Here is a 57,671-nt window from a genome sequence, read left to right as displayed (position 1 = left end):
CGGTCGCGGGCGCGCGAGGATTGCCGCACCAGCAGCACCGAGCCGAACGCGAGCGCCAGGACCATGCCGGAGCCGGCAATGGTGACCGACGATGAGAGCCTCTGGGTCCGGTCGGCGGTCTCGGTTCGCTCCCTGAACAGGCGGTCTTCTTCCGCCCGCATGTCACGGCCGACCTGGGCGATGGTCTCGACCGCGCCGGTCGAGGTGCCGTTGCGCAGGGCGGTCACGGCGTTCGAGACATCGTTGTTCTCGACCTGCTCGGCGCCGCGGGCAAATTCCGACAGTCGTTGTTCCGCAGCCTTGCGCAGCTTGGCAATGTTTTCGACCTGGGCCGGATTGTCGCGCGTGACTTGGGCGAGGTGATCGATGGCGGGAAGCACGTTGGCAGCGGCCGCCCGATATTCCGTGAGATATTGCGCGCCGCCGGACAGCAGATAGGCCCGGACTGCGCTTTCCGCCCGGCGCACCTCGAGCAACACGGTCGAGATCTGGTTCTCGGCCTCGACCGAGTGCACGACCCAGGCATTGTCCTCGCGGGATTTGTTGATCAGCAGCGTCGAGGCCAGGCTGATCGCGACCAGCACGAGGAATCCCGCCGAGAGCAGCAGGATTTGCATCACCGTGCGGCGGCGCTGTGCGTCGACCGTCACGATCGGCTTGCCTTGTTACGCGAAGTGCAGTGCAAAATAGCCCCTTGGAACTGTCCCCAAGCGTCCAGAACGCGATTGGGGCCAAGGGGTTCCACAATTTCGGCGAATTATTTCGCCGCCGGTTCCGTCTTACCGGCGAGGTACTGTTCCAGCCAGTGGATATGGTAGTCGCCGTTGATGATGTCGTCCTGGCGGACGAGGTCTCGGAACAGCGGCAGCGTGGTCTCGATGCCGTCGACCACCATCTCGTCCAGCGCGCGGCGCAAGCGCATCAGGCACTCGGCGCGGGTCTTGCCGTGGACGATCAGCTTGCCGACGAGGGAATCGTAATAAGGCGGGATCTGGTAGCCCTGATAGACCGCCGAATCGATGCGCACGCCGAGCCCGCCGGGCGGGTGGTACTGCGAGATCCGGCCGGGCGAGGGACGGAAGGTCTGCGGGTTCTCCGCGTTGATGCGGCACTCGATGGCGTGGCCGATGATCTGGACCTCGCTCTGCCTGGCCGGCAGTTCGCCGCCGGCGGCGATGCGGATCTGCTCCAGCACGAGGTCGATGTCGGTGATGCTCTCGGTGACCGGATGCTCCACCTGGATGCGCGTGTTCATCTCGATGAAGTAGAACTCGCCGTCCTCGTAGAGGAATTCGATGGTACCGACGCCGAGATATTTCATCTCGCGCATCGCTTTGGCGCAGGTCTCGCCGATCTTGGCGCGGGCCGCCGCAGCCAGCACGGGCGAGGGGCCTTCCTCCCAGACCTTCTGGTGGCGGCGCTGCAGCGAGCAGTCGCGTTCGCCGAGATGGATCGCGCCGCCGCGGCCGTCGCCGAGGATCTGGATCTCGATGTGGCGCGGCTTCTGGAGATATTTCTCGAGGTAGACGGAGGCGTCGCCGAAGGCGGATTTCGCCTCATTGGCCGCCGTCGACAGCGCGATCTGGAGATCGGCCTCGCTCTGCGCGACCTTCATGCCGCGGCCACCGCCGCCTGCCGCCGCCTTCACCAGCACGGGGAAGCCGATCTTCTTCGCGATCGCCATCGCGTCGTCGTTCGGACCGACCGCACCGTCGGAGCCGGGCACCACCGGGATGCCGAGTTTCTTCGCGGTCTTCTTGGCCTCGATCTTGTCGCCCATCAGACGGATGTGCTCGGCCTTGGGGCCGATGAATTGCAGATTGTGCTCGCCGAGGATCTCGGCAAAGCGCGCGTTCTCCGACAGGAAGCCGTAGCCGGGATGCACGGCATCGGCGCCGGTGATCTCGCAGGCTGCGAGCAGCGCGGGAATGTTGAGATAGCTGTCCTTCGACGGCGGCGGCCCGATGCACACGCTTTCGTCCGACAGGCGCACATGCATGGCATCGGCGTCGGCGGTGGAGTGCACGGCCACGGTTGCGATGCCGAGCTCCTTGCAGGCCCGCAGGATGCGAAGGGCGATCTCGCCGCGATTGGCTATGAGAATCTTGTCGAACATGGTGCCTCAGCGGGCGAAATTCGTCGTTCGCTTATTCAATGATGACCAGCGGCTCGCCGAATTCGACCGGCTGGCCGTCTTCGATCAGGATCTGCGTCACCGTGCCCGATCGCGGCGAGGGGATCTGGTTCATGGTCTTCATCGCTTCGATGATCAGCAGGGTCTGGCCGACCGAGACCTTCGAGCCGACCTCGACGAACGGCTTGGCGCCGGGCTCCGGCGCCCAATAGGCGGTGCCGACCATCGGCGAGGTCACGGCGCCCGGATGCTTCGACAAATCGGGACCGGCGGCCGCAGGAGCGGCTGCTGCAGGCGCCGCGACGAGCGCAGGAGCCGCGGTTGCGACCGGCATCGGCATGGTCGCGGCGACGCTGATGTTGCGCGCGACGCGCAGCCGCAGGCCGGCGCGCTCGATCTCGATCTCGGTGAGGCTGGTCTCATCGAGCAGCAGAGCAAGCTCGCGGACGAGCGCGGAATCGTCGCTGGAAAACTTTGCGGCTGCTTTGTCGTCTGGCTGGCGCGCCATGTTCATTGATCCGAATGTTCTGGGTGAAGAGGGAGCGTCAGGCTTTGGGCTTGATGCCGAGCTTGGCGGCAAGGCCCTGGATGGCGAGGCGGTAGCCCTCGATGCCGAAGCCGCAGAGCGAGGCGAAGGCCGCGCGCGCGGTGTAGGAATGGTGACGGAAACTCTCGCGAGCGTGGATGTTGGTCACGTGCACTTCGACGGTCGGGATCTGAACCGCGAGCAGTGCGTCGTGCAGCGCGATCGAGGTGTGCGAATAGCCGCCGGCGTTGATGATGATGCCCTTCATCTTGCGGGCGTGCGCCTCGTGGATGAAGTCGATCAGTTCGCCCTCGCGGTTGGACTGCCGGCAGTCGGCCTTGAGGCCGAAAGCCGCCGCCGTCTCCCGGCACAGCGCCTCGACGTCGGCCAGCGTCGCATGGCCATACTTCTCGGGCTCGCGCGTCCCCAACATGTTGAGGTTCGGCCCGTTGAGAACGAGGATCGTGTCGGTTGCTGGCTCGGCCATTCCTGTCCCGGAAAAGGTGTTTCGGCGTGGCGGGGGTTATAGGTAACAAAGCGCGTGAGGGGAAGCCTTGAAGGGCCTCGGGGGGCGGTTCAGGCACCTCATCCAGTGTGCAAAAACCTGTGCGGAAACTACGGAAATTGCTTGTTAACCAGTCCAAAGCATGGCTGCCGGCCGAACGCAAAGGGGCGGGCATCGCTGCCCGCCCCCGGAGGTTGCCGTCTTCAGGCCTCTAGGCGTTCAGGACAGCCACGATCTCGTAGGTGTCCGGATTGATGATCACGATCTCCTCCTTCACGAGGACGAACTTGTAGGTCCGCCACTCCGGATAGATCGTCACGACCCGCGACGGCAGGGCGTGCAATTCGATGCCCTCGCGCGGAATGCGGGTGCCGACCGAGATCGAGAAGTTCACGTTGGTCACAGGCCGCACGTGCTCCTCGTGGATCACCGAGGTGATCTGGGTGCGCTGCTCGGTCGAGAGCTTGGCGCCGGCGCCAGCCTGGCCGACCGTCGTGTTGGTGCTGCTCTTGCCCTGGGCGCTCTGGTTGGTGCGGGTCTCGGTGCCCTTCTGGTTCTCGGCATTGTTGGTCGAGGCGCCGCTCTTGCTGCCCTCAGCCTTCATGTCCTTCTGGTCCTTGGCGCCGGACTTGCTGGTGTCCTGGCTCATGCTCTTGGACTTGTCCTGCTGACCCTGCGCGCGTTGGTCCATGCGCTGGCTCTTGGTGGCGCCGGACTTCTCCTCGGCCGCGTTCTTGTTCATCTCACGGCCGGAGTGTTCCTCTTTGGCAGCACCGGAGGACTTCTCCTCGGCGGAGGCGCCGGACTTCATCGTGCTGGAGCCGCCAGCCTGGCCGACCGTGCCCTTCTCATGGGTCGATTCCTTGCCCATCGAGCCGCCGCGCTCGGCGGCGCCGCCCGAAGACTGCGAGTGCTGCATCGGCTGAGCGCCGGCACCGCTCTCGTTCTTCATCGTGCCCTGTGCGTTCGCCAGACCGGTGCCTGCGACGAGTGCAAGTGCGGCAACCGAGATCATAAAGCGGTTCAACATCGTATTCTCCTCACGTGTTTCTTTGCGTCATTGCCCGCGCCACCAACGGGAGGAGGTGCCAGTTGTTCCGGAACATCTGCTGTTCCCGGGCATTTGTTTCCTAAACGCGGGATGAACGTCCGCGCCGGATTCACGCCAGACTCTTCGCGTCGAGATTTGTGCAGAGCTTCGGCCAACGAAAAAGGCCGGCTTTTCAGCCGGCCTCGTTGCGTGCGTGAGGTGTAGAACGTCTGACCAGCAAGTGGCCTTGTCAGCAGGTCGCCTTGCCGCAGCGGGCGAGGCCGATCTTTTCCTTGAGGCCCTCGAGGCCGATGGCGCCGACCACGATCTGCTTGCCGATCACGTAGCTCGGCGTGCCGTTCATGCCCATCGCTTCGGCGAGCTTGAAGTTCTCCTCGATGGTGGCGCGCACTTCGGGGTTGGCCATGTCCTTCTCGATTCTGGCGGTGTCGAGGCCCGCTTCCTTCGCCGCCTGCATCGCGCGTGCCTTGTCTGCGGCGCCACGACCGCCGAGCAGCTTCTGGTGGAAGTCGAGATACTTCTTGCCGGTGGGATCCTGCATGCGCACCGCGACGGCGACCTGCGCCGCCTCGACCGAGCCCTGGCTCAGCACCGGGAACTCCTTCAGCACGATCTTCAGCTTGGGATCGGACTTCATCAGGTCCAGCATGTCGCTCATCGCGCGCTTGCAGTAGCCGCAATTGTAATCGAAGAACTCGACGAAGGTGACGTCACCGTCCTTGTTGCCGAGCACCACCTGGCGCGGCGAGTTGAAGATCGCGTCCGAGTTCTGCGCGACGCTGGCCTCGTGCTTCTTGGTCTCGGCGTCGGCCTGGCGCTTGCTGAGCTCGGTCATGGCCTCCTCGAGCACTTCAGGATGGCTGACGAGGTAGTTCTTGATGATCGCCTCGATATCGGTGCGCTGGGCATCCGAGAAGCTGTCGGCCGAAGCCGGTCCCGTTGCGCCGAAGATGGCGAGCGCAAACAGCGCGGGAGCAAACAGGCGCAGCGAAGGCATTGGCAAATCCTCTATCCAGAGCAGGTTTCAAACAAAGTCCCGGCGGACTTAATCGTGGTGTCGTGACGTCAAAGCGGCAGTTCAGGCTTCGGTCTAGTTGCGCGGCGGTTTCGACGCAACGATGTCGTCGGCCCTGACCCATCCGGGCGTGCCGACGGCGAAACGGGTTTTCGCACGCGTGGCGAGCTCGCGAGCGGTCTTGTTGTCGCCGCGCAAATACGCGGCCTGGGCGGAGGCGAGATCCGCCTCGGCATAATCTCCCTTCCGGCCATAGGCCATCGCGAGCTGGGTGAAGCCGATCGGCGCCTCGGGCTCGCGCGCCACCGCGGCACGGAGAATCTTGATGGCGTCGTCCGTGTAGGCCTTATTATCGGTTCCAACCAGAGCCTGCCCAAGTAACATCTCGATGAGGGGGGCATTGTTCGAGAGTGCGACAGCCTTGCGCAGGGGGGCGATCGCGTCGGCCGGCTTGCCGCTTTCCAGCAGGGCCTGGCCGCGGACCTCGTAGAAGTACGGGTTGTTCGGCTGCACCGCGATCAGCGCGTCGATCTGGCTCAGCGCACTGCGCAAATCGCCGTGCAGATAGGTGCTGATGGCGCGGGCATAGCGCGCCGGCAAGCTGTCGTTGGTCTGGGGGTAGCGGCGGTACACCGTCTCGGGCCGCTCCATGAAGGCCGAGATCTTGGCGCGCACCATGTCGTGCCGGAGCTGGAGCGCGGGATCGTCCTTCTTGTCCCAATACGGACTGGTGCTGGCAAACTCCTGGAGCGCCGCGACGCGCTCGGCGGGCATCGGGTGCGACTGGAGATAAGGATCGGCGCCGCGCGCCGCGAACAGGCTCTCGCTGGTGAAGCGCTTGAAGGTCTCGTACATGCCCTTCGGCGACTGCTGGGTCGCGGTCAGGAATTTCACGCCGGCCCGGTCGGCGTTCTCTTCCTGCTGGCGTTGATAGGACAACAGCGAACGGCGGATCATCTCCTGCGGTCCGGCGATCGCGGCGGCGCCGGCATTGGCGAGGCCGTTATTGCCGCCGCGGCTGGCGCCTGCCGCCAGCGCACCTGCGCCAAGCAGCATGGCGATGATCATCTGGGTCTGGGCACCCGCGAGTTGCTCGCGCAGCTTGGCCAGATGGCCGCCGGCCAGATGCCCGGTCTCGTGCGCGAGCACGCCGATCAGCTGGTTCGGCGTCTCCGACTGGAGGATCGCGCCGTAATTGACGAAGATGCGGCGGCCATCGGCAACGAACGCATTGAACGTGCTGTCGTTGATGATCACCATCCGGATATTCTGCTTCTCCAGGCCCGCAACGCGCAGGATCGGGCGCGTATATTCGCGCAGAAGCTGCTCGGTTTCGGTGTCGCGCAGGACCGGCGGTCCTTTGCCCTCCTGCGCCCGCGCCGAGGCGAACGGTGACAGCGCCATGGCCGCTGCCGTGACAACGGCGGTCAGCGTCGAGGCCTTCTTGCGCAATGCGATCTGGAGCAACATCAAACGGTCAGGGTCAAACGGGCGTTGAATGCAGATTTGTGCTTGGTTTTGGCGATTGGCGGCGGACCGGATACGCGATATGCCCTTATGAGCCGTATATTGCGGCTAGTCTGGGGCGCAAGCGCCCTGTTTTCCGGACCGAACGGACCGGTCCGCCAGCGAAATAGCAGAAATCGATGCACGATGCGACATTGAGGAACCGGGTGGGGCAGTGGCTCGAGCCGTCCCGCCGCAGTGATGTTCCCCCGTTCATGGTCATGGACGTGATGGCCGCGGCGGCCCGAATCGAGGCGGCCGGCGGTCACGTCATTCACATGGAAGTCGGCCAGCCCGCGGCGGGAGCTCCGAAGACTGCGATCACGGCGGCGCAGGCCGCGCTTCATCAGGGGCGGATCGACTATACGTCGGCGCTCGGCATCCCCTCCTTGCGCGAGCGCATCGCGCGGCATTATCGCGATGCCCACGGCTGCGCCGTCAGTCCCGACAGGATCGTGGTGACCACAGGTTCTTCCGGCGGCTTCATCCTCGCGTTCCTGTCGATGTTCGAACCCGGCGATCGCGTGGCGGTCACCGTGCCGGGCTATCCGCCGTATCGTCACATCCTCACCGCGCTCGGCTGCGAGCCGGTGCTGATCGAGACCACCAACGACACGCGACACGCGCTGGCCGGCGAGGCGCTGCTGGCGGCCCATCGCAAGGCGCCGCTGAAGGGTGTCCTGGTCGGCAGCCCCGCCAATCCGACGGGAACGATGATGTCCCGCGAGGCCCTCGCAGGCCTGATCGCGGCGTCCGAGGATGCCGGCATTCGCTTCATCTCCGACGAGATCTATCACGGGCTCGACTACGCGTTTCCCGCGGTGACGGCGGCGGCGCTGTCCGACCATGCGCTCGTGATCAACTCGTTCTCGAAGTATTTTTGCATGACGGGCTGGCGCGTCGGCTGGATGGTCGTGCCTGACGTGCTGGTGCGTCCGATCGAGCGGCTCCAGCAGAATCTCTCGATCTCGGTGCCGTCGCTGTCGCAGATCGCCGCCGAGGCTGCGTTCGACGGCACGGCCGAGATGGAGGAGATCAAGCACGGCTACCAGGAAAACCGGCGCATCCTGATCGAGGGATTGCCCAAGGCGGGCCTCAGCAAGTTCCTGCCGGCGGATGGTGCGTTCTATCTCTATGCCGACGTCTCGGATTTCACGTCCGACAGTTTCGACTTCGCCAAGCAGATGCTGGAAAAGGCTCACGTTGCGGCAACACCGGGGGTCGACTTCGATCCGATTCACGGTCGCTCGTTCATCAGATTCTCTTATGCACGATCGGCCGCGGAGATGCGCGAGGCGGTTGACCGGATCGCTCACTGGCTTAAATAGCCGCCAGTTTTAGCGACACTTCCGGAGTGCATCTTGTCTGACCGAATCGTCCAGCCCGCCGCCACCTCGCATTCTCCTCTCGCCGCAGTGATGTGGCCGACCCGGCCCGGCGAAGCCGTCAGCGCAGTTCGCGCTTTCGTGCTGATCGCGATCGGCACCGCGCTGATGACATTATCCGCCAAGGTGAGCCTGCCGCTGCCTTATGTGCCGATGACGTTGCAGACGCTCGTCGTGCTGGTGATCGGCGCCGGCTATGGCTGGCGTCTTGGCAGCGCAACCATGATTGCCTACCTCGCCGAAGGTGCGGTGGGGCTGCCGGTGTTCGCCGGCCCGGTCGGAGGAATTGCACCGCTGGTCGGCCCGACCGCGGGTTATCTCTACGGCTTCGTGGCTGCCGCTTTCGTCACCGGCTGGCTCGCCGAACGCGGCTGGGATCGCAATGTCATGCTGTTGTTTGCGGCGATGGCGGTCGGCCACGTCGTTATTTTCATCGGCGGCTTCGGTTGGCTGGCCTATGGCATCGGCCTCGGCGCGACCAAGGCTTGGGCCGTCGGCGTTGCCCCGTTCATCCTCGCCTCCGTCATCAAGAATGCGCTCGGGGCGGCGCTGATGCCGGCTGCGCGTCGGATCGTCGACAGCCGCGGCTAGATTCCACCGTACGGAATGTTCCAATTGACAGGGCCGGCCAAGTTGATCTTGGTTGGCTCTGATTTTTCAGGGGGAACGAAACAATGACAACGACAACGATGGCCGGCGCGCCGGCCGCACCTGCTACGGCCAAGCCGTGGTATAAAATTCTCTACGTACAGGTGCTGATCGCGATCCTGCTCGGCGCGATCGTCGGCTGGCTGTGGCCGCACGTCGCCACCAACGACTGGATCAAGGCGCTCGGCGACGGCTTCATCAAGCTGATCAAGATGGTCATCGCCCCGATCATCTTCTGCACCGTGGTCTCCGGCATCGCCCACATCCAGGACGCCAAGAAGGTCGGACGTATCGGCATCAAGGCGTTGGTCTATTTCGAGGTCGTCTCCACCTTCGCGCTGGTGATCGGCCTGATCATCGGCAACGTGATCAAGCCAGGCGCGGGCTTCGGCAATGCCGCCGCCAATGCGCAGGCCGTCGCCGGTTTCGCCAAGCAGGCGGAGGCGCAGAAATCCGTCGACTTCATCCTGCACATCATTCCCGACACCGTGGTCGGCGCCTTCGCGCAGGGCGAGATCCTGCAGGTGCTGCTGTTCTCGGTGCTGTTCGGCTTCGCCATCATGGGGCTCGGCGAGCGCGGCCACGTGATCCGCAGCTTCATCGACGATGCGGCGCACGCGGTGTTCGGCGTGATCTCGATCGTGATGCGTGCCGCACCGGTCGGCGCCTTCGGCGCGATGGCCTTCACCATCGGCAAGTTCGGGACGGGTGCGATCCTCAACCTGATGGGCCTCATCGCGACGTTCTACCTCACTGCCGCGCTGTTCGTGTTCGTCGTGCTCGGCATCATCGCGCGGCTCGCCGGGTTCTCGATCTTCAAGTTCCTGGCCTACATCAAGGACGAATTGCTGATCGTGCTCGGCACCTCGTCCTCCGAGAGCGCGCTGCCGTCCATGATGGAGAAGCTCGAGCGCCTCGGCTGCTCCAAGTCGGTGGTCGGTCTCGTGGTGCCCACGGGCTATTCATTCAACCTGGACGGCACCAACATCTACATGACGCTGGCGACGCTGTTCATCGCCCAGGCGCTCGGTTTCGATCTCAGCTTCGGCCAGCAGCTCACGATCCTTGTCGTGGCGATGCTGACCTCGAAGGGCGCCTCCGGCATCACAGGCGCGGGCTTCATCACGCTGGCGGCGACGCTCGCCGTGGTCGATCCGCGCCTCGTGCCGGGCATGGCGATCGTGCTCGGCATCGACAAGTTCATGAGCGAGTGCCGCGCGCTGACCAATCTCTGCGGCAACGGCGTCGCCTGCGTGATCGTCGCCTGGTGGGAGGGTGAGCTCGATCGCGACAAGCTCAATGCACGCCTGAGCCAGCAGATCGATCCGACCGACATGGAAACCGCCGTCACGACGGACTGACCCCGATCCAACGGCGCGGCGCGCCGTCAGACCTTGAAGTAGTAGGGCTGGTCGAGATCCTCGATCAGCCCTTTTTCTTTCGGCGTCCAGCCGAGAGCGGCGCGCGTTTTCGCGCTCGATGTCGGGACGTCGACGGCCGCAAAACGCGCGAGCCAGCCGAAATGCGCCTCGGCTTCTTCAGGCGTTTTCGAGACCACGGGCACGCCGAGCCGTTTCCCGATCACCTCCGCAATCGTTCTGAACGAGATGCCTTCCTCTGCGATCGCGTGATAACGGCGAGCGGACGCACCTTGCTCGAGCGCAAGACGATAGACGCGGGCGGCGTCGACGCGGTGCGCGGCAGGCCAGCGGTTGTTGCCGTCGCCGATATAGGCGGCCGCGCCTTTCTCGCGCGCGATCGCAATCAGGCGCGGCACGAAGCCGTGGTCGCCTTCACCATGCGTGGTGGGGGGCAACCGCACCATGCCGGCGCGGACGCCTTGCTCGATGAGATCTTCGGCCGCGGCTTCCGACACGCGCGGGAAGTGACGGGCCGTCACATCGTCTTCGGTTGCAAGACGTCCGGGCGCGAGCAGCGCTACGCCTGAGGTGACGATGAGCGGACGCGTGGAGCCTTTGAGCTCCTCGCCGAGCGCCATGATGGCGCGGCGGTCGAGCTCGCAGTTCTCGGTAAATTTGGTGAAGTCGTGATTGAAGGCGAGGTGCAGCACGCCGTCCGATGCGGCCGCGCCGCTGCGCAAGGAGGCATGGTCCTCGAGGGATCCCCGATGGACCTGAGCGCTCATTCCGGTGAGGGCTGCAGCACCTGCATCAGAGCGGGCGAGCCCGAGGACGCTGTGGCCGGCGGCGATCAGGTCCGCAACGACGGCGGAGCCAACGAAGCCGGTGGCGCCAGTGACGAATACACGCATGAGCAGGTCTCCAAAGTTGGTACGAGCCAACATCTGCGCTAGAATTATCCGGGTAAAGTAGTGACATTATCAGGGTATAATAGATAACAGGATGAGCGAGATCGCCAGCGAGAATCTGCTCGGAACCTATCTGAAGGACCGGCGCACCCGGTTAGATGCGGCCGCGTTCGGCTTCGGCGGCAGCCGCCGGCGCACGCCGGGGCTACGGCGCGAAGAGGTGGCGCAGCGGGCAAATATCAGCCCGACCTGGTACACCTGGCTGGAGCAGGGCCGTGGCGGCGCGCCGTCTGCCGATGTGCTCGAACGGATCGCCCGTGCGCTGATGCTGACCAATGTCGAGCGCGAGCATCTGTTTTTGATCGGGCTCGGCCGTCCGCCCGAGGTCCGTTACCAGGCGAGCGAAGGCGTCTCGCCACGGCTTCAACGGGTGCTCGACGCGCTGGAGACGAGCCCCGCCATCATCAGGACCATGACCTGGGACGTTGTCGCCTGGAATCGTGCGGCCACGATGGTGCTGACCGACTACGCGAAGCTCCCGCCGGAACGGCGCAACATCCTGCGCCTGATCTTCTGCGAGCCGCATGTGCGGGCCGCACAGTATGATTGGAGCAGCGTGGCGCGCTTCGTGGTCGCAGCGTTCCGGGCGGACGCCGCGCGCGCGGGCGCGGTCTCGCATGTCGCGCAGTTCGTCGACGAACTCTGCCGCGAGAGCCCCGAGTTTGCGAAACTGTGGGCCGACAACGACGTCCGCTCCCATGGCGAGGGCGTCAAGCATCTGCGCCATCCCGTGCTCGGCCCGATCGCGTTCGAATATTCGGCCTTCGCGGTCGATGGTCGGCCCGATCTGGGCATGGTCGTCTATAACCCGGCGACGCCCGATGACGCCGCGCGTATCAGAGCCGTCCTCGCCGCAAAGGTCGACTGACGGAATCGGCGAGCTCGCACGTTTAACCGGCATCTGATGTCGGAGCGGCGGGCGGTATCGTGGGCAATGCGACTGTGGACAGGATCGTACGCGAGGCGGCGGAGCATTTTGCGGCCGGTCGGCCGGATCGGGCGGAGTTGCTTTGCACCGAGGTCTTGAGATCGGAGCCGGGCCATTTGCCGGCGCTGCATCTGGCCGCGATCGCTGCCTTCGTCACCGACCGTGCCGCCGACGGCGCGGCACTGCTCAACCGGGTCTTCACGATCGATCCCGACCATGCGCCCGCGCTGGTGACGCTCGGCGATGCGCTCGCCGTGAAAGGCGAGCACGAGGGCGCCGTGGCCGCGTTCCGGCGTGCGCTGCGCAGGCGGCCCGATGATGCCGGCCTGCACAACAAGCTCGGCGTGGCACTCGGCGAGCTGTCACGCTTCGGCGAGGCCGAGACGGCCTATCGCCGTGCGATCGCGCTCGATGCCCATCTGACGCGCGCATGCTTCAACCTTGCCGTTGCACTCGCCGGACAGGGACGGCTGACCGAGGCGGAGGACGCCTATCGCGCCGTGATCGCGCGCGAGCCGGCTTTTCGCGGCGCCTGGCTCAATCTCGGCAACGTCCTTGCGGACCAGAACAGGCTTGGCGATGCGGTAACCGCCTATCGCCGCGCGCTTCAGCTCGATCCCGATGACGTCGGGCTGCTATGCAATCTCGGCGCGGCGCTCTATCGGCAAGGATTGCTCGAAGAGGCCATCGCGCAGTACCAGCGTGCCATCGCGCTCGCGCCCGACAATGTCGCGGCGCTGCGCCTGCTTGGCCTCGTCCTGCATGAAGCCCGCCATTTGCAGGAGGCCGCAGATGTCTACCCGCAGACATTCGCTGCTGATCCTGACGATCACACGATCGCCACCAATCTCGGCGCCTGTCTCTCCGATCTCGGCGAGCTCGACGGTGCCGTCGCGGCCTGCGAGCGCGCATTGCTGCTCAAGCCCGACCACGCGCCGGCCTACACCAATCTCGGCATCATCTTCGAGAAACAGCAGCGCGTCACCGATGCGGTGGCCGCGCATCGCCACGCGGTTGCTGTCGATCCATCCTATGCCAAGGGCCACGCCAATCTCGCGGTCGCGCTGCGCAATGCCGGCGAGCTCGACGAAGCGCTTTCGGTCTCGGCCCATGCCGTCGCGCTCGATCCGGAGCAGCCGCTGGCGCAATACAACCACGCGCATTTCCTGCTGATGAACGGCCATTTCGCCGAGGGGTTCGACGCCTATCGCTGGCGCCGCAAATGCAAGACGCTGTCGGACGGCGATCCCCATTTCGACGAGCCGGAATGGCAGGGCGAGCCGCTCGCAGGCCGGACGCTGCTGCTGTTCGCCGAATACGGCCTCGGCGATGCCCTGCATTTCGTGCGCTATCTGCCGATGTTGACCGGGAAGGGCGGCAGGATTGTTTTGCAGGTGCAGCCCGCGGTTGCGACGCTGTTGCGGCAACTGCCCGATGTCACCGTGATCCCGCGCGGCGAGGCGCTGCCGCGGTTCGATCTGCAACTGCCGCTGATGAGCCTGCCGCGCCTGTTCGGCACCACGCTTGACAATCTGCCTGCTGAGGTCCCGTATCTGCATGCGGATCCCGAGAAGGTTTCACGCTGGCAGGCCGCGCTCGGTCGCGAGGCGCGGCTGAAGGTCGGCGTGGTCTGGGCCGGCAATCCCAAACACAAGGGCGACCGGCAGCGTTCGCTGTCGGCCGAGGCCGTGCTGCCGCGCCTGGTGATGCCGGGCGTGCAGCTCTACAGCCTGCAAAAGGAGCCGCGCCTTGAGGACGGTGCCGTGCTGGCAGCGCTTGGCGACGACGTCATCGATCTCGCGCCCGCGCTCGGCGATTTCACGGATACGGCGGCGGCTGTGGCGACGCTCGATCTCGTCATCGCCGTCGACACGTCGGTGGCGCATCTGGCCGGCGCGCTCGGCCGTCCGGTGTGGATGCTGACGCCTTACGCGCTCGACTGGCGCTGGCTGCGCGATCGCGAGGACAGCCCGTGGTATCCGACCATGCGTCTGTTTCGCCAGCGCAGGCCCCGCGAATGGGATGATCCGCTGATGCGTCTGACGGCGGCGCTCGCAGCGCTTGCTGCGAAAGCGGAGAGCTAGCTAGAACCGCTCCGGCCGGTACGGCGTCGGATCGATCGACGGCGTCTCGCTGTTCATCATCTCCGCGAGCAGCCGTCCGGTGGCGGGGCCGAGCGTGAAGCCCTGATGGCCGTGGCCAAAGTTCATCCAGAGGCCCGGGTGGCGCGGGGCACGGCCGAGTACGGGCACCATGTCTGGCGTGCAGGGGCGGGTGCCGAACCACGGTTCGGGTTCGGCGCGCTTGCCGAGATCGATCAGCTCACGCGCGGAGGCTTCGGCACTGGCGAGCTGCACCGGCGTTGCCAGCGCATCGGGCCTCGTCAACTCCGCGCCGGTGGTGATGCGGATGCCCTTGGCCATCGGGCCCATGGCGTAGCCGCGGCCCTTGTCGACCAGCGGCAGATCGAGCGAGGCACCGCCGCTGTAATGCATGTGGTAGCCGCGCTTGCGCACCAGCGGGATGCGATAGCCGAACTTGTGCAACAGATCCGGCGACCACGGCCCGAGGGTGACGACGGCGTTGGCGGCATCGACGCGTCCAGTGTCGGTGTTGACGGACCATCCGGTCGCGGTCTGCTGCAGCGACTGCGCATCGCCGAGCACGATCTGACCGCCGAGGCGCTGGAACAGCTCTGCATAGGCGGTCACCAGCGCGCCCGGATCGGACACCGTCCAGGTATCGAGCCAGTGGATCGCGCCGGGAAGGTCGTCGCGCAGGATCGGCTCGGCCTTGGTCAGCTCGCTGCCGGAGAGCACGCGAAAATTCACGCCGAACTCGCGGCGGTCTGCTTCCGCGTCATTGATCGCGTGCTCCATGGCGGCGGGATCGCGAAACAGCGCGCGATAGCCGGCGCGGCGGATCAGATTGCCGGCATGGGCTTCGCGAATGAGGACGTCGTGCTCGGGCGTCGCATGGGCGATCAGGCGGGCCCAGGCGGCGATCGCCTCGCGATGCCGCTTCGGCGCCGAGTGCCACCAATAACGGAGCAGCGGCTCGACGTGACGATGCAGCGAGGAAAAACTGTAGCGCACATCGTTGGTGCGCCCCGTGGCGATGTTCAGGAGTGAGGAGAGGTCGCGCGGCATCGGATAGGGCCGCACGGCCTCGGCCTGGATCATCCCGGCATTGCCGTAGCTGGTCTCGCGGCCCGGCTCCCTGCGGTCGACCAGCGTGACCGCCCAGCCGCGCTGCCGCAAATGCACGGCGGCGCCCACGCCAACCATGCCGCCGCCGAGAATGATTGCGCTTTGCATCGGCAGAGCTCTCCTGTCAGACCGGCTTCGGCGCAAGCCTGGGCTGCGCGGTGTTGATAGTCGCGGCGACGACGACCGACATCGCCGTCATCGCGACCAGGAAGCCGAAGGCCGCGTCGAACGATCCTGACCCGGTCACGATGAAGCCCATGATGGCGGGCGCGACGAAGCCCGCGCTCTGGCCGCCGAGATTGACCATGCCGATGCCGGATCCGATCTGGTCGTCACGCAGCAGCTTTGTCGGAAGTGCTACCACCGAGGCCAGCACGAAGGATTTGAAGAAGTAGACCACCGATTGATAGACGATCAATGCGGTGATCGTCTCCGCCTTGTACATGGCGTAGAGGAAGATGCCGGTCAACGCGGAGCTGCCGATCAAGAGATATTTTTCGCGCTCGGCGAAGAACGTGGTCATCACCCAGCCGCCGATCGCGGTCGCGAACGTCGCCATCACGAACGGGATCGGCGCCACCACGCCGACGGTCTTGAGGTCGAGCCCGCGCTGCTGGAGCAGATAGAGCGGCATCCAGGAATCCAGGCCCTTGTTGACGCAGGAGAGGCCGAACCACACCACCATCAGCTGCCACAGCAGCGGATTCTTCATCAGCTCGCGCATCGGCGCGCGGGGCTTTGCCGTCACCGGCCCCACGCCGATACGCGCGAGATGCGGAACAAAGACGAAATAGATCGCCGCGAACAGGACGCCGGCGATTCCGATGGCATTGAAGGCATGACGCCAGCCCAGCCAGAGGATCAGCGGCGCCATGATCAGCGGCGCGACCATGCTGCCGGCATAGTTCGACGACAGCAGCAGCGCCGACATCTTGGGCCGGCTGTCCTTCCTGAACAGCTCAGCGATGGCGCGAATGCTCGCCGGCGGAAAGCCGCCCTCGGCGATGCCGAAGATGAAGCGGATTGCGATCAGCGAGGTCAGCGACCAGGCAAGGCTCGTGAACGAGGTGAACAGCGACCACATCACGATGGTGACGATGACCACATATTTCGAGCCGAAGCGGTCGGAGAGCCATCCGCCGGGCACCTGCATCGCGGCGTACCCCAGGAAGAACGCGCTGATGACGATGCCGAGATCGGCAGCCTGGAGATTGAAGTCCTTGCCGATCTGCGCCAGCGCCAGCGAGATCGCTGCGCGGTCGATGTAGGAGATGCAATAGGCGAGATAAAGCAGGACGAAGGCGACGATTCCGGTCTTGCGGTTCGACAATTCGGCCATGTGGATCTCCGTGATGCCGGCGACCCGGCGGTCATGCCTGCTTGGTTTGTTCCGGGGGTCTATTCCCAGGCGAGGAAGCCGGGCGCAGACGCCAACGGCGGCGCTGCGGCAAGCCGTGCGAGGTCCGGCACCGGCCGGCACATCTGCGCGTCATTCGCGAATGCGGCCTCGATGCTCGCGGCAACCGCGAGCACGATGGCGTCGCCGCCGCGCGGGCCGACGATCTGGAGGCCGAAAGGAAGCCCGGCTTCGTCGACGCCGAGCGGAATGCTGATCGCGGGATGGCCCGGCAGCGTCACGGCGTAGGCGAGCGCGAGCCAGTGGAAATAGGATTTCGTCGGCACCCCGTCGATCTCGGCGGGATAGAGCTCCGACCAGGGCCGTGGACTGAGCGTGATGGTCGGACTGATCAGCACATCGTGGCTTGCGAAGAAGCTCTGATAGGCGCGATAGATCCGCGTCTGCGTCGTCGCGGCGCGCCCGTGGTCTTCCAACGTGTAGCTCAGCCCTTCCTCGACATTGGCGCGGACATTGGGGCCGAGCATCTCGGGCCGTTCCTTGTAGTTCTTGCCGTGCATCGCCAGGAACAGTCCGGCGCGCAGCACGGCGAAGGCATCGTCCGCGCCGGTGCAGTCGGGCGTCGCCTCGCCGCATTCGGCGAATAGCGGCGCGAGCTTTTTCACGCGATCGCGGAAGACGCGGCGGATGGCCTGCTCCGTCGGCGCGAAGCCGAAATCTTCGGTGAAGGCAAGGCGCAGCTTGCCGAGTTCCGCGGGACGCGGCGCGGCCCAGCGTTCGGCGCGTCCGCGCAAGGGCTCGCCGGGAAGCGTGTAGGCAAGTGGATCGCGGGCATCGTCGCTCGCCATCGCCGACAGCATCAGCGCGGTATCGGCGACGTTGCGCGCCATCGGTCCGTCGGTCGACAGGTTGGACCAGCCAAAGGCGCGCTTCTCGCTCGCCACGAGGCCATAGGAGGGACGCATGCCGACGATGCCGGCATAGCCCGCGGGATTGCGCAAGGAGCCGCCGGTGTCGGAGCCCGAGGCGAGCGGGGCCATGCCGCAGGCGAGCGCGACCGCCGAGCCGCCGGAGGAGCCGGCGGCCGAGCGCGCGGGATCGAAGGGATTGCCGGTCGCGCCGAACACGGGATTGCGCGTGTTGCCGCCCGCCGCCCATTCCGGCGTGTTGGTCTTGCCGAAGATGATGGCGCCGGCGGCGCGCAGCCGCGCGACCGAGCCCTGATCGGCGGCCGGCACGTTGTCGCGCAATAGCGGGCTGCCGTAGGTGGAGCGCATCCCGGCGGTGTCCTGCGTGTCCTTGATCAGGACGGGAAGCCCGTGCAGCGCGCCACGATCCTCGCCACGCAGGATCGCGGCCTCGGCTTGCTTTGCCGCGGCGCGTGCGCCTGGCTCGTCGAGTGTCACGACGGCGTTGACGGCAGCATTGGTGGTGGCGATGCGCGACAGGCAGGAATCGAGCAGTTCGACGGGGGAGATCGCCCGCGCGGCCAGCAGGCGGCGCAGCTCAACGGCACTCGTGTCACACGGTTCGGACAACGCCAGCCCCTTTCAAATTATGAAAACGATTTAGCATATCGGAAAGTAGGGCCGGCGCACCAATATTCGTCAAAGTCGGCTACTTCATGCACAAATCCTGGCTTTCATGCCCAGGAGGCCACCGTCGAAGGTATCCAGGGGTGCGATAAGCCGAAAATATTAGGCCGATCCGCAAATATCTTTCTCAGCTTCGTGATAGAGATGCTGCATGAGCGAGATCACGACATCCGAAGGTGCCAATTCCCAGCTCGGCCAATGTCTCAAGGCTGCGCGCCAGGCGCGAGGCCTGACGCTCAAGCAGGTGGCGGAACGGACCGGCATGGCGCTCTCGACCCTGTCGAAGGTCGAGAACGGCCTGATGTCGCTGACCTACGACAAGCTGCTCCAGCTCACCTCCGGCCTGAAGATGGAGATCGCGGAGCTGTTCAATCCCGCGGTCGCAGCGCCCGCGCCGGGACGGCCGGTCACCGCGCGGCGGAGCATCAGCCGGGCCGGGCAGGGCCAGCTGATCAATACGAAGTTCTACACCTACACCTATCAATGCACCGATCTGATCGGCAAACGCATGGTGCCGATCGTGGCCGAGGTGCGCGCGCGGTCGCTCGACGAGTTCGGCCCGCTGCTGCGCCATGCCGGCGAGGAGTATTTTCTGGTGACGAGCGGACGCGTCGCCGTCCACACCGAGTTCTACGCGCCGGAGATCCTGGGCGAGGGTGACGGCATCTATCTCGACAGCACCATGGGCCACGCCTACCTCAACGCCGGCGAAGCAGCCTCCGCCAAGGGCGTCTGTCTCTGCACCAGCGAGGCACCCGATCTCTACGACCAGCTGCGCCAGATCGCATCGCGCGATGTGGCGCCGGTCGGGGATGACGAACTGCCGCCGTAGTGGTCCAGTGAGGTTTGAAACGAAAAACGCCCGGCTTTTGCCGGGCGTTCTTTATTGGGCTGTTTCGCTCTATTCGCCGCCGCCGAAACGGCGCGACCACCAGCCTGCGCGACGCGGAGCCGCCGGCGTTTCGACTGTCGCTTCCGGCGCGGGTTCAGGTGCAGGCGCGGGCGCAGCTACAGGCTCCGGCGCTGCTGCAGCAGCGGTTGACGGCTCGCTCGGGCTGCTCGACAGGAAGCTCACCTTCTCGCGAACGGTGGAGCGGCGCCGCGTGGCCTTGTCGTCGGCTGCGGGCTCGTCTTCCACGATGGCAGCCGGCGCGGCCTGGACCGGAGTTTCAACCGGTGCCTGGTGGAAATGGGGCTCGGGCTGGGAGGTCTGGGGCTCAACCGCGGCGATGTGCTCCGACTGCGCAATCGATGGCGCCGTCTCGTTGCCGGCGCTGTCGAAATCGGCCACCGCGTCGGTCGCTTCCGACGGCGGATTGCCGCCGAGTTCGTCGCCGATCGAGCCGGCGAGACCTTCTTCGTTGCCGCCGCGCCGGCGACGACCACCCCTGCGACCACGCCGGCGACGGCGTTCGCCGTTGCCCTGCTGCTCGCCGCGGGCGGCCTGTTCCTCGCCTTCCTCGCTGTCCTGCTCGGACTCGGAATCCTCTTCGCCTTCGCCGGCAATCATTGCAGGCTCGGGAAGCGTCGCGGGTGAATCCTCGCGCAACTCGCCCTCGCGCTGGCCGCCGCGACCGCGGCGGCGGCGGCGGCGCTTGCGGCGCTGACCGTCCTGCTCGGGAGAAGCATCGCCGGCAGCCTGCTCCTCGGCGAGACCTTCGGTCTCCTCGGTCTCGACCTCGGATTCAGTCTCCAGGTCAAAGCCGTCCTCGTCGTCATAGGCCTCTTCGGCCAGCGGCGGCGGGCTTGCGGCGGCCTGGGCTGCCAGCAGCGCCTTGGCGGCTTCGAGCGTATGGACCTGCTCGCCGCGGTCGATCACATAAGCCTGCGGTCCGCTGACGCTGGGGTCGGCGATCACGGACAGCGTGACCTTGAAGCCGTTTTCGAGGTCGCGCAGATGGCCGCGCTTGTGGTTGAGCACATACAGCGCGACGTCGGTGCGGGTGCGGACCACGAGATTGTGGGTCGCGCCCTTCATCAGGATCTCTTCGAGGCCGCGCAGCAATTGCAGCGCAACCGAGGACACCGAGCGGACATGGCCGGTGCCACCGCAATGCGGGCAGGGGTCGGTCGAGCTCTCGAGCACGCTGGCGCGGATGCGCTGGCGGGACATCTCGAGCAGGCCGAAATGCGAGATGCGGCCGACCTGGATGCGCGCGCGATCCTGCCTGAGGCAGTCGGACAGCTTGCGCTCGACCGCGCGGTTGTTGCGCTTCTCGTCCATGTCGATGAAGTCGATGACGATCAGGCCGGCGAGGTCGCGCAGGCGAAGCTGGCGGGCAACTTCTTCGGCCGCCTCCAGATTGGTCTTGAGTGCGGTGTCCTCGATATGGTGCTCGCGCGTCGACCGTCCGGAGTTGACGTCGATCGAGACCAGCGCTTCGGTCTGGTTGATCACGATGTAGCCGCCGGAGCGCAGCTGCACCGTCGGCGAGAACATTGCGTCGAGCTGACTCTCGACGCCCATGCGCGAGAACAGCGGCTGGCCGTCGCGATACTGTTTCACCGCACTGACATTGGCGGGCATCAACATCTTCATGAAGTCGCGTGCTTCGCGGTAGCCGGCGTCACCGGCAACCGAGATCTCGTCGATCTCCTTGTTGTAGAGGTCGCGCAGCGAGCGCTTGATCAGCGAGCCTTCCTCGTAGACGAGGGTCGGGGCCTGCGACTTCAGCGTCAGGTCGCGCACCGTCTCCCACATCCGGATCAGGTACTCGAAGTCGCGCTTGATCTCGGGCTTAGTACGGGCGGCGCCTGCCGTGCGCAGGATGATGCCCATGCCCTCGGGCACGTCGAGATCCTGCACCACTTCCTTCAGGCGCGAACGGTCCTGAGCCGAAGTGATCTTGCGGCTGATGCCGCCTCCGCGCGCGGTGTTCGGCATCAACACGGCATAGCGGCCGGCGAGCGACAGATAGGTCGTCAGCGCCGCGCCCTTGTTGCCGCGCTCTTCCTTCACCACCTGCACCAGCATCACCTGGCGGCGCTTGATGACTTCCTGGATCTTGTACTGGCGGCGCGGACGGAAGGTGCGCTCCGGCACTTCCTCGAGCACGTCGTCACCGCCGACGGATTCGACGACTTCCTCTTCGGCTTCCTCGCCGTCTTCCTCGTCCTCGTCGTCTTCACCAGCAGCTTCCGCAGCCTCGCCATCCGGCGCCTCGGCCGTTTCGCCGGCGGCGTAAACAGCATCAGCCGGCTCGGTGACGGCGGTTACGACTTCGGCAAAAACCTCGCCATGTGTTTCGGAGGTCGGGGCCTCCTGAAGTTCGGCAGCGGTCTCGGCCGCAACGACGGGCTCTGCGCCGATCGCCGCGACGGGCGCAGACGTCTCTTCGGCGTGATGTTCGTGGTCGTGATGATCGTGCGCGTGGTCGTGACCATGATCGTCATGATCGTGCGCATGCGCGTCATCATAAGTGTGCGGATGATCGTGGTGGCCGTGATCATCATGCTCGTGATCGTCGTGATCGTGGTGATCATGATGATCGTGGTCGTGATGGTCGCGGCCCTCGTGCTCGCCGTGATGCTCCGCATCGGCGTGCAGGTGCTCGCCTTCATGGGGCGCACCCTCGGGCAGGGGCTGACCCTCGACCGGCTGGGCCGCGGAATCTGCCCCGGCATCGAGACCCTCGACGATGTCGCTGCGAACGCGCTCGCCATGGCCGCGACGGCGGGCATTGCGGTGGCGCGAGCGGCGGCGGCCGTGGGAGCGGTTCTCGCTCTCTTCCTCGGCTTCGCGATGAGCCTGCTCCTCGGCCTCGATCAGTGCTTGCCGGTCGGCGACTGGGATCTGGTAGTAGTCTGGATGGATTTCGCTGAAGGCGAGGAAGCCGTGGCGGTTGCCGCCATATTCAACGAAGGCGGCCTGGAGCGAGGGTTCGACCCTGGTGACCTTGGCGAGGTAGATATTCCCGCGCAGTTGCTTGCGTTGCGCGGTCTCGAAGTCAAACTCTTCGACGCGATTGCCACGGACCACGACGACCCGGGTCTCCTCCGGGTGGGTGGCATCGATCAACATCTTGTTGGGCATGTCTTAACTCTTGGCGGCGGCGGGCGCGATCGACCGTGGGCGCAATCTGCGCTGCCGGGTGACGCGACGGTCCACCTGATTCGGGGGTGAGGGGAAGGCCGAAACGCCGTCTCTCGCGCCTTGCCGAACCGGAAGCTTCAGGACCGAAGCGGCGCGCGGGTTTTTCACTCCGCAGCGTCGCGAACGGTCCTTCAGAATTCGTCGGCACAGTCTGGCGCATCAAGCGTCGGCCCGTATGAAACATTGGGCGGCGGAGCCACCCCTAATCAGTTGCTGCTGGCCAGGCATGGCGCGTGCGCGCTCGCCCTGGATCAAGAACCGCCCCCTCAGGATTGAGAAGCCGGGTAACTGGTCGCGTCGCTGTCAAAACCGTCCCGGAAACAGTGTGGTAACCGGAAACCGTCCGCCACCGGGGCTTGCCCCGTTCCGCCTCGCCGCCGCGCACCGCGCTGGTCGTTGAGGGGAACAGAAAAACGCTGGAATTCCTGAACCTTGGGAACTCCGGCGCTGCACCGAGAGGCTGAATGCGACACAACCGGAAATCATTGGCCGTCAGCAATCCGTACATACGAGGAATGGGCCATCCGTGCAAGGGAGCGTCGCACGCCGGTCACAGTCGGAGAGTTTCGCGCTACCGTCATTAAGGATCGATTAACCCTGTGGTTCTATTGCGTTAAAGAGGCTGCTCGGAGGCACGGAATCGGTGGCGAGCCGCACAAATCAACGGGTTTTGCTGGGATTTGCGCTCCTTTGCGCCGCAGCATTGCCGTGCGCCGATTCGTCTCGTCTGAATGCGGCGGAGAGCACGCCGCAACCCTCTGTTGCGGCGGCGAATTTTCCGATTGCCTCGGCCGCGCGGCTCGCTGGTGACGGCAAGCAGACCCGCTTTATTCTCGACCTCGACCAGACCGTCAGCTTCCGCGCCACGACGCTCGCCGACCCCTATCGTGTCGTGGTCGACGTCCCCCAGATGAACTTTCAGCTGGCACCGGGTACCGGGGCCGGACGAGGACTGGTCAAGGCGTTCCGCTATGGGTTGGTGATGCCAGGCGGCTCCCGAATCGTGTTCGATCTGACGGGACCAGCCAAGATCACCAATTCCTACGTGCTCGAGGCGGCCAATGGCCAGCCGGCCCGGCTGGTGCTCGAGCTCGAGGAGGTCGACCGCGCGGCCTTCGTGCAGACGCCGGCGCCCGAAAATCGCTCCGAACTGCGGCCGACGATCGCCGCCGCGCCGCCGGCAACGATTCCCACAGCTCCGGAGCCCGCGCCGCAGAAGCCGGCCGCGCCGGCCGATGGACGACCGGTGGTCGTCATCGACCCCGGTCATGGCGGCATCGACAACGGCACCCAGTCGAGCGGCGAGAGCGAGAAGAACCTGGTGCTGGCCTTCGGTCTTGCGCTGCGCGACCGGCTGGAAAAATCAGGCAAATACCGCGTGGTAATGACCCGGGACGACGACACCTTCATTCCGCTCAACGACCGAAGCAAGATCGCCCGCAATCTGAACGCTGCGCTGTTCGTCTCGATCCATGCCGACGCGCTGCCGAAGGCCGAAGGCGATGCGCAGGGCGCCACCATTTACACGCTGTCGGACAAGGCCTCGGATGCCGAAGCCCAGCGCCTGGCGGATGCCGAAAACCGCGCGGACGCAATCGCCGGTTTCAACCTCGCCGAGGAGCCGACCGATGTCGCCGACATCCTGATCGATCTGACGCAGCGGGAAACGCGCACCTTTTCAAACCGCTTTGCCCATTTATTGATGGGTGAAATGAAGACGACCGTGCGGATGCACAAGCATCCCCTGAAGTCGGCCGGCTTCCGGGTGCTGAAGGCGCCCGACGTGCCCTCGGTGCTGGTCGAGATCGGCTACGTCTCCAACAAGGGGGACCTCGAGCACCTCGTGTCCGAGGGCTGGCGGTCCAAGGCCGTGGGCTCGATGGCCCAGGCGATCGACACATTCCTGGCCAAGCGGATGGCGACGGCAGGGGCCAGCAATTGACAAGGGTATGCCGGTTCCGCTGTTAAGCCCTAGTTTGGCCACAGCGGACGCCTTATAAAAACGATGCAGGGGGTTCCGGAATCGACGAGAATCCCGTTCGGCAAGCGTCTTTCGGTCCGGTGGCGGTGTAATCGAGTAGGCCGGTGAATTCGCGACGTGAGGATGGCGCCCGTTTGAGCCGCCTTGTTTGGGCGGTTGGTTGGGGGCCTTGGGCTGATCCTGGGATTGAACGGATAAACACATAATGCGCTTGCTTGTGCGGTTCATGGGCTTCCTGTTCGCTGCGGGAACGGTGGTGTTCCTTGTCGGTGTCGGTGCCGTGGCAGGCCTGATCTGGCATTTTTCCAAGGACTTGCCCGACTACTCTCAGCTTCAGGATTACGAGCCGCCGGTGATGACCCGTGTGCACGCGGTCGACGGCTCGCTGCTCGGCGAATACGCCAAGGAGCGGCGGCTTTACCTGCCGATCCAGGCGGTGCCGAAGCTCGTGATCAACGCGTTCCTCGCGGCCGAAGACAAGAATTTCTATGAGCATGGCGGCATCGACTACACCGGCATGGCGCGCGCGGGCCTGCTGTACCTGCAGAACTACGGCTCCAACCGCCGCCCGCAGGGTGCCTCGACCATCACCCAGCAGGTCGCCAAGAACTTCCTTCTGACCAACGAGGTTTCGTTTGCGCGCAAGATCAAGGAAGCCTTGCTCGCGATGCGAATCGAGAAGACCTATTCGAAGGACAAGATCCTCGAGCTGTACCTGAACGAGATCTATCTCGGCCTCGGCGCCTACGGTATCGCCGCCGCCTCGCTGGTCTATTTCGACAAGTCGGTGAACGAACTCACCGTGGCGGAAGCCGCCTACCTCGCGGCGCTACCGAAGATGCCGGCGACGCTGCATCCGGTCCGCAACCGCGATCGCGCCATCGAGCGTCGCAACTACGTGATCGACCGCCTCCAGGAGAACGGCTGGATCAAGCAGGCCGACGCCGACAAGGCCCGCAAGGAGCCGCTGGTCGTCACCAACCGCTCCAACGGCGCCCACACCTTCGCCGGCGAGTATTTCGCCGAGGAAGTCCGCCGCGACATCTTCGAACGCTATGGCGAGAAGAAGCTCTACGAGGGCGGCCTCTCGGTCCGCACCACGCTCGATCCGAAGATCCAGGTCATGGCGCGCAAGACCATGGTCGCCGGCCTCGTGAACTATGACGAACAGCAGGGCTATCGCGGCGCCATCAGCAAGCTCGACATTTCGGGCGATTGGGGCGTGAAGCTCGCCGAGATCAAGTCGCTCTCCGACATCTCGCCCTGGCGCATGGCGGTGGTGCTGGAGACCAGCGACCAGTCGGCGCGCATCGGCTTCCAGCCGAACCGCGAGCTCGGCGGTGCCGTCAGCAAGCAGCGCGAGACCGGCCTCGTCACGCTTGACGGCGTGCGCTGGGCGAGGGCGGCCCAGGGCAATCTGAAGGGCAAGACGCCCACGTCAGTCGCGCAGGTGCTCCAGCCCGGCGACGTGATCTATGCCGATCCGCTCTACAGCAAGGAAGGACAACCGGTCGAAGGTCAGTACCGTCTGCGCCAGATCCCCGAAGTGTCGGGCGCGATGGTGGTGATGGACCCATGGACCGGCCGCGTGCTCGCGATGGTCGGTGGCTTCTCGTTCGACCAGAGCCAGTTCAACCGCGCCACCCAGGCCTACCGGCAGCCGGGATCGTCGTTCAAGCCGATCGTCTACTCGGCGGCACTCGACAACGGCTACACGCCGTCGACCGTCGTGCTCGACGCGCCGATCGAAATCGATCAGGGCCAGGGCGCGGGCGTGTGGCGTCCTGAAAACTTCTCGGCGAACAAATATCAGGGACCGGTGACGCTGCGGAACGCGCTGCGGCAGTCGCTCAACACGGTGACGGTGCGCCTCGCGCAGGACATCGGCATGCCCCTGATCGGCGAATATGCGCGCCGCTTCGGCGTCTATGATGAGTTGCCGAACTATCTCTCCTACGCACTCGGCGCCGGCGAGACCACGGCGATGCGCATGGTCACGGCCTATTCGATGATCGCAAATGGCGGCCGCCGCGTGAAGCCGACCTTGATCGACCGCATCCAGGACCGCTACGGACACACCATCTTCAAGCACGACCAGCGCGAATGCCGCGGCTGCGATGCGCCCGGCGGCTGGAAGAACCAGCCTGAACCGCAGCTGATCGACCGCCGCGAGCAGGTGCTGGATTCCATGACCGCCTATCAGATCACAGAGCTGATGGAAGGTGTGGTCCAGGCCGGTACCGCGACCGTCGTGAGGGAAGTCGGCAAGCCGATCGCCGGCAAGACCGGCACGACCAACGAAGCGAAGGACGCCTGGTTCGTCGGCTTCTCGCCTGACATCGCGGTCGCCATCTACATGGGCTACGACAAGCCGCGTCCGCTGGGTAAGGGCAACGCCGCGACCGGCGGTCATCTGGCTGCCCCCATCGCCCGCGATTTCCTCAAGCTCGCGCTCGCCGACAAGCCCGCCGTTCCCTTCAAGGTGCCGGCCGGCATCAAGCTGATCCGCGTCGTCGCCAAGACCGGCATGCGCGCCGGCCCCGGCGAGACCGGTGGAACCATCCTCGAAGCCTTCAAGCCGGGCACGGCGCCGCCGGACAATTACTCGGTCATCGGTGTCGCCGACGCCGACGGACGCGGCGGCGTGCCGCCGCCGCCGACGCAGGCACCGGATTCAGGCTTCTTCATGCGGCCGGGCACCGGCGGGCTGTACTAGGCGAGCGGATAAGATAAGCGATCGCGGTTGCGCTTTGCGGCCGCCGCCGCTACATCCCCCATCTGAATTGTACGCGGGATTCCGCGAGATCCGAGAACGACATGCGCGCCGAAATCGAACGGTTGGTAGAAGAGATCAAGCAGTCAGTCGGGCTGCTGAGGAGGCATCTTTGACGTCGAGAAATCGACGGCGCGCCTCGCTGAGCTGAACAAGCTCGCAGAAGATCCCAACCTCTGGAACGATCCCCAGAAGGCCCAGAAGCTGATGCAGGAGCGAACCTCGCTGGAGGATTCGCTCTCGGGCATCGGCAAGGTCGAGCAGGAGCTCGAAGACGATATCGGCATGATCGAGCTCGGCGAGGCCGAGGGCGATGACGGCGTGGTCGCCGAGGCCGAAGCCGCGCTGAAGACCCTCAAGAAGGAAGTCGCTCGACGCGAGCTCGAGGCGCTGCTGTCGGGCGAAGCCGACCGCTTTGATTCCTATCTCGAAGTCCATGCCGGCGCCGGTGGCACCGAGAGCCAGGACTGGGCGCAGATGCTCTTGCGCATGTACACGCGCTGGGCCGAAACGCACGGCTTCAAGGTCGAATACCTCGAAGAGTCCGAGGGCGAAGAAGCCGGCATCAAGTCCGCGACCATCCAGGTCTCCGGTCACAATGCCTATGGCTGGCTGAAGACGGAAGCCGGCGTGCACCGGCTGGTGCGCATCTCGCCGTTCGATTCCAATGCACGGCGACACACCTCGTTTTCGAGCGTGCAGGTGTTCCCTGTCATCGACGACAGCATCAAGATCGACATCAAGGAATCCGACGTCCGTACCGACACCATGCGATCGGGCGGCGCCGGCGGCCAGCACGTCAACAAGACCGAATCCGCGGTGCGCCTGACGCACATTCCGACCGGCGTCGCGGTGGTGTGTCAGGCCGGCCGCTCCCAGCACAAGAATCGCGCGCAGGCCTGGGACATGCTGCGCGCGCGCCTCTACGAGATCGAGCTGAAGAAGCGCGAGGAGAAAGCCGCCGCCGATCAGGCCGCCAAGACCGATATCGGCTGGGGCCACCAGATCCGCTCCTACGTGCTGCAGCCGTATCAGATGGTGAAGGACCTGCGCACCGGTGTGCAGACCTCCGACACCTCGGGCGTGCTCAACGGCGAGCTCGACGACTTCATGGCCGCAACCCTGGCGCAGCGCGCCTTCGGCACCACCGCCGGCGACGTCGAGGACGTGGACTGATCATGAGCCGCGTCGCCTTCATCGGATTGGGGCGGATGGGTCACGGCATGGCCGGCCGCTATCTCGATGCCGGCTTTACCGTGACGCTGTGGAATCGCAGCAAATCAAAAGCGGAAGACCTGATTGCGCGCGGCGCGAAATGGGCAACCTCGCCCGAGGACGCCGCGATAGACGCTGACGCTGTCGTGACCATGGTCGCCGACGACGAAGCCTCGCGCGCGGTCTGGCTCGGGCCCAACGGGGCCGCCAAAACGGCGAAGGCGGGCACCATCGCGATCGAGTGCTCCACCGTTTCCTACGACCATGCGCGCGAGATGGGCCGCGAGCTCAATGCGCGTGGGCTCATCTACATCGATTGCCCCGTGACGGGATTGCCGGATGCGGCCGCCGCCGGAAAGCTGACGTTGCTCGCCGGCGCAGATAGCGCCGACCTCGAGCGCGCGCGGCCGTTCCTCGAACCGATCGGTTCGACCATCCGCCATTTCGGCGCGGTCGGCTCGGGCACGGTCTACAAGCTCATCAACAATCTCCTCGGCGCGATCCAGATCGCGGGTCTCGCCGAGGGGCTCGCGATTGCCGAGCAGGCGGGGCTCGATATGAAGCTGGTGCTGGAGTCGATCCAGGCCGGCGTTGCTGCGAGCCCGCAGGTGCAGCGCCATTCCAAGCGCATGGTCGCGCGCGATTTCAGTGGCGCAACCTTCACGGCCGCGCTCCGGCACAAGGATGCCGCCTACGCCGTGAAGCTCGCCGAGAGCCTGCTGGCGGACAAGCCGCTGGTCTCGCGCGCTGCGGTCGAGGCCTACGCGCAGGCCAAAGCCGCGATGCCCGACGACGATGAAGGCAAGATGATCGAGCTGGTGTCGCGGCCGAAGGGCGCGGTCTGACCGCGGCGCGAGCAATGCGCGGCCCGATCTCCGGGATGAGCCGCGCGTTTGATCAACATTATTGCTCGAACGTGCGAACGCCCTGTATGCCGGAATCCGTCCGGATCATGCGTCCCTTCTTCCCATCATCAGTCAAAAAGACGTCCCAGTGCGCTGTGCCGCCGGGTTGACCCTGGAGGGTGATCGTTCCCGTGCAGTCCTTGTCAATCGTGTACGTCCCGTTCAGAGTTTCGCGTTGAACGATCGCATGACGCAGGGAGGTCTGTTTGCCTGAAAACGTTCCTGACCCGTCAAAGTCAAACGCGCCGTAGTGATAGTTTGTGCCCTGGCCAGTAAATACATAGCGGCCCTGGAGTTTCTCGACTGAGCACGTCTGTGGTGCCCCGTGAGCCATTGGGGCGATCAGCAGAGAGCATGCAAACATCAGACTTGCGCCCATTGTGCCGCTTGTGAGACTCAATTTCATCGCATCGTCCTCTATCCGTTCCAGTTCTGGAACAACACGCCAGGATTGCGGCAGAAAGGAGAAGTCGCGCCGTTAAGGAGAGGTTACTGGTCGAGGGCGCTTGCTGCCCTCGGGTCAGACCTCGCTGATCGCGACGCTCGAAATGCGGCTGATGTCGTTCTGGATCCGGGTGGGTTTGGGGAGATCCGCGTCAGCGGCGTCTGTCGGGAATCGGGTGGTTACATCTGTCATGTTGCTCTAGGCGGCAGGTTCGGCCGCTGAGGTGAAACCTATGCCCCCGAACGATATCAGGATCGACGCACGAGACTGGTCGCTGCTCGCTGTGCTCTCGATCCTCTGGGGCGGCTCGTTCTTCTTCAACGGCGCCGCGCTCCGCGAGTTGCCACCGCTGACGCTGGTGTTCCTGCGCGTCGCGCTCGGTGCGGCCATTCTGCTGCCGCTGCTGGGCCGGCAGGGGATCAGCTTTCCGAGAGGCGTGGCGGGCTGGAAGCCGTTTTTCGTGATCGGACTGCTCAACAACGTCGTTCCGTTTTCGCTGATTGTCGCCGGCCAGACGTTCGTTCCAAGCGGGCTGGCCTCGATCCTGAATGCGACCACGCCGCTGTTCACGGTGATGGTGATGGCTATGGCGGGCGAAGAGGCGTTGCAGGCACGGCGGGTGGCCGGCGTGGCGCTGGGCCTTGCCGGGGTGATCATCCTGCGCGGGTGGGGGACTGAGGCGCGTACGGGGCAGGGGCTCGGCATTTTGCTCTGTCTCGGCGGCGCGCTGAGCTATGGCTTCGCCGCGCTTGCCGCCCGGCGATTGCTGAAGGACTCAGCCCCCTTGGGTACGGCGACGTTTCAACTGATGGCATCGACGGCGATGATGGCAATCGTTGCCGGCGCGGTGGAGCAGCCGTGGCATCTGGCGATGCCGGGCGTGGCGACCTGGCTCGCTGTGCTTGGCCTTGCGGCACTCTCGACGGCGCTCGCCTACATCGTCTTTTTTCAGATCATACGACGCTCCGGCGCAACGAATGTCATGCTGGTGACGCTGCTCATCCCCGTGACGGCTATCCTTCTTGGATGGCTGGTGCTGGGCGAGCCGATCTCCGCGCGTGAGATCGCCGGTGCGATCGTCATCGCCAGCGCGTTGATCGTGATCGACGGACGAGTGCTGAGAATGTTGCAGCGCGTCGGATAAGTTCCCAAGCTGCAGTTTCATTGCGCGGAAAATCCTGCCGCTTGCCAGTCACTCTCCGCCTTGCGACACTCCCCACAAAACAAGACTACAAAATTGGGGAGATAACGATGCCGGGTCGTCGCAAAAACCTTGCTGCCTTCGCCATGCTCGCTGCCGGCGTGCTCGTCATGACACCGGCCCTGGCGCAGAAGAAATACGATCCCGGCGCGAGCGATACCGAAATCAAGATCGGCAACATCATGCCCTATAGCGGACCTGCGTCGTCCTATGGCGTGATCGGCAAGACCGAGGCCGCGTTCTTCAAGATGATCAATGATCAAGGCGGCATCAACGGCCGCAAGATCAACTTCATCAGCTATGACGATGCCTATTCGCCGCCGAAGGCGATCGAGCAGGCGCGCAAGCTGGTCGAGAGCGACGAGGTGCTGCTGATCTTCCAGGCGCTCGGCACGCCCTCGAACTCCGCGATCATGAAATACATGAACGCCAAGAAAGTGCCGCAGCTCTTCGTCGCCTCGGGCGGCACCAAGTTCGGCGACCCCAAGAACTTTCCGTGGACCATGGGTTTTCAGCCGAACTACCAGAGCGAGGGGCGAATCTACGCAAAATACATCCGCGACAATTTTCCGAACGGCAAGATCGCGGTGTTCTGGCAGAACGATGACGCCGGCAAGGACCAGTTCAAGGGCCTGAAGGACGGGCTCGGCGACAAGGCCAGCATGATCATCGCCGACAAATCCTATGAGGTCAGCGATCCCTCGATCGACTCGCAGATCGTCGCGCTGCACGATTCCGGGGCCGACATCTTCTTCTCATGGGCCGCGCCCAAGGGCTCGGCGCAGGCGATCCGTAAAGTGGGCGAACTCGGCTGGAAGCCGAAGTTCTTTCTGGCCAACACTGCGACGTCGATTGCCTCGGTGCTCAAGCCAGCAGGGCTCGAATACTCCAAGGATATCATCTCGACCGCCTACCTGAAGGACCCGACCGATCCGACCTGGGACAAGGATCCGGCCGTGATCGCGTGGCGCGCCTTCATGGACAAGTATTACCCTGACGGCGACAAGGCCAATGCCAACAATCTCTATGGCTATGTGCAGGCCGAGGCGATGGCGCAGGTGCTGAAGCAATGCGGCGACAATCTTACGCGCGACAACGTCATGAAGCAGGCCGCCAGCCTGAAGAATTTCCACACCGAACTGATGCTGCCTGGCGTCATGGTCAACACTTCGCCGGATGATTATTTCCCGATCGAGCAGATGCAGCTGATGCGTTTCAACGGGCAGGCCTGGGAGCTGTTCGGCGATGTCATCACCGGCGAGGTCGGCCACGAACACAGCCAATGATCAGCGCTGGCCGGCGTTGGTTCTCAGAACCATGCCGCCGGCTACACCGACGCCGAGCACGTAGATCCAGCCCTCGTGGAAATCGGTGAGATGCGAATTCACGAGCGAACTCGTGATGTTCTGCACGACGACGACGAGGCCGATCCAGGCGGCAAGACTGTTGCCGGTGAACAGGCGAAGGTGTGCGAACCACATAGCATAGAGGAGAATGACGCCCAATAGCCCCCATTGCACCGCGACATGCAGGGTCTGGTTATGGGGATTGCTCACGATCTCGGCGTCGAGGCTGGTTTCGCCTGAGGCTGCGCGCTCGAACTGGCGCTTGATCGATCCCGTGCCGTGGCCGAATAACGGTGCTTCGGCAAAGGCTCTGGCTGCCTTGCGCCAATAGGTCAGGCGCTGCGCAGTCGAGGCGCGGCTGATGTCCTCGCGTCCGTGCTGATATTCCACGGCGATGTCGGTGACGCGATGGCGCAGATAGGGCGACGCCGTCCAGGCCAGAGCGCTCGCGGCCGCCGCACTCGCGAACAGCAGCAGGGCTGCGCGCCGGCTCAGGTACCGCCACGCAAACAGCAACAGCAGCACGGCAATGCAGAGCAGCGCGGTGCGGGCGGAGGCGACGAAGACCATGTTGGTCACGAACAGAGCGATCAGCGCGAGGCATGCGGCCGTGGCGATCAGGCTGCCGCCGCGCCAGAACCACAGCGCCGGCAGAGCGAGCGCGAAGACGCACAGCGTGAACTCCTGGCTCTGGTCGATGTAGTTCTTGACGGGAACACCCGATGACGCGGTTGCGGTCAGCTTCAGGGCGGGATCGAGCAGCACGATCCAGGCGTACACCGCCAGCAGCGCGCAGGAGACGAGAAAGGCCGCGCAAACATGGAAGCCGCGCTCCGACCGGTTGAAATGATAGAGCAGCGGCGGAATCAGCACGAGCTTGGCGACCGGCTTGACCGCGTGCAGCCGGTCGACCCAGACCCCATCGGACCACAGGACACCCAGAAGCGCGAGCAGCAGGATGACGAAGGGCAGGGCGTAAGCAGGCTGCACGAGGCGGCGCGCATAGTCCCGCCAGTCGATGGTCGGCGTCACCGCGAGCAGCCAGAGGCCAACGAAGATCGAGGGCGCGGTGGTTGACCATGGTAGTGACGCCGCGATCGACATGGCGAGCACGTCGGCGGCCTTGAACAGTGCCGCCGAGCGTTGCCGGGCCGGTGCGGTGACGGCTCCCGCGCACGCCGCGGTGTCGGCTGTCATGCTCACCGAGCCTACTGCGCCGCGACCAGTCGTTCCGGCGGCAGATAATGCCCCATGAAGTCGCGGGCCTGGGTCTGGTAGCCGAAGCGCTCCGCAAGCTCGGAGCGGCGCGCCCGGATCTTGCTGCGAGCTTCCTCCTGTCGCGCCAGCACCCTGGTGACGGAGGCGACGATCGACTCAGGTGAGAACGGATCGAAATAATCGGCCAGTTCGCCCGCGACCTCACGAAACACGGCGATGTCGGAGCACAGCACCGGCGTATTGGCCGCGAGCGCCTCGATGATCGGGATGCCGAAACCCTCGGCCAGGCTCGGCATGATCAGCCCGTGTGCCTCCGCGATCAGCGCGGCCTTCTCCTGCTCGTCGACATAGCCGGCGAAACGGACATTCTTCGGAAGATTGCTCATCCGGCTGATTTGGCCGGCGTAGCCGATCACCACGAGATCGGCCTGCGGGATGTTGCGAAAGGCGCGAAGGACCGTGGCGACGTTCTTGCGCGGCTCGTTCGACACGATGATGACGAAGTTCGGCCGCCCCGGACGCCCCGACGGGGCTGGGAGGTGCAGGACATCCGGGGCGTCGAACCGGGTGCGGGGATACACGACCCGCGCCGGTAGGTGAGCAAATTGCGGCAACAGTTCCCTGAACCGCATCATGCTGTAGTTTGAAACGAAGGCGAGTTCGTCGGCCTGACGCAGGCTGGTGCGGATTCGCGCCAGGAACTGCCGCGTAGCGATGTCGCTGAGCTTGAGGTCGGTGAGCGGCAACAAATCGTGGATCACGCAGATGACCTTGGTGTCCGGCCTGCGCTTGATCGCCACCCGTGTCGGTGTATCCACGACGATGACGTCGTAGTCGCGCGCGTCGATCCGTGGCGGCGGCAGCAGGAAGAAGGCCGAGGAGTCCTGATAGTTGAAAAATCCGGGCTCGAGCTGAAAGTCGCGGAACAGTTCGAGATGGCTCAGATCCGGCGGAATGTATTCGAGCGCGGCGGTCCTGTTCTCGATCAGCCGCGCGTGCAGGCTACGCAGGCCGATCGCGCCGAGGAGGCAGAGAAAATTGTCGCGCGACAACAACATGCCGACCCTGTGGCGCAGCCAGTCGAACTTGCGCCGCGTGCCGCTGAGCGTCACCGGTCCGCTCACGTTGACTTCGTCCAGAAAGCGATAAAGCGCGAGCAGCTCGATGTTGCGCGACTGCGCCGGAAACAGCTTCGTGCGGCGCTCGCGCCGGCACAGCTTGCGGTAACGCTTCGAGGTCTCCACCAGCAATGTGAGTTCGTGGCCCTCAGAGGCGAGCGAGCGCGTCAATTCCCGGGTGAAGTGGAAGATGCCGCGCTTGTGGTTGGGTTGTCCGAGCGACTCGGACACGACGAGGATACTCTGCTTCATGCGCTGATCTCGCGGAGCTCGAAAGGAGGAGCCGACGGTTGCTCGACCGTGACGGTCGAGGCGATGCGGCCGTGATCCAGATTGATGATGCTGGTGCAGGTGCGGCGCAGCAGCGGCAGGTCGTGCGAGGCGATGATAACGATGGCGGCCTGCGAGACCAGGTTCTGCAGGCGCCCCTCGGCCTTCTCGGCAAAATGCTCGTCGACCACGCTCAGCCATTCGTCGAGCAGGAGGATGTCGGCCGGAAAGGCGGTCGCGGTCGCGAACAGCACGCGCATCAGCATGCCCGAGGAGAACATCCGCAGCGGCAGCCGCTGCATGCGCTCCTCGAGTTCGGTAAAGGCCCAGATCTCGTCGATCACGGCGCGCGTCGGCTTGCGGCCGCTGATCCGCAGCAAGAGGGCAATGTTGTCCTCGGCGATGAAGTCGAGGTTCACTCCGGCATTGAGGCCGAGCAGGGGCACGACATTTCCGCGGATCGCCACGTGGCCGCTGCTTGGCGGATAGACGCCTGCGATCAACCGCAGCAGCGTCGACTTGCCGGATCCGTTGGGGCCTGCAAGCCCGATGCGCGCGCCGGCCTCGGCCTCGAAGGTGATGTCGTCGACGGCGCGGATGATCCGCATCTCACCCTTTTCGCGGATGAGATGGCCGAGCAGCCTCCGCTTGAGTGAAAAGTCGTAGGCGCCGTAGAGGGGATAGTCGAGGCAGACATTGCGCAAGCTGATCTCGGCCATCGGTCAGATCCAGAAGGCGGCTTTGCGCAAATGCACCAGTGTCAGCACGCTCGCACAGAGCAGCAGCGCCAGCGTCACCAGGACATAGATGATGCTGGTCGCATCGACATGGCCGCCGACGAGCGGCTCGCGCCACACCGCGAACAGATGCGTCAACGGATTGAGCCGCATTACGGTCGAGCGGTGATTGATGATGTCCGAAGACCAGATCACGGGCGAGGCGAGGAAGGCGAGCATCAGCGTGGATTCGATGATCGGCTTGAGGTCGCGATAACGCGTCGCCAGCGCGCCGAGGACGAGGCTGAGGGCGAAGGTGCAGATCACGAACAGCGACAGGCCGGGCAGCGCCGCGAGCCCACCGGAGAGATGATGCGGCGTAAGCAGCAGCCAGAGCGCGAGCGGGACGCAGGCATTGTGCAGGGCGAACAGCCCCTGGCGGAACGTGCATTGGAGCAGGAAGATCACCGGCGGCAGGGCACGGTCGCGGATCAGGCTCGCAGAGTTCTGCAGCGCGGTGGTCGCATCGAGCACGACGCTGTTGAGGAAGGTCCATGCGGTCATCGAGAGGGCCAGCATGGGCAGGCGTGCCAGAATGTCGGCATTCGACATCTGCCCGATCACCGAACCGAGCACTGCAACCACGATCGCCATCTGGAGCGACATCCAGAATGGACCCAGCAGCGAGCGCACGTAGCGATGACGCATGTCGGACCAGGCCAGCGCTGCGGCGATCCGGATGCTGTCGAACCAGCCTTTCTGCTTCTCATGATCGTCCGCCGGCACGGGCTTGTCGCATGGAGCCGCGACGGCGGCGCGGTAGACGGATTCCATGCCGTCCTTGAAGGCTGCGGCGGAATAGCGGCTCACGGCGCGGGTCCGGGCTGAAAGCCCCATGCGGCGCCGCCGCTCGGGATCGCTTACCAGGGTGTCGATGGCCCCGCCGAGCGCTTCGGCGTCGCCGGGCGGCACGGTGATCGCTTCCATGCCGTGACGGGCGACGCGCGGCACCGCCGTGTCGAGCGCGGTGTTCACCACGGGACGGCCGGCGGCCATGGCTTCCAGCTGGACGAGGCCGAAGGTCTCGGCGTTGGTGACCGATGGCATCACGAAGACGTCGGCGAGGCACATCAGCTTGATGCGCTCGCAATCATTGACGGAGCCGAGCAGGCGGACGCGATCACCGAGGCCAAGCTCGCTGATCAGTTGCTCGAGCCTGGCGCGCTCGGCGCCTTCGCCGATGATCCAGACCTCGAAGTTGCGGTTGATGGCCGCGCGGATCAGCACGTCGAACCCCTTGTAGGGCACGAGCCGACCGCAGGCGAGCACGAGGCGGCCGCGGTCGTTGACGTGGTGTGGCTCGATCTTCGGCCAGTCGTAGACATCGGTGTCGATGCCGAACGGCACGACTTGGCATTTGTCGGCGACTTCCCGCAGCAAGGGCGTCTCGTCCACCAGCACCCGGTCGGACACGATGATCGCCTTGGCCAGGCGCAGCGTCCGCCGCATCAGGGGCTGGATCAACCAGCGCAGGCCCGCATGGGTGACGATGTCGGCGTGCCAGTGCACGACCAGCGGCCGCTTGCGGCCGAAGCCGAAGGCAAAGACGAGATCGGCGAGCGGGAAGGGCGCATGCAGCGCCAGCAGATCGTGCTCGGCTATCTTCTGCCACAGCCGCCAGGGATAGGTGGGCGCGGCCGGCAGCGACAGCACGTTGCCGAACGAGCGGACGCGCTCGACCGGCACGTCGTTGACGACGATCTGGCGCTTCTCGACCGACTGCGAGCAGACCAACACGGCGGAGGCGAAGGCGTCCTGCAGGCTGGCGCAGATGTCCCGGATCACCGTCAGCGTGCCGCCGAACAGGTCGGGATAGTAGATCTTGAAGATGTGCAGCACCGACGGACGGCGCGGGAGTTCGCTGGTGTTTTGCATGATGGCGTCAGCCCGCGAGCAGTGCTGCGACGAACGGTGCTGCCAGCACCGAGAAGAAGATCACGCCGCGCAGCAGGGCCGGCAGCATCGGTTCGATCGCGCCGCGCCCCCAGTCGGGAGCCGGCACGGCACGCGGTGAACTGGAAATGCGGACCAAGCGGTCAGCCATGGGTTTAGTCCCTTTACGTCGCGCCCTCAGTGGCGTTTCGTATATGTGGGAAAATTTACCACGTCAATCGCATAATGGGAAAATGTGGGATTGTGTCCCACGTGTGACGCGCGTACAATTCAGACATGAATGCCAAGTCCGGGCCTAAAGCGGCGGCTCCAGAGCCGAATGCCGCGAAAAAGCTGCACGCGCCGCTGGCGCGGCTGCTGCGCCCGCTCGTGCGGCTCTGTATCCGCAGCGGCATGACCTTTCCGGCACTGGCGCAATTGCTCCGCGAGCTCTTCGTCAACGTCGCCGAGCATGATTTCGCGCTTGAAGGCAAGGAGCAGACCGACAGCCGCGTCAGCCTGCTCACCGGCATCCACCGCAAGGAGGTCGCGCGCCTGCGCGGCGCCGGCGCGCCTGTGAACGAGACGCCGGCGGCGCTGTCGCTGACGAGCGCGGTGATCGCGCGCTGGCTCGCGGCGCCCGAGTTCACCGATGCAGGGGGCGAGCCGCTGGCGCTTCCGCGCACCGCCGAAGGCGATGCGCCGTCATTCGAGCAGCTCGTCGGCTCCGTCACCAAGGACGTTCGCCCGCGCGCAGTGCTCGACGAATGGGTCGACCGCAAGCTCGTGACCATCAATGCGGACGACGAGATCGAGCTGGTGGAGGCGGCGTTCGTTCCGAGCGGTGCTGACGACAGCAAATGGCATTATCTCGGCCGCAATCTGCACGACCATATCGCGGCCGCCGCTGAGAACGTGTCGGGGCCGGCGCCGCGCTTCCTCGAACGTGCCGTCCATTACAACAACATCTCGCCGAAGCTCGCCAAGCGCCTCGAGGCACGTTCGCGCGAGCTGGCGATGGATGCGCTGAAGACCGCCAACCGCGAGGCCAACCGCGCGCTCGCGAAGGACAAGGGCGGCGACGCCCGCTGGAACTTCGGCATCTACATCTATAGCGAAGATGACGATGAGATGGGCGAGGCCAAGGACCCCGGCAAAGAGGGCAGCTCCTCATGAGCCGGCCGCCGCTGATTTCGCGCCGTCTGCTGCTGACCGGGTTCTGGCTCGCCGGCACCGCGATTGCGCGCGCGCAGGTCAGGCGCGGCACGGATCAAGGTATCGGCGGGACCGGAATCACGCGCGGTGACGATCACGGCATCGGCGGCACCGGCATCGTCGGCGTGATCCAGCGTTTCGGCAGCATCTACGTCAATGGCGAGCGCGTCACCTATGCGAGCGACGTACCGGTCCGCATCGACGGCGAGGCGGCGAGCCCGAAGGCGCTGCGCATCGGCCAGCTCGCGCGCGTGGTCGCGACGCGGCAGGCCGACGGCACGCTCGTCACGCGAAACATCGCGATCGCGAGCGAGGTTTCGGGGCCGATCGAGCAGGTGAAGGGCAACGAGCTGACGGTCCTCGGCCAGAAGATCGTGGCGAGCAACAAGGACAGCAAGCTCCGTGCCGGCACGCATGTGGCGGTCTACGGCTTGCGCCGGACCGACGGCGTGATCGTCGCAAGCCTGGTCGAGCCGCGCAGGGATGCAGCCGAACGCGTCACCGGTCTGGTCGAGCGCGGGCCCGACGGCCTGCATATCGGCGGGTTGAAGCTGACCGGCGTCGATCCCTTGCTGGTCGGCCAGCGCGTACTGATCGAGGGCAGCACGAGCCAGGGCGCAATGCAGGCCATGCGCACCCGCATCGAGGATTTCTCGGATCTTGTCGGCGCGAGCCGGCTGTCGATCGAAGCCTATGTGCAGCGCGCCGGCTCCAGCCTCCAACTTGGCTCGGGGCTCGTCGCCCGCGACAGCTCGCGCTTCGGGCCGGCAGCGCGCGAGGCGCGCATGGTCGTCAACGGCGTGTTCGATCGCTCGCGTGGCTTGCAGGTCGAATCGACGCGGGCGATCGGCCCTGCGCCGGGCGCACCTCCGTCCGGCGGCGGCAATCCCGGCCGGTCGCCGGGCAGCTCGATCATGCATCCGGAGCGCAGCGCGCCGGGCTCGGGCAACAGTCCGCCCAGCGCGCCGGGTACGCCCGGATCTGTCCCCGGTGGCAATCCCGGCTCCGCGCCGTCAGGACCAAGCGGCCCGTCAGGTCCCGGTGGTTTTGGTGGGCCCGGTGGCGGGCCGATGGGCCCCGGCGGAATGGGTGGTGGCGGCTTTGGAGGTCCCGGAGGCGGGATGGGCGGTGGCCGGCGCTAGGCTCTCAGCACGCTGGAAGTGCAGGGCGCGGCTCTAACCCGCGCTCAGGCGCACGCCGGCGCGCAGGAATTTCTGCGGGTCGACGGCTTCGCCGTCGATGCGGGTTTCATAGTGCAGATGCGGGCCGGTCGAGCGGCCGGTCGACCCGACCAGGCCGATGACCTGGCCGATCTTGACGATCTCGCCGACCTTGACGTTGATCTCGGAGAGATGGCCGTACCTGGTCGACAGCCCGTTGCCGTGATCGACCTCGACCATGCGGCCGTAACCACCGGACCAGCCGGCCGAGACCACTTTGCCGTTGGCGGTGACGCGTGCGGGATCGCCGGTCGCAGCGCGGAAGTCGAGGCCGGTGTGCATCGCCGGCCGGCCGAGGAAGGGATCGCTGCGAATGCCGAAGCCCGAGGTGAACTCGACCTCACCGACGACGGGCTTGCGATAAGGTACCTGCGCGAGCGTGCGATTGAGCCGATCCATTTCGGCGCGCGTGACATTGATGCGATAGAGTTGCTTCTCGAACGGCCCTGCGTTCGCCGCGAGCTTCACCGGCACGAACGGGCCGCCCATTGCGGCGCGCGGCACGGCAGCCTCGAGATTGGCGAGGTTCAGGCCGAGGTCGCTGACCACGCCGCGCATCCGCCGCATCCGCGAATCCATGCCTTCCTCGACGGCATTGAGTGCTGCGACCTGCCGCCGCTCAACCTGATCGAGCGAGTTCGTCAGCCGGGCCAGGACATTGTCGAACCCCTGGTTCTTGGCGAATTGATTGACCGGCGGGGCGACCACGGCAGGCGCGCGCGATTCCAGCCGCGCTTCGCGGTCGGGGGGCGCCACGAAGATCACGGTGTCGCTGATCGGTGACGGTTTTGGCGTGCCCTGCATCGTCGTCTGGTTCGCTTCGCCACGCTGCGGCGCTGCGCGGGGAATCGATCCCGTGACATCAGGCATGGCGCCGAGCGCCGTAGCCCGGGACTCCAGCGCCGTCTGGCGCTTCATGATCTGGTCGAGCTTCTGGTCGAACTGCTCCTGGTCGAGCAGCTGCCGGCTGGTGGCGCGATCGACCTTGGCCCGCAGCTCGGCGATCCGGTCCTCATAGGCATACTGCATCTCGGCCTGACGGGCGATCAGCCGGGTCAGGACGTCGTCGCGGAAAGCGAAATAAGTGGCCGTCGCTGCCGACCAGAGTCCGAGGAGCACGACGGTCCCGACCACGATCCAGAACACGACCGGCCCGAGGCGAACCTGCTTGCCGTGATGCTGGATGGTGTAGGCGTCGTCGGTATCGGGGAGGGGAATCGCCGCCGCCGCCACGGCAGCAGGACGGCGATGGAAGGCCCGTCCGTGGTCGCGGGGATGATGCTGGGGGTACTGCGAATATTGGGCAGAACTTTTCGACATCGGCACTCCCGCGCCGGTCGGAACGGTTCCTTGCGGCCTAATTGCCGCGGCAATCTGAGCCAGTCATGGTTAATTTTCCGGAAACGGGAGCGCCCGATTTTAACGAGCTGGTTAAAGGCTTCTTGCCGCGGCCAGCACCTCGTCAGCATGCCCATCAACCCGGACATTGCGCCAGATCCTGGCCACTTTGCCGTTGGCACCGATCAGCACCGTGGTGCGAAGAATCCCGAGGAAACTCCTGCCGTACATGGATTTTTCGCCCCAGGCGCCGTAGGCCTCCAGCATCTCGTGCTGCTCGTCCGAGATCAGTGGGATACCGAGGCCGTGCTTGTCGCGGAACTTCTCCTGGGCCTTTAACGGATCGGCCGAAATGCCGAGCACGGCAGTGCCGGCAGAGGTGAAGGCGTCCTTGAGGCGGGTGAAGTCGATCGCCTCGCGGGTGCAGCCCGGCGTATCGGCCCGGGGGTAGAAAAACAGGACGAGCTTCTGGCCGGCGTAATCGGCCGACGTGACGACGTTGCCGCCGTCGCGAGGCAGGCGGAACGCAGGGGCCGTCTGGCCCTCGGCCAGCGCGGATTTGGCGCCGGCCGATGCCGCGGCGCGCTTGGAGGCCTTTTCAGAAGATTTTAACCGTTTCGATGCGGCCTTATGCGATGCTGCTTTCGCGCCCGTCTTGGTTGATTTGCCTGGCGATGCCGGCTGGATTTTCGCGCTGCGTGTTCGAGTCGATGCCCGTGTTTTCAGGGCCTTGTTCTTAGCCGTCGGATTGCCGGAGGGCGTTTTGGACGATTTCTTTCGGGATTTCTTGGACATACGCCTTCCTTTCGTCGCTTTCGGCGGGTCAACCGAAGCGTTATTGCAGCTCTCGTCCGGTGTGCCGGATTCGCGCCCTCGGCTGGGCAATTTTGGCGGCGACGGAGTATGGTTACAAGGAATTCCACGCACCACCCCACTGCTCGTTGAACGCGCTCCCGGGGCGAAATGACGAACAGCAGGAACATCAGAGGTATGGCGGCAATGCCGGGGCGGGGAGCGTCGATTCCCGTCAATGGTTGCGGCCCCGGCGGCGCTCAATCCCACGATGGGCGCCTGTATCGAGAGGCAATGGCAAGGAATACGTCGCCCCAGGATCACAATCGGGATTTCGATCGGCACGGCGGCCATCACGAGCAGCCGGAGTGGGACGAGGCCGACTGGGATCAGGATCAGGAAGAGGAGGCGGGGCATCGCGCACGCCGCCTGCTGTCGCGTTCCAGCTCGCGCTTCCGCATCGGCGACAGCTTCTTGGCGTTCCGGCGGATGCTGCCGAGCGGACGCTGGCTGCGTCGCATGTCCGTCGTTCTTGGGGCCATGATCGTCATCTTCGTTGGCTGCTTTGGCGCGCTGTGGTGGCGACTTGGCGCCGGCCCGATCAATCTCGACATGGCAACGCCCTGGCTCGCTGCCGCGATCGAGGACAATATCGGCCACGGCAACACCGTGGAGGTGGGCGGCACCCAGATCGAGCGCGCGGGGCGTATCAGGATTGCGGTGCGCATCCGCGACATCATCGTACGCGATCATGACCATGCCATCGTTGCCAGCGCCCCGAAGGCCGAGGTGAGGCTCTCGGGCGTCGCGCTTCTCACCGGGCATCTGCGCGCCGAAAGCCTCAACCTCGTCGATGCCGAGCTCGCGATCCGGATCGCGCCTGACGGGACGGTCACGGTGTCCGCCGGCGACACGGCCAAGCCGCTCGCAACCGGTGTCGCGTCCAAGAAGGAAGCGGGCCTGCCGCCGACATTCCCGCGCAACGGCGCCCCGCCGCCGCCGTTCGGGATGGCGCCCGCAACCCCGGACGCGCCTCAGGCCGCACCTCGGCCGACACCGCAGCAGAGTGGAATTCTTCAGGGCCTCGACTGGCTCGACAGCCTCAGCATGACCGGCCTCGACGGCCAGAACCTCAACGAGATCGGTCTCAAGAACGGCAACCTGATCGTCGACGATCAGCAGCGCGGCAGCAAATGGACGTTCGAGAACATCACGCTCAGCCTGCGCCGGCCGAGCCAGGGCGGTGTCACGCTGAGCCTCGGCGAGGAGGGCGCGCATCCGTGGTCGCTGCGTGCCACGATCGGTCCCACCGAGAATGGCGTGCGTTCGGTCGATATCCGCGCCGACAAGGTCTCGACCTCCAACATCCTGCTGGCGCTGCGCGTCAAGGATCTCACCTATTCGGCCGATCTGCCCCTGACCGGCGAAATGAAGGGCGAACTCGGCCGTGACGGGGTGCCGACGTTCTTTCGCGGCAAGGTCACGGTCGGCGCTGGCAACATCATCGACACCGACACGCCCGACTATCCGATGGCGATCGACTCGGCCGAGATCAACGTCGAGTGGGATGCGGGACGCCGGGTGCTGGTCGCACCCTTCAAGATCCTCTCGGGCGCCAATCGCGTGACCCTGCTGGCTCATCTGGAGCCGCCGAACGGCACCACCAACGACTGGCAACTCGGCTTCAGCGGAGGCTCGATCCTGCTCGGCGGCATCGACAACGAGCCGCCGCTCGTCTTCAATCGCATCGCGATCGGCTTCCGCTTCGACACCGATCACAAGCGCATGCTGCTGACGCAGGCCGATATCAGCAACGGCGAGATCGGCGTCGCCGGCACCGGTGCGATCGACTATTCCGGCGAGCCGCGCCTGACGCTCGGCTTTGCGGGAACGCCGATGTCGGCCTCCGCGCTGAAGCGAATGTGGCCGACGCTCGTCGTGCCCGAACTGCGCCAGTGGGTGATCGAGCGGATCGAGCGCGGCACGCTTCAGCGCATCGAGGTCGGCGTCAACTCGCCGACGCGCAACCTTCCGCGCAAGGGACCGCCCATTCCCGACGACGGCCTGTCGGTCAATATCGTGGCAAGCGGCGTCGCGGTCCGCCCCGTCGACGGCATGCCTGTCGTGCACGACGCCGACCTCAAGGCGCACGTGACCGGACGCACCGCCACGGTGAATATCGCCCAGGGCATTGCCGACACGCCTGCGGGCCGCAAGATCACGATCTCTGACTTCACCTTCGAAGTGCCTGACATGGCGCCGAAGCCATCGCCGTCGCGGACGCGCTTCCGCGTCGACGGTCCGGTACCTGCGGCGGCCGAAATGCTGGCGAACGATCGGCTGAGCGATCTATCGTCGACCGTCGTCGATCCCAACACCAGCAAGGGTACGTTCACGGCCAACATCCAGCTCGGCATGCCGGTCAAGGGCGAGCTGACCAAGGCGGATACCGTCTACGCCGTCACCGCCGATCTCAACGGATTTGCCGCCGACAAGCTCGTGATGAACCAGAAGCTCGAGGCCAACAATCTCAAGATCGTTGCGAACAACCAGGGTTATCAGGTCAAGGGCGACGTCAAGATCAACGGGCAAGCGGCCTCGCTCGACTACCGCAAGGCAACCGATGGCGATGCCGACGTCAAGCTCCAGACGACGCTGGACGACGCCGGCCGCGCCCGTCTCGGCTTCGACCTCAGTCCCGCGGTCAGCGGATCCGTTCCGATCAAGGTGTCGGGCAAGATTGCCGGCGGCCCCGAGCAGACGACGAAGCTCGGTATCGAGGCCGACCTGACCTCGGTCAAGCTCGACAACATCCTTCCCGGCTGGGTCAAGCTGCCGGGCAAGTCGAGCAAGGCCACCTTCAAGGTGGTGCCGACGGCGCAATCGACGAGGCTCGAGGACATCGTCATCGAAGGCGGCGGCGCCTCGATCAAGGGTTCGCTGGAGGTCGATCCGAACGGCGACCTCATGAATGCGAACTTCCCGATCTACTCGCCGTCCGATGGCGACAAGACCTCGTTGAAGGTGGAGCGCGGTCAGGACGGCGTGGTGCGAGGCACCATGCGCGGTGACGTGTTCGACGGCCGCGGCTTCCTGAAGTCGGCGATCTCAGGCAATTCCAAGGACGACAGCAAGAGCAAGCTCAAGAACGTCGATTTCGACATCGACGTGAAGCTCGGCACGGTCGCCGGGTTCAACGGCGAGACGATGCGCAGCGTCGACGCCAAGATGTCGAAGCGAGCAGGGGCCATCAAGGCGTTCACGCTGAGCGGCAGGATCGGCCAGAACACCCCGGTGGCGGCCGATCTGCGCGGCGGCCGCGCGCAGGGCAGCCGCGAGGTGATCTATCTCCAGACCAACGATGCCGGCTCGCTGCTGAAGTTCACCGACACCTATACCAAGGCGGTCGGCGGCCAGATGGTGGTGGCCATGGAGCCTCCCGCGGCCGATGCTTCGGTACCCAGGGAAGGCCTCATCAACGTGCGCGATTTCACCGTGAGGGGCGAGGCGCAGCTCGATCGGGTTGCGGCGGGTGCGCCCAACGGGACCGGGAGCGGGGTTTCCTTCAGTGCGTTGCGTGCCGAATTCACGCGGCAGAACGGCGCGCTGACGATCCGCGACGGCGTGGTGAAAGGTCCGATGATCGGCGCCACCATCGAGGGTTCGATCGACTATCCCGGCAATCAGGTGTGCATGAGCGGCACGTTCGTGCCGATGTACGGCGTGAACAACATCTTCGGCCAGATTCCACTCTTCGGAATCTTTCTCGGCGGCGGCAACAACGAGGGATTGATCGGCGTCACCTACGAGGTCGTCGGTACGCCGGACAAGCCGTCCATGCGCGTGAACCCCATCTCGGCGATGGCGCCGGGACTGTTCCGCAAGATATTCGAGTTCAACACCGGCAAGCAACAAAACGCGCCGATCGACGAACTGCCGTCGGCGCACTCCGGTGACAGCGCGACGGGATCGGCACGAACGCTGTCGAACGGGTGCAGCCTGGCGCGCCGTTAACGCCGATCAGGCCGCGTGCCGGGACACTCGCTTGGAAAGAACGATCTCAGATTTTGGTGGCTGTTGTGCCTGGCCGGACCTGCAATGAACCGATTTGTTCACCGCCTCATCATGTCCGTGCTGCTCGTCGCGGCCCTCGTCCTGATCTGGAACGTGCTGGGCTCGCGCTGAGCGGCGCCGGCCGATTGCCGACGCCGTCTCGTGACGTGGGAGTCGATAGCGCGCCTCAGCGCCGCGCGAAGGCGCCACCCGGTGCGTCGCTCTCCTTGCCGATCAGCGCATCGACGCTGACCGAACCGCCGCCCGCGGCCGAGATGTAGAGGCAGGCGAAGCAGAACAGGATCGCGGCGGTTCCGCCATTGAGCAGCGGCAGGAACACCGGCGTGCCGGTCTTGAGCATGTGACCCATGAAGTAGGCGAAGGCCATCTCACCCGACAGGATGAAGGCGGTGAGGCGGGTGAACAGGCCGAGCATCAGCGTCGCGCCGAGCACCAGTTCGAGCGTGCCGGCCACATAGATCAGCGGAGGAATGTCGGCGAAGTAGGGAAGCACCGGGAACTTGAACAGCTTGGCCACGCCGTACTGGAACAGCAAAAGTCCAGTGACGAAGCGAAACAGGCTCAAGAGAACCGGTTGAAAGCGAGTGAGGTAGGGAAAGTTCATTGGTTTGTGCCCTTCATCCAATGCGGCGACTAGGACCGCATTCGGTTCCGCCCTGCAAGCTGCGCCGGATCAATTCGCGCTGACATTTTCGTCATGTCGGACAAAACACCGCAGGCTGCAATTTCAACCGCGTGCCACCCGCATTATTTTGCGGGTCCAACCGCCGCGTCGGTCCGTAGTTCCCCGGTGGCGCAGAGGAACTCAAGTCACCTTTGCGACACCTAGCGCCGTAAGGCGGGAACAACCAGAAATGGAATCATCCCGAGCACGACGCTCGCAAATGCGAAGACGAGCAGCGCGTTGTAGCCGTGGGTAGCGTCGTGGATCAGGCCGCCGCTCCAGGAGCCGAAGGCGGAGCCCAGCCCGCTGCCGATCGAGATCGTGCCGAAGATGGTGCCGACCCGCTTGCCCCTGAAGATCTTCATCGCGGTTGCCGTGATCAGCGGCCCGCGCGAGCCCATCATGCTGCCGAAGCAGACGACGAAGCCGGTGAGCAGGATGACGTTTGGATAATACTGAAGCAGCCAGAGCAGGAAGATGCCGAGGATCGAGATCGCGTAGCTGAGCAGCACGGATGGGCGGCGCCCGATCAGCCCGTCGAGCGCGGAGACGCCCAACATGCCGAACACGAGCACGACACCTGAGAAGCCCCAGGCCGTTGCGGCTTGAAGCGGCGGGAAGCCGGCATCGATCAGATAGGCGACGATCTGCGCTGCGATGCAGTACATGCCCACCGCGGTGAAGAAGAAGGTCGAGAACAGCGCCCAGAACGCATGGTGACGTATCGCGCTGAGAAGCGTCCAGCCATTGTCGATGAATTCAGGATCGGTCTTCTTGGCGACATGAGGCGAGCCGGCCGCGAAGATGCGCCAGGGCAGGAGCATGAGCGGCACCAGCAGACCGAGCGCGGCGAAGCCGTAGACCTGGTAGGTCTCACGCCAGCCCAGGTGATCGATCAGGAGCTGCGAGGCCGGCAGCAGCGCCAGCACGCCGCCGCCCATCGCGGAATAGACCACCGCCATCGCGGTCGGCAATCGCGTCCCGAACCAGCGGCCGAGCAGGATCGAGTTCGGCACGTTGCCGATGAAGGCGACGCCGATGCCGACGCAGAGCCCGATCGAGAGCTGGAATTGCCAGAGCGACTGCGCGTGCGCCGCAATCAGGAAAGCCGAGCCGAGCAGCAACAAGCCGAGTGCGTAGACGATGCGTGGTCCGGAATGATCGAACAGGCGGCCGACCAGCGGCGCGGTCAGTCCGCTGATGAGCCAGGTCAGCGAATAGATCGAGACGACTTGCGCACGGTCCCAACCAAAGTTTACGGAAATCGGCTTGAGGAAGACGGTGAAGCTCTCGCTGAGGCCGCGGCCGAGCACGGCCAGCGTGAAGCACAGTGCGAGCACGACGAGCGCGGTGCGCACCGCACCTTGCTGCGTGCTTCCTTGCTCCCTGGCCGCTTCCTTGGGCGTGTTCTGATCCATTGCTCCTCAGGGAGCGCGCTTCGGCACGCCCTGACAAGCATCAAAACCACATACGCCTATGCAGGCTTGAGCAGGATGTGCTTCTTCTTGCCGAAGGACAGCTTGATCACGCCTTCAGGCGTCAGATGGCCCGGTGTGAGCGTCATCTTCTCGTCGGTGACCGGCTCATCGTTGGCGCGCAAGCCGCCACCCTTGATCTGGCGCCGTGCTTCGCCATTGGAGGCAACGAGGCCCGCCTTGACGAAGGCGTTGAGCACGCCGAGGCCGGCTTCCAACTCGCCGCGCGGAATTTCCACCGTCGGCAGGCTCTCGGCGAGCGCGCCTTCTTCGAAAGTGCGGCGTGCGGTCTCGGCCGCTTCGTTTGCGGCGTCGCGGCCATGCAGCAGGGCGGTTGCTTCCGTCGCGAGCACCTTCTTGGCCTCGTTGATCTCGGAGCCGCCGAGCGCCTCGAGCTTCCTGATCTCAGCTATCGGCAGCGTCGTGAACAGCTTCAGGAATTTGCCGACGTCGGCATCCTCGGTGTTGCGCCAGTACTGCCAGAAATCGTAAGGGCTGAACTGGTCGGCGTTGAGCCACACCGCGCCCTGCGCGGTCTTGCCCATCTTGGCGCCCGAGGCGGTGGTCAGTAGCGGCGTCGTCAGCGCAAACAACTGATGCGCGCCCATGCGGCGGCCGAGATCGACGCCCATGATGATGTTGCCCCACTGATCCGAGCCGCCCATCTGCAGATGGCAGCCGGTCCGCTTGGCCAGTTCGACGAAGTCGTAGGCCTGGCAGATCATGTAGTTGAACTCGATGAAGCTCATCTCCTGCTCGCGCTCGAGGCGCAGGCGCACGGAGTCCATCGTCAGCATGCGGTTGACCGAGAAATGCTTGCCGACGTCGCGCAGCATCTCGATCCAGTTGAGCTTGGTCAGCCACTCCGCGTTGTCGAGCATGACGGCGTCGCTCTTGGCCTCGCCGTAGCGCAGCACCTTCGCGAACACGCCGCGGATCGACGCCTTGTTGGCCTCGATCTCGGCGACGGTGCGGATCGCGCGCGTCTCGTCCTTGCCGGAGGGGTCCCCGACCATGGTGGTGCCGCCGCCCATCAGCGTGATCGGCTTGTTGCCGGACTGCTGAAACCAGTGCAGCATCATCATCGTCAGGTAGTTGCCGATGTGCAGCGAGGGAGCGGTACAGTCGTAGCCGACATAGGCGATCGCCTCGCCCTTGGCGGCGAGGGCGTCCAGCCCCTCGAAATCGGAGCACTGGTGGATGAAGCCACGCTCTTGCAGGATAGTGAGGAAATCCGATTTAAATGCAGTCATCTGTCGGCGAACCTGATCATTCTTATTTTACGATCATTGCCGCAAGTTGAGGAACCCGCGCCAGCCGGGCTGCCGCAAATATGCGCGTTGTGGCATTATAAGATGTGCTTGTTTGATACAAGTCAGGCGTCGGGGCGGGGGGCGTCGAGGCCAGCTCGAGATGATGTTGACGGCACTCGGTTTGATGAGCGGCACCTCGCTGGACGGGGTGGACGTCGCGCTGATCGAAACCGACGGAAAGCAGGTGAAAGCGTTCGGACCGTCAGGCTACCGGCCCTATAGCCCAGCCGAGCGCAGCCTGTTGCGCCAGGCGCTGACCGAGGCCGTGCATTTGCCGCGACGCGATGCCCGGCCGGGGATCCTGGCCGAAGCCGAGCGCGCCGTCACGCTGGCGCATGCCGAGGCCGTCGCGGCCTTTGTCGCCCAGAACCGGATGAAGCCGGAGGAGATCGACATCGTCGGTTTCCACGGCCAGACCGTGCTGCACCGGCCCGAACGGCGGCTCACGGTGCAGATCGGCGATGCGCCGGCCCTGGCCAAGGCGATCCATATTCCTGTCATGCACGACTTCCGCGCCGCCGATGTCGAGGCCGGTGGGCAGGGCGCGCCATTAGTGCCGGTCTACCACCGCGCGCTCGCCAATTCGCTGGCGCGTGAGGGGCCGATCGTCGTGGTCAACATCGGCGGTGTCTCCAACATCACCTATATCGACGGCAACGACACCCTGATCGCCTGCGACACCGGGCCCGGCAACGCGCTGCTCGACGATTTCATGTACCGCACCATGAATCAGGCGTTCGATGCGGAAGGCAAGTTTGCAGCGCTCGGCAAGGTGGATGAAGCCTGGATCGCGCGAGCGCTTGGCCTGCCGTTCTTCGCAAACCCGCCGCCAAAGTCGCTCGACCGCAATGACTTTGCCGCCCTGAAGCTCGGCGATGTCCTGCCCGCCGATGGTGCCGCGACGCTGACGGCCTTCACCGCCGCCGCGATCGCTCGCGTCATCCCGCTGCTGCCGCGGCGGCCCCGGAGCTGGATCGTCTGCGGCGGTGGCGCCCGCAACCTCACCATGCTGCGGATGCTGCGGGAGCGGGTTGGCTCGGCCACCCTCGAGGCCGCCGAGACGCTCGGCTGGGCCTCCGACGCGATCGAGGCGCAGGCCTTCGGCTTCCTCGCCGCGCGCGGCCTGAAGGGCCTGCCGCTGTCCTATCCGGCCACCACGGGCGTGCCGATGCCAATGACCGGAGGCGTGATCGCCAGACCCTGAGGATGATTGCCCGAGGTCACGCCTGGTTGATGCAAGTGCATTGATCTTGACGGAATCATGCAAGTGCATCTATATTGGATGCAGTTGCATCGAACCGCCGGGATCAACGCCATGACCGCCTCACTGAAACTCATCAGCCACAAGCTTTGCCCGTACGTGCAGCGCGCGGTGATCGCGTTGAAAGAGAAAGGCGTGCCTTTCGAGCGGGTCGATATCGATCTCGCCAACAAACCCGACTGGTTTCTGAAGATATCGCCGCTCGGCAAGGTACCGGTGCTGGTGGTGACGACCGACAAGGGCGAAGTCGCGCTGTTCGAGAGCAACGTGATCTGCGAGTACATCGAGGAGACGCCAGGCGTTACGAAGCTGCACCCCGCGGACGCGCTCGAGCGTGCCGAGCATCGGGCCTGGATGGAGTTTGGTTCGGCAATCCTCGGCGATCTCTGGGGACTCGAGACCGCGACGGATCCGGCGGCGTTTGAGGGCAAGCGTCAGGCGCTGGCCGCGAAATTCGCGCGCATGGAAGCAGCACTCGGCCCTGGACCTTATTTCGCCGGCGCGACGCTCAGCCTCGTCGATGCGGTCTTCGCACCGGTCTTTCGCTATTTCGACCTGTTCGACGAGCTGACCGATCACGGCATCTTCCGCGATGTGCCGAAGGTTCGCGCCTGGCGCGCGGAGCTCGCGCAACGTCCGAGCGTCCGCACGGCGGTGGGCGCGGACTATGCACAATTGCTGCGCGCGTTTCTCGTGCGCCATGATGCGCACCTGCTGAAGCTTGCGGCCTGAGCCATGTCGCAATCTTTGGCCTGGCTGATGCTGGTGATCGCCGGCGCGCTCGATGTCGGCTGGGCCATCTCGATGAAATACGCCGAAGGCTACACGCGGGCGAGCTGGAGCATCGTCTCGATCGTGCTGCTCGCATCTTTCGTCGTCCTTCTGGGCCGCGCCTTGAAGGTGCTCGAGGTCGGCGTCGCCTATTCGGTATGGACCGGCATCGGGGCCGCCGGCACCTTCGTCATGGGCGTCGCGCTATTCGGCGAGACCATGAGCGCGATGAAGCTTGCCGGCATCGCGCTCGTGCTGATGGGGATCGTCGCGCTCAAGCTGGCTTAGAGCTCCGCAGCCATCTTCGCCAGCGTCGCGATCGTGTTCATGTTGCGCGCCGTGCCTGTCTTGGCGGCGGGGATGGCGAGTTTTGACGTCCCCATGCCTTCGCCGTAGTGCACATAGATCTCACGGCGGCCGAGCTTGATCTCTTCGGCCTTCTGACCGCGAATTCCGGCGAGCGTGTCCGCGGGTGGCGCCTTGTCGAGGAAGATCGCGACCGTGCGATTGGGCGCCATCTTGGGAAACGGATTGTGGGCCAGAACCTCTGCTACCTCGGCCGCACTGCGCACGAGCACGCCGACCGGCGCTCCGGCGTAAGCGTGCAGCCGCTTTTCGAAGGCGGCCTTGATTGCGGCTTCCGATTTGCGGCTGGTGAAGACGACATTGCCGCTGGCGATGTAGGTCCGCACGGCACCGAAGCCGAGTTCTTCGCACATCGCCTTGAGCTCTGTCATCGGCAGCTTGCCGGTGCCCCCGACATTGACGGCTCGCAGCAGGGCTACGAACGCGTCCATGCCATTCTCAACGGACGTTTGCGAGGCGCATGTCGAGATAGGCCGTGATGGTTTCCATCAGCGGCTCGAGCTTGGCGTCGAAGAAGTGGTTGGCGCCGGGAATGACCTGCTGGTCGATCACGATGCCCTTCTGCGTCTTCAGCTTCTCGACCAGCGTGTTGACGTCCTTCGGCGGCACCACCGCGTCCTTCTCGCCATGCACGATCAGGCCCGAGGACGGGCAGGGCGCGAGGAAAGAGAAGTCGTAGAGGTTGGCCGGCGGCGCGATCGAAATGAAACCCTCGACCTCGGGGCGGCGCATCAGGAGCTGCATGCCGATCCAGGCGCCGAAGGAGAAGCCGGCAACCCAGCAGGCGCGTGCTTCGGGATTGATGGTCTGCGCCCAGTCGAGGGCGGCGGCCGCATCCGACAATTCGCCGGTGCCGTGGTCGAACGAGCCCTGGCTGCGGCCGACGCCACGGAAGTTGAAGCGCAGCACCGAAAAGCCGCGATGCGCAAAGGCATAGTAGCACTGGTACACGATCTGATGGTTCATCGTGCCGTGAAACTGCGGATGCGGGTGCAGGATCATCGCGATCGGCGCGTTCTTCTGCTTGGCCGGGTGGTAGCGGCCCTCGAGGCGGCCGGCGGGGCCAGTGAAAATAACTTCAGGCATCGATGATCTCTGGATTGATTTGCTGGAGAGCTGGTTCTCGGCAATCAACCGATTGTGGCCTTCATCGACGGCGATGCCGACGAAAACGCGAATGGAAGGGTGAGAAGGCGTGCGCCTCGCGGTGATGCGCAGATGGCGCGCGGTGACTTGACGGTGCGCGTTCTAACATAGGCTGCGGGGCAAAATGCAAGCATCTTCGACATCTTCCAATGCGCTCAAGACCTTAGCCGGACACTGCCGTGTCACGCCGATGGTGGTCGGGGTCGAACAGGGGGATGACCAGGCGCGCATTTGTGCCCGCAACCAATTGGAATCACGATCGTTTATCCACCTTTGGACGATCCGGCGAACGATTCACATAGGCGCGGTGCGGCCTCCGAGCGAGGCGACGGCGGACCGGTAACGGCGGCTGCCGCCGAGCGTCTTGCCGTTGTCGAATGTGAGCTCGAAATCCCCTGACGGTTTGAAGTCCACGCCGCTCACCCGGTCGAGATTGGCGAGCCTGGTTCGGTGAACGCGCACGATGGCGAAGCGGCCGAGCTCGCCTTCGGTCGCCGCGAGCGTTCCCCGGATCAGGTGCTGGGTGCCGTCGGCAAGGCTGTATTCGATGTAATTGCCGGCGGAGGCGACCAACAGGATGTCGCGCGGTGTGACGCGAATGCGGCTGGTGCCGTCCCGAAGCCAGATCAGATCGGGGGACGGTTGCTCCTGCGCGGCGGCCGGAATGGACTGGGCTTGTTGTGCGGCCTGGCGCAGTTCACGGCGGCTGTCGAGCAGCCAGAGTGTTGCCCCAATCAGCAGTGCTGTCACTGCATCCTTGCGGAACTCGTAGAGGATTGATGCCAGCGAGAAATGGAAGTCGTAGGTGCTGCCCGCGAGCCAGAGCGTGAACTTGCGCAGCGCCACCATGCCGGCGATGTGAAAAGCCGAGAAGCCGAGCAGGGCGGCCGCACCGATTCCGATTCGCGCGGCCAAGCCAGTCGTTGCGCGCATGCGCCGGACCGACAGCATCAGGATTGGAACCAGCGCCAGAATGACGACGATGCTCGTCATCTCCCAGAACAGGCGCCGGCCGATATCGGCGCTGTCGCCGCGCCAAATGGCGTCCTGTGCGCCCGAGAGCGCATTGACGATGCCGATGGCGAGCGCGATGGCGGCGATCGCCGCGAACATCGTCCACTCGCCACTGATCCCGCGGGACCAACCGCTGGTCCCTGACGGCGACGCCTCGTCCCCTGACGCCCGGCTCTGATCCCAAGCCGTCTCGACGGGCTCCGTTTCCGGCGCATTTTGGCCGTCAGCCATGGCCCGAAAACCGCTGATATCGAGACGCTAGGGAGCAGAGACCCATGCCAACACCACAGCAAGCAGCAAACCCGGAACGACGCGTCGATCTGGACTGGGTGCGGATTTTAGCCTTCGCGCTGCTGATCTTCTACCACGTCGGCATGCTCTACGTGTCCTGGGGATTTCACATCAAGAGCGAGCACCGGCTGACCTGGCTCGAGCCTGTCATGCTGGTGCTCAATCCCTGGCGGCTGTCGCTGCTGTTCCTGGTCTCCGGGGTGGCGAGCCGCTACATGCTGGGCAAGTTTCGTCTTGCCGCCTTCGCCCGGGCGCGAACGGCGCGGCTACTGATCCCGCTGCTTTTCGGCATGCTCGTGATCGTGCCGCCGCAGTCCTATCTCCAGATCGTCGAGAGCCTCGGCTACCCCGCAGGTTTTGCTGACTACTATCTCCACCACTATCTGGCGTTCAGCGCGCAGTTCTGCCCGAACCCCTGCATCGTGCAGCCGACCTGGAACCATCTCTGGTTCGTGGTCTATCTCTGGGTCTACACGATGGCCCTGGTTGGCGTGCTGGCGGTGTGGCCGGCGGCTGCAGGCTGGATCGGCGAGAGGCTCGCCGCCCTGCTCGCCGGACCATGGCTGCTGGCGCTGCCGTGCCTGCTGTTCGCCGCCTGGCGGCTGTTTCTCGCGCCGATCTTCCCCTCGACCCATGCGCTGTTCGGCGACTGGTACAATCACGCTGACTATGCGACCACGTTCCTGATCGGCTTCCTGCTTGCACGCGAGGCGGACGTCTGGCGCGAGATCGAGCGGCAACGGTGGAGGGCGCTGATGCTCGCCGCCGTGTGCTTCGCCGCCTTCATCCTGATATATGCCGGCTTGTTCCCGCGATCGCCGATGCTGCGATGGATCGCCGGCTCGGCCTATGGCTGCTACCAGTGGCTTGCGATCGCGACGGTGCTCGGCTTTGCGCGGCGCTATCTGACCGCCGATGGTCCGGTGCGGCGCTATCTGACCGATGCGATCTTTCCCTTTTACATCGTGCATCAGACCGCGATCATCGTGATCGCACATGCATTGCGGGGCAGCGGGTTGTCTGCAGGAAGCGAGGCCACGATCGTGATTGCAGGCACCGCGCTCACCTGCCTGGCGACCTACGAGATCGTGCGGCGCATCGGCTGGCTGCGTCCGCTGTTTGGGCTGCGGTTGGAGCCGCGGTCCGCGGCAGCGATCGCGCAGCAACAGCCGGCCTGACTGAAGTGCGACGGCGCCCGATTGGCGCGAAGGCAAAAGGTGCTAAGAGGGCACCATGCCGGACCGTGTCTATCTCGACTGGAATGCGACCACACCGCTGCGCGTCGAAGCCCGCGCAGCGATGCTGGCCGCGTACGAACTGATCGGCAATCCGTCTTCGGTCCATGCCGAGGGACGGGAGGCGCGTTGGCTGGTCGAGGACGCACGCGCCGCGCTGGCGACGGCCGTCGGCGCGCTGGCGCGGAACGTGGTTTTCACCTCCGCTGGAACCGAGGCCAATGCGCTGGCGCTGTCGCCGGGCTTGCGCGGCCGATCGGGCGAGCCGGTGCGGCGGCTCCTGATCTCGGCGATCGAACATGCCTCCGTCTTGGCAGGCGGCCGCTTCCCGGCCGAGAACATCAACCAGATCCGGGTCACCCGTTCCGGCGTGGTTGATCTCGACCACTTGCGGGAACTGCTGACCGGTGGTCCGCCGGCACTGGTCTCGATCATGGCGGCCAACAACGAGACGGGCGCCTTCCAGCCTGTCGAGGAGGCGGCAGGGATCGTCCATGCGGCCGGCGGTATCCTGCATGTCGATGCGATCCAGGCACTCGGCAAAATTGCGTTCAATATTAACGCGATGGGCGCAGACCTTACGACTTTCTCTGCGCACAAGATCGGCGGTCCCAAAGGTGTTGGCGCGCTGGTCATGACCGAAGGGGTGGCCGCACTCGAGCCGGTGCTGAGGGGCGGTGGACAGGAGCTCGGCAGGCGGGCGGGAACCGAGAATGTTGCCGGGATCGCCGGTTTCGGCGCCGCGGTGAAAGCTGCGCTTCAGGCTCTGCCTGAGGATGCGGAGCGAATGACAAGCCTCAGAGATCGCTTGGGAAATGGTCTTCAGGAGATCGCCAGGGCGACTGTCTTCTCAGATGATGTGAGGAGGTTACCAAATACCGTTTTGTTCACCGCGCCGGGGCTGAAGGCCGAGACCGCCGTGATCGGATTCGACCTCGAAGGCATTGCCGTGTCCTCCGGCTCCGCCTGCTCCTCGGGCAAAGTACAGCCGTCCCACGTGCTCTCGGCGATGGGGCACGATGCCACCGTAGCCCAGGGAGCGGTGCGCCTCAGTCTGGGCTGGTCCACGGAACCCGAGGACATCAACAGGGCGTTAGAGGCTTGGCGAAAGCTCGGTAATACCCTACTTAGAGGCTAAGCGACGAAACACGGCTTGAACCATTCTAAGCCCGTGCTTTCCGCACAGAAACATCGTAATAGTCGTTCGAGTTTGATCCACCGTGGTCCTTGAAACCACGAGCGGAGGATGGAATGCCAGCCGTTCAAGAGACGGTCGATCGCGTCAAGCGCATCGACGTCGACCAGTATCGTTATGGGTTTGAAACCCTGATCGACTCCGAGAAGGCCCCGAAGGGTCTGTCGGAAGAGATCGTAAAGTTCATCTCCGAGAAGAAGAATGAACCCGCCTGGATGCTCCAGTGGCGGCTTGAGGCCTATCGGCGCTGGCTGACCATGACCGAGCCGACCTGGGCACGCGTCGACTATCCCAAGATCGACTTCCAGGACCTCTATTATTACGCGGCGCCGAAGCCGAAGAAGACGGTCACCTCGCTCGACGAGATCGATCCGGAGATCCTGAAGACTTACGAGAAGCTCGGCATTCCCCTGCGGGAAGTTGCCATGCTCGAGGGCGTCGAGCCGAAGCCCGGCGAGGAAGATCCCGCGCGCCGCAAGATCGCGGTCGATGCGGTCTTCGATTCGGTTTCGGTCGCGACCACCTTCAAGGCCGAGCTGAAGAAGGCCGGCGTGATCTTCATGCCGATCTCGGAAGCCATCCGCGAGCATCCTGAGCTGGTGCAGAAATATCTCGGCTCGGTGGTTCCGACCTCCGACAATTTCTACGCGACGCTGAACTCCGCGGTGTTCTCCGACGGCTCGTTCGTCTACGTGCCGCCCGGCGTGCGCTGCCCGATGGAACTGTCGACCTATTTCCGCATCAACGAGCGGAACACCGGTCAATTCGAGCGCACGCTGATCATCGCCGACAAGGGCTCCTACGTGTCCTATCTCGAAGGCTGCACGGCGCCGCAGCGCGACGAAAACCAGCTGCATGCGGCCGTGGTCGAGCTCGTTGCGCTCGACGACGCCGAGATCA

Annotated in this window: 47 protein-coding genes (2 of these 47 running past the window's edge); 21 read left to right on the top strand and 26 right to left on the bottom strand. The window is 64.9% G+C overall.

From position 1 onward, the window contains the following. From QY049_RS04580 to QY049_RS04550, 7 genes are all read right to left on the bottom strand, one after another. Nucleotides 1-650, bottom strand: the beginning of a protein-coding gene (locus QY049_RS04580) for a CHASE3 domain-containing protein (protein ID WP_301269073.1). 868 nt of this gene lie to the left of the window's left edge; only the first 650 of its 1,518 coding nucleotides appear in the window; it begins with the start codon at nt 648-650; its stop codon lies off the left edge, out of view. Between the two features lie 107 nt (nt 651-757). Further along, entirely contained in the window at nt 758-2,116 is a 1,359-nt protein-coding gene (accC, locus tag QY049_RS04575) for an acetyl-CoA carboxylase biotin carboxylase subunit (protein ID WP_194476134.1), read from the bottom strand. Between the two features lie 31 nt (nt 2,117-2,147). Then, nucleotides 2,148-2,642: an acetyl-CoA carboxylase biotin carboxyl carrier protein gene (gene accB, locus QY049_RS04570; RefSeq protein WP_194476133.1), complete on the bottom strand. Its 495-nt coding sequence runs from the start codon at nt 2,640-2,642 to the stop codon at nt 2,148-2,150. A gap of 37 nt (nt 2,643-2,679) precedes the next feature. Further along, the gene (gene aroQ, locus QY049_RS04565; RefSeq protein ID WP_129273091.1) at nt 2,680-3,147 is read right to left on the bottom strand and encodes a type II 3-dehydroquinate dehydratase; all 468 of its coding nucleotides are present in this window, start codon (nt 3,145-3,147) and stop codon (nt 2,680-2,682) included. A gap of 229 nt (nt 3,148-3,376) precedes the next feature. Then, the gene (locus tag QY049_RS04560; protein ID WP_301269072.1) at nt 3,377-4,195 is read right to left on the bottom strand and encodes a DUF1236 domain-containing protein; all 819 of its coding nucleotides are present in this window, start codon (nt 4,193-4,195) and stop codon (nt 3,377-3,379) included. 250 nt (nt 4,196-4,445) lie between these two features. Then, the gene (locus QY049_RS04555; RefSeq protein ID WP_194476131.1) at nt 4,446-5,213 is read right to left on the bottom strand and encodes a DsbA family protein; all 768 of its coding nucleotides are present in this window, start codon (nt 5,211-5,213) and stop codon (nt 4,446-4,448) included. A gap of 93 nt (nt 5,214-5,306) precedes the next feature. Continuing rightward, a complete protein-coding gene (locus QY049_RS04550; RefSeq protein ID WP_258761858.1) occupies nt 5,307-6,701 on the bottom strand; it encodes a M48 family metalloprotease in 1,395 nt (464 codons plus the stop codon). 176 nt (nt 6,702-6,877) lie between these two features. Between QY049_RS04550 and QY049_RS04545 the strand changes: the two genes are divergently transcribed. From QY049_RS04545 to QY049_RS04535, 3 genes are all read left to right on the top strand, one after another. Beyond that, nucleotides 6,878-8,065 carry a pyridoxal phosphate-dependent aminotransferase gene (locus QY049_RS04545; RefSeq protein ID WP_301269071.1) on the top strand — a complete coding sequence of 396 codons (1,188 nt, stop codon included), beginning with the start codon at nt 6,878-6,880 and terminating at the stop codon, nt 8,063-8,065. 90 nt (nt 8,066-8,155) lie between these two features. Beyond that, complete coding sequence (locus QY049_RS04540; protein WP_301269262.1) at nt 8,156-8,713, top strand: biotin transporter BioY; 558 nt, start codon at nt 8,156-8,158, stop codon at nt 8,711-8,713. Between the two features lie 83 nt (nt 8,714-8,796). Continuing rightward, nucleotides 8,797-10,131 (top strand): dicarboxylate/amino acid:cation symporter, encoded by a 1,335-nt coding sequence (locus QY049_RS04535; RefSeq protein WP_194476128.1) that lies wholly within the window; start codon nt 8,797-8,799, stop codon nt 10,129-10,131. A gap of 26 nt (nt 10,132-10,157) precedes the next feature. Here the strand turns inward: QY049_RS04535 and QY049_RS04530 are convergent, their stop codons facing one another. After that, on the bottom strand, nt 10,158-11,042 hold the full coding sequence (locus QY049_RS04530) for an SDR family oxidoreductase (RefSeq protein WP_301269070.1): 885 nt from the start codon (nt 11,040-11,042) through the stop codon (nt 10,158-10,160). A 91-nt stretch (nt 11,043-11,133) separates the two neighbouring features. Between QY049_RS04530 and QY049_RS04525 the strand changes: the two genes are divergently transcribed. Further along, on the top strand, nt 11,134-11,967 hold the full coding sequence (locus QY049_RS04525; protein ID WP_301269069.1) for a helix-turn-helix transcriptional regulator: 834 nt from the start codon (nt 11,134-11,136) through the stop codon (nt 11,965-11,967). A 74-nt stretch (nt 11,968-12,041) separates the two neighbouring features. Beyond that, complete coding sequence (locus QY049_RS04520; RefSeq protein ID WP_301269068.1) at nt 12,042-14,111, top strand: tetratricopeptide repeat protein; 2,070 nt, start codon at nt 12,042-12,044, stop codon at nt 14,109-14,111. Here the strand turns inward: QY049_RS04520 and QY049_RS04515 are convergent, their stop codons facing one another. Genes QY049_RS04515 through QY049_RS04505 form a run of 3 tightly spaced genes read right to left on the bottom strand, consistent with a single transcriptional unit; the run spans nt 14,112 to nt 18,131 of the window. Then, on the bottom strand, nt 14,112-15,344 hold the full coding sequence (locus QY049_RS04515) for an FAD-binding oxidoreductase (protein WP_301269067.1): 1,233 nt from the start codon (nt 15,342-15,344) through the stop codon (nt 14,112-14,114). Nucleotides 15,345-15,360: 16 nt separating this feature from the next. Continuing rightward, on the bottom strand, nt 15,361-16,575 hold the full coding sequence (locus QY049_RS04510; RefSeq protein ID WP_301269066.1) for an MFS transporter: 1,215 nt from the start codon (nt 16,573-16,575) through the stop codon (nt 15,361-15,363). Between the two features lie 59 nt (nt 16,576-16,634). Continuing rightward, the gene (locus QY049_RS04505) at nt 16,635-18,131 is read right to left on the bottom strand and encodes an amidase (protein WP_301269065.1); all 1,497 of its coding nucleotides are present in this window, start codon (nt 18,129-18,131) and stop codon (nt 16,635-16,637) included. Nucleotides 18,132-18,339: 208 nt separating this feature from the next. Here QY049_RS04505 and QY049_RS04500 point away from each other — a divergent pair, with 208 nt between their 5' ends. Beyond that, entirely contained in the window at nt 18,340-19,020 is a 681-nt protein-coding gene (locus QY049_RS04500; protein ID WP_194476121.1) for a helix-turn-helix domain-containing protein, read from the top strand. Between the two features lie 69 nt (nt 19,021-19,089). On the opposite strand, the gene QY049_RS04495 is transcribed toward QY049_RS04500, so the two are convergent. After that, nucleotides 19,090-22,221: a ribonuclease E/G gene (locus QY049_RS04495; RefSeq protein WP_301269064.1), complete on the bottom strand. Its 3,132-nt coding sequence runs from the start codon at nt 22,219-22,221 to the stop codon at nt 19,090-19,092. A gap of 703 nt (nt 22,222-22,924) precedes the next feature. Between QY049_RS04495 and QY049_RS04490 the strand changes: the two genes are divergently transcribed. From QY049_RS04490 to QY049_RS04475, 4 genes are all read left to right on the top strand, one after another. Continuing rightward, entirely contained in the window at nt 22,925-24,223 is a 1,299-nt protein-coding gene (locus tag QY049_RS04490) for an N-acetylmuramoyl-L-alanine amidase (protein WP_194476119.1), read from the top strand. Nucleotides 24,224-24,467: 244 nt separating this feature from the next. Continuing rightward, nucleotides 24,468-26,978 carry a penicillin-binding protein 1A gene (locus tag QY049_RS04485; RefSeq protein WP_258761778.1) on the top strand — a complete coding sequence of 837 codons (2,511 nt, stop codon included), beginning with the start codon at nt 24,468-24,470 and terminating at the stop codon, nt 26,976-26,978. A gap of 101 nt (nt 26,979-27,079) precedes the next feature. Then, nucleotides 27,080-28,211 (top strand): peptide chain release factor 2 gene (prfB, locus tag QY049_RS04480; protein WP_194476117.1). Its coding sequence is split into 2 segments (ribosomal slippage): nt 27,080-27,148 and nt 27,150-28,211, totalling 1,131 coding nucleotides; the frame shifts between segments, so codons are not numbered across the junction. A gap of 2 nt (nt 28,212-28,213) precedes the next feature. After that, nucleotides 28,214-29,095: an NAD(P)-dependent oxidoreductase gene (locus QY049_RS04475; RefSeq protein WP_301269063.1), complete on the top strand. Its 882-nt coding sequence runs from the start codon at nt 28,214-28,216 to the stop codon at nt 29,093-29,095. 58 nt (nt 29,096-29,153) lie between these two features. Here QY049_RS04475 and QY049_RS04470 read toward each other — a convergent pair whose 3' ends face one another. Beyond that, the gene (locus QY049_RS04470; protein ID WP_301269062.1) at nt 29,154-29,561 is read right to left on the bottom strand and encodes a hypothetical protein; all 408 of its coding nucleotides are present in this window, start codon (nt 29,559-29,561) and stop codon (nt 29,154-29,156) included. A 271-nt stretch (nt 29,562-29,832) separates the two neighbouring features. Between QY049_RS04470 and QY049_RS04465 the strand changes: the two genes are divergently transcribed. Together QY049_RS04465 and QY049_RS04460 are read left to right on the top strand one after the other, a co-directional pair. Next, on the top strand, nt 29,833-30,744 hold the full coding sequence (locus QY049_RS04465) for a DMT family transporter (protein WP_301269061.1): 912 nt from the start codon (nt 29,833-29,835) through the stop codon (nt 30,742-30,744). A 107-nt stretch (nt 30,745-30,851) separates the two neighbouring features. After that, entirely contained in the window at nt 30,852-32,087 is a 1,236-nt protein-coding gene (locus QY049_RS04460) for an ABC transporter substrate-binding protein (protein WP_301269060.1), read from the top strand. Here QY049_RS04460 and QY049_RS04455 read toward each other — a convergent pair whose 3' ends face one another. Genes QY049_RS04455 through QY049_RS04435 form a run of 5 tightly spaced genes read right to left on the bottom strand, consistent with a single transcriptional unit; the run spans nt 32,088 to nt 37,573 of the window. Then, on the bottom strand, nt 32,088-33,344 hold the full coding sequence (locus tag QY049_RS04455; protein WP_301269059.1) for an O-antigen ligase: 1,257 nt from the start codon (nt 33,342-33,344) through the stop codon (nt 32,088-32,090). Between the two features lie 11 nt (nt 33,345-33,355). Further along, on the bottom strand, nt 33,356-34,735 hold the full coding sequence (locus tag QY049_RS04450) for a glycosyltransferase family 1 protein (RefSeq protein WP_301269058.1): 1,380 nt from the start codon (nt 34,733-34,735) through the stop codon (nt 33,356-33,358). After that, nucleotides 34,732-35,472, bottom strand: a complete 741-nt coding sequence (locus QY049_RS04445) for an ABC transporter ATP-binding protein (RefSeq protein WP_258761772.1) — start codon at nt 35,470-35,472, stop codon at nt 34,732-34,734. The genes QY049_RS04450 and QY049_RS04445 overlap by 4 nt, the downstream gene beginning before the upstream one ends. A gap of 3 nt (nt 35,473-35,475) precedes the next feature. Then, on the bottom strand, nt 35,476-37,404 hold the full coding sequence (locus QY049_RS04440; protein WP_301269057.1) for a glycosyltransferase: 1,929 nt from the start codon (nt 37,402-37,404) through the stop codon (nt 35,476-35,478). A gap of 7 nt (nt 37,405-37,411) precedes the next feature. Then, nucleotides 37,412-37,573, bottom strand: a complete 162-nt coding sequence (locus tag QY049_RS04435; RefSeq protein ID WP_194476108.1) for a hypothetical protein — start codon at nt 37,571-37,573, stop codon at nt 37,412-37,414. A 125-nt stretch (nt 37,574-37,698) separates the two neighbouring features. Between QY049_RS04435 and QY049_RS04430 the strand changes: the two genes are divergently transcribed. Further along, entirely contained in the window at nt 37,699-38,577 is an 879-nt protein-coding gene (locus QY049_RS04430) for a DUF6502 family protein (protein WP_301269056.1), read from the top strand. Beyond that, complete coding sequence (locus QY049_RS04425) at nt 38,574-39,758, top strand: DUF5666 domain-containing protein (protein ID WP_301269055.1); 1,185 nt, start codon at nt 38,574-38,576, stop codon at nt 39,756-39,758. Before QY049_RS04430 ends, QY049_RS04425 begins: the two co-directional genes overlap by 4 nt. A 33-nt stretch (nt 39,759-39,791) precedes the next feature. Here QY049_RS04425 and QY049_RS04420 read toward each other — a convergent pair whose 3' ends face one another. Next, nucleotides 39,792-41,156: a M23 family metallopeptidase gene (locus tag QY049_RS04420; protein WP_194476105.1), complete on the bottom strand. Its 1,365-nt coding sequence runs from the start codon at nt 41,154-41,156 to the stop codon at nt 39,792-39,794. Nucleotides 41,157-41,267: 111 nt separating this feature from the next. Continuing rightward, complete coding sequence (locus tag QY049_RS04415; RefSeq protein ID WP_301269054.1) at nt 41,268-41,969, bottom strand: peroxiredoxin; 702 nt, start codon at nt 41,967-41,969, stop codon at nt 41,268-41,270. Nucleotides 41,970-42,173: 204 nt separating this feature from the next. On the opposite strand from QY049_RS04415, the gene QY049_RS04410 reads away from it, so the two are divergent. Further along, nucleotides 42,174-45,980, top strand: a complete 3,807-nt coding sequence (locus QY049_RS04410) for a DUF3971 domain-containing protein (protein WP_301269261.1) — start codon at nt 42,174-42,176, stop codon at nt 45,978-45,980. A gap of 226 nt (nt 45,981-46,206) precedes the next feature. Here QY049_RS04410 and QY049_RS04405 read toward each other — a convergent pair whose 3' ends face one another. From QY049_RS04405 to tyrS, 3 genes are all read right to left on the bottom strand, one after another. Next, nucleotides 46,207-46,644 carry a DoxX family protein gene (locus tag QY049_RS04405; RefSeq protein WP_194476103.1) on the bottom strand — a complete coding sequence of 146 codons (438 nt, stop codon included), beginning with the start codon at nt 46,642-46,644 and terminating at the stop codon, nt 46,207-46,209. A gap of 221 nt (nt 46,645-46,865) precedes the next feature. After that, on the bottom strand, nt 46,866-48,122 hold the full coding sequence (locus QY049_RS04400; protein ID WP_258761766.1) for an MFS transporter: 1,257 nt from the start codon (nt 48,120-48,122) through the stop codon (nt 46,866-46,868). Nucleotides 48,123-48,178: 56 nt separating this feature from the next. Continuing rightward, on the bottom strand, nt 48,179-49,432 hold the full coding sequence (tyrS, locus tag QY049_RS04395) for a tyrosine--tRNA ligase (RefSeq protein WP_194476101.1): 1,254 nt from the start codon (nt 49,430-49,432) through the stop codon (nt 48,179-48,181). Nucleotides 49,433-49,592: 160 nt separating this feature from the next. Here tyrS and QY049_RS04390 point away from each other — a divergent pair, with 160 nt between their 5' ends. From QY049_RS04390 to QY049_RS04380, 3 genes are all read left to right on the top strand, one after another. After that, the gene (locus tag QY049_RS04390) at nt 49,593-50,696 is read left to right on the top strand and encodes an anhydro-N-acetylmuramic acid kinase (RefSeq protein WP_301269053.1); all 1,104 of its coding nucleotides are present in this window, start codon (nt 49,593-49,595) and stop codon (nt 50,694-50,696) included. A 111-nt stretch (nt 50,697-50,807) separates the two neighbouring features. Continuing rightward, on the top strand, nt 50,808-51,485 hold the full coding sequence (locus QY049_RS04385; RefSeq protein WP_301269052.1) for a glutathione S-transferase family protein: 678 nt from the start codon (nt 50,808-50,810) through the stop codon (nt 51,483-51,485). 3 nt (nt 51,486-51,488) lie between these two features. Continuing rightward, nucleotides 51,489-51,812 (top strand): multidrug efflux SMR transporter, encoded by a 324-nt coding sequence (locus tag QY049_RS04380; protein ID WP_301269051.1) that lies wholly within the window; start codon nt 51,489-51,491, stop codon nt 51,810-51,812. On the opposite strand, the gene QY049_RS04375 is transcribed toward QY049_RS04380, so the two are convergent. From QY049_RS04375 to QY049_RS04365, 3 genes are all read right to left on the bottom strand, one after another. Next, on the bottom strand, nt 51,809-52,321 hold the full coding sequence (locus QY049_RS04375) for a DUF1697 domain-containing protein (RefSeq protein ID WP_301269050.1): 513 nt from the start codon (nt 52,319-52,321) through the stop codon (nt 51,809-51,811). The two genes, QY049_RS04380 and QY049_RS04375, sit on opposite strands and share 4 nt — an antisense overlap. A 7-nt stretch (nt 52,322-52,328) precedes the next feature. Beyond that, nucleotides 52,329-52,976 carry an alpha/beta hydrolase gene (locus QY049_RS04370; RefSeq protein WP_014495555.1) on the bottom strand — a complete coding sequence of 216 codons (648 nt, stop codon included), beginning with the start codon at nt 52,974-52,976 and terminating at the stop codon, nt 52,329-52,331. A 354-nt stretch (nt 52,977-53,330) separates the two neighbouring features. Continuing rightward, nucleotides 53,331-54,149: a LytTR family DNA-binding domain-containing protein gene (locus QY049_RS04365; RefSeq protein ID WP_301269049.1), complete on the bottom strand. Its 819-nt coding sequence runs from the start codon at nt 54,147-54,149 to the stop codon at nt 53,331-53,333. Between the two features lie 176 nt (nt 54,150-54,325). Here QY049_RS04365 and QY049_RS04360 point away from each other — a divergent pair, with 176 nt between their 5' ends. From QY049_RS04360 to sufB, 3 genes are all read left to right on the top strand, one after another. Beyond that, nucleotides 54,326-55,519: an acyltransferase family protein gene (locus QY049_RS04360; protein WP_301269048.1), complete on the top strand. Its 1,194-nt coding sequence runs from the start codon at nt 54,326-54,328 to the stop codon at nt 55,517-55,519. A gap of 55 nt (nt 55,520-55,574) precedes the next feature. Continuing rightward, on the top strand, nt 55,575-56,714 hold the full coding sequence (locus tag QY049_RS04355; RefSeq protein ID WP_301269047.1) for a cysteine desulfurase family protein: 1,140 nt from the start codon (nt 55,575-55,577) through the stop codon (nt 56,712-56,714). A 113-nt stretch (nt 56,715-56,827) separates the two neighbouring features. Beyond that, nucleotides 56,828-57,671: the 5' portion of a Fe-S cluster assembly protein SufB gene (gene sufB / locus QY049_RS04350; RefSeq protein WP_301269046.1), read on the top strand. Its footprint extends 653 nt past the window's final position; 844 of the gene's 1,497 nt are visible here — the first part of the coding sequence; it begins with the start codon at nt 56,828-56,830; its stop codon lies off the right edge, out of view.

The sequence above is a fragment of the Bradyrhizobium sp. WYCCWR 13022 genome, assembly GCF_030435535.1.
GTDB lineage: Bacteria > Pseudomonadota > Alphaproteobacteria > Rhizobiales > Xanthobacteraceae > Bradyrhizobium.
This window is presented reverse-complemented; position numbering and strand designations above follow the sequence as displayed.

Excerpts from the sequence above, each read along its gene's own strand:
- accC (WP_194476134.1), bottom strand. The coding sequence starts at position 2,116 with ATGTTCGACAAGATTCTCATAGCCAATCGCGGCGAGATCGCCCTTCGC.
- accB (WP_194476133.1), bottom strand. The coding sequence starts at position 2,642 with ATGGCGCGCCAGCCAGACGACAAAGCAGCCGCAAAGTTTTCCAGCGAC.
- aroQ (WP_129273091.1), bottom strand. The coding sequence starts at position 3,147 with ATGGCCGAGCCAGCAACCGACACGATCCTCGTTCTCAACGGGCCGAAC.
- QY049_RS04560 (WP_301269072.1), bottom strand. The coding sequence starts at position 4,195 with ATGTTGAACCGCTTTATGATCTCGGTTGCCGCACTTGCACTCGTCGCA.
- QY049_RS04555 (WP_194476131.1), bottom strand. The coding sequence starts at position 5,213 with ATGCCTTCGCTGCGCCTGTTTGCTCCCGCGCTGTTTGCGCTCGCCATC.
- QY049_RS04550 (WP_258761858.1), bottom strand. The coding sequence starts at position 6,701 with ATGTTGCTCCAGATCGCATTGCGCAAGAAGGCCTCGACGCTGACCGCC.
- QY049_RS04545 (WP_301269071.1), top strand. The coding sequence starts at position 6,878 with ATGCACGATGCGACATTGAGGAACCGGGTGGGGCAGTGGCTCGAGCCG.
- QY049_RS04540 (WP_301269262.1), top strand. The coding sequence starts at position 8,156 with ATGTGGCCGACCCGGCCCGGCGAAGCCGTCAGCGCAGTTCGCGCTTTC.
- QY049_RS04535 (WP_194476128.1), top strand. The coding sequence starts at position 8,797 with ATGACAACGACAACGATGGCCGGCGCGCCGGCCGCACCTGCTACGGCC.
- QY049_RS04530 (WP_301269070.1), bottom strand. The coding sequence starts at position 11,042 with ATGCGTGTATTCGTCACTGGCGCCACCGGCTTCGTTGGCTCCGCCGTC.
- QY049_RS04525 (WP_301269069.1), top strand. The coding sequence starts at position 11,134 with ATGAGCGAGATCGCCAGCGAGAATCTGCTCGGAACCTATCTGAAGGAC.
- QY049_RS04515 (WP_301269067.1), bottom strand. The coding sequence starts at position 15,344 with ATGCAAAGCGCAATCATTCTCGGCGGCGGCATGGTTGGCGTGGGCGCC.
- QY049_RS04510 (WP_301269066.1), bottom strand. The coding sequence starts at position 16,575 with ATGGCCGAATTGTCGAACCGCAAGACCGGAATCGTCGCCTTCGTCCTG.
- QY049_RS04500 (WP_194476121.1), top strand. The coding sequence starts at position 18,340 with ATGAGCGAGATCACGACATCCGAAGGTGCCAATTCCCAGCTCGGCCAA.
- QY049_RS04495 (WP_301269064.1), bottom strand. The coding sequence starts at position 22,221 with ATGCCCAACAAGATGTTGATCGATGCCACCCACCCGGAGGAGACCCGG.
- QY049_RS04485 (WP_258761778.1), top strand. The coding sequence starts at position 24,468 with ATGCGCTTGCTTGTGCGGTTCATGGGCTTCCTGTTCGCTGCGGGAACG.
- QY049_RS04475 (WP_301269063.1), top strand. The coding sequence starts at position 28,214 with ATGAGCCGCGTCGCCTTCATCGGATTGGGGCGGATGGGTCACGGCATG.
- QY049_RS04470 (WP_301269062.1), bottom strand. The coding sequence starts at position 29,561 with ATGAAATTGAGTCTCACAAGCGGCACAATGGGCGCAAGTCTGATGTTT.
- QY049_RS04465 (WP_301269061.1), top strand. The coding sequence starts at position 29,833 with ATGCCCCCGAACGATATCAGGATCGACGCACGAGACTGGTCGCTGCTC.
- QY049_RS04460 (WP_301269060.1), top strand. The coding sequence starts at position 30,852 with ATGCCGGGTCGTCGCAAAAACCTTGCTGCCTTCGCCATGCTCGCTGCC.
- QY049_RS04455 (WP_301269059.1), bottom strand. The coding sequence starts at position 33,344 with ATGACAGCCGACACCGCGGCGTGCGCGGGAGCCGTCACCGCACCGGCC.
- QY049_RS04450 (WP_301269058.1), bottom strand. The coding sequence starts at position 34,735 with ATGAAGCAGAGTATCCTCGTCGTGTCCGAGTCGCTCGGACAACCCAAC.
- QY049_RS04445 (WP_258761772.1), bottom strand. The coding sequence starts at position 35,472 with ATGGCCGAGATCAGCTTGCGCAATGTCTGCCTCGACTATCCCCTCTAC.
- QY049_RS04440 (WP_301269057.1), bottom strand. The coding sequence starts at position 37,404 with ATGCAAAACACCAGCGAACTCCCGCGCCGTCCGTCGGTGCTGCACATC.
- QY049_RS04435 (WP_194476108.1), bottom strand. The coding sequence starts at position 37,573 with ATGGCTGACCGCTTGGTCCGCATTTCCAGTTCACCGCGTGCCGTGCCG.
- QY049_RS04430 (WP_301269056.1), top strand. The coding sequence starts at position 37,699 with ATGAATGCCAAGTCCGGGCCTAAAGCGGCGGCTCCAGAGCCGAATGCC.
- QY049_RS04425 (WP_301269055.1), top strand. The coding sequence starts at position 38,574 with ATGAGCCGGCCGCCGCTGATTTCGCGCCGTCTGCTGCTGACCGGGTTC.
- QY049_RS04420 (WP_194476105.1), bottom strand. The coding sequence starts at position 41,156 with ATGTCGAAAAGTTCTGCCCAATATTCGCAGTACCCCCAGCATCATCCC.
- QY049_RS04415 (WP_301269054.1), bottom strand. The coding sequence starts at position 41,969 with ATGTCCAAGAAATCCCGAAAGAAATCGTCCAAAACGCCCTCCGGCAAT.
- QY049_RS04410 (WP_301269261.1), top strand. The coding sequence starts at position 42,174 with ATGCCGGGGCGGGGAGCGTCGATTCCCGTCAATGGTTGCGGCCCCGGC.
- QY049_RS04405 (WP_194476103.1), bottom strand. The coding sequence starts at position 46,644 with ATGAACTTTCCCTACCTCACTCGCTTTCAACCGGTTCTCTTGAGCCTG.
- QY049_RS04400 (WP_258761766.1), bottom strand. The coding sequence starts at position 48,122 with ATGGATCAGAACACGCCCAAGGAAGCGGCCAGGGAGCAAGGAAGCACG.
- tyrS (WP_194476101.1), bottom strand. The coding sequence starts at position 49,432 with ATGACTGCATTTAAATCGGATTTCCTCACTATCCTGCAAGAGCGTGGC.
- QY049_RS04390 (WP_301269053.1), top strand. The coding sequence starts at position 49,593 with ATGATGTTGACGGCACTCGGTTTGATGAGCGGCACCTCGCTGGACGGG.
- QY049_RS04385 (WP_301269052.1), top strand. The coding sequence starts at position 50,808 with ATGACCGCCTCACTGAAACTCATCAGCCACAAGCTTTGCCCGTACGTG.
- QY049_RS04380 (WP_301269051.1), top strand. The coding sequence starts at position 51,489 with ATGTCGCAATCTTTGGCCTGGCTGATGCTGGTGATCGCCGGCGCGCTC.
- QY049_RS04375 (WP_301269050.1), bottom strand. The coding sequence starts at position 52,321 with ATGGACGCGTTCGTAGCCCTGCTGCGAGCCGTCAATGTCGGGGGCACC.
- QY049_RS04370 (WP_014495555.1), bottom strand. The coding sequence starts at position 52,976 with ATGCCTGAAGTTATTTTCACTGGCCCCGCCGGCCGCCTCGAGGGCCGC.
- QY049_RS04365 (WP_301269049.1), bottom strand. The coding sequence starts at position 54,149 with ATGTTCGCGGCGATCGCCGCCATCGCGCTCGCCATCGGCATCGTCAAT.
- QY049_RS04360 (WP_301269048.1), top strand. The coding sequence starts at position 54,326 with ATGCCAACACCACAGCAAGCAGCAAACCCGGAACGACGCGTCGATCTG.
- QY049_RS04355 (WP_301269047.1), top strand. The coding sequence starts at position 55,575 with ATGCCGGACCGTGTCTATCTCGACTGGAATGCGACCACACCGCTGCGC.